This window comes from Microbacterium sp. T32 (assembly GCF_001619615.1).
GTDB lineage: Bacteria > Actinomycetota > Actinomycetes > Actinomycetales > Microbacteriaceae > Microbacterium.
Window position 1 is genome coordinate 55303 of sequence record NZ_LQQP01000005.1, and the last position, 56571, is coordinate 111873.

Genomic DNA, 56571 nt, shown 5'->3' on the forward strand with positions numbered 1-56571 from the left:
GCCGCGCCGTGGTCGAGACGGTCGAGGGAGGTCTGCAGGCGGGCGGGGTGGAATGGCCGCACCTGGTCGTAGCGCAGGGTGCTGACCCGGTTGTCGCGCATGTACGGGTCGTGCTCGTCGTTGAGCGCGCGGATCCACCCGGCGCGTTCGAGCACCTCGGTCTCGTGGTCACGGGGAGCGCCGGCGTGCAGATCGGCCTGGGGATCACGGGTGAGCCGGAGCGTGGCGCCGGGATTGAGGTGCGACGCGAGAGCCATCTGCAGGGCCAGGGCGGCCGTCGGCACCTGCTCCCAATTCACCCAGACGATGCGCGTGGCGATCTCCAGCGCCACGGCAGCCTGACGTGCGCGGGCGCCGACGTCGCCGCGGGGGTCGCCCGGAGCGGTGGATGCCACGAGCGGAGCGTCGTCGAGGAGGTCGCCCATCATGTGGCGGGCATCGACGACGCAGACCGCCTCGACCTCGACCCCGCCGCGCGCGGCGATCGCGTGAATCAGGTCGACGTCGGTGCCGAGGTCCACCACGAGGCGCTCGCCGTTGATGCGCGAGCGAGGGTGGGGGAGCGGGTGCGCGGCGCTCCGGACGACCGCGTGAAGCGGACGACCCAGGGCGAGGGCGGCACGCTCGGCGTAGGCCCGGCGTTCCGGCGCGCACACACCCATCGTCGCGATCGTCGTCTTCACGGTATCCGCCTCTCGTTTGTCGGGAATCGGGGGACAGCCTATCTTGTTATTGAGAACGGTTATCAACAGGAGGATGCCATGAAGGTTCGCAACTCGATCAAGTCGCTGAAGAACCAGCCCGGCGCTCAGGTGGTGCGCCGCCGCGGCCGCGTGTTCGTGATCAACAAGCTGAACCCGCGATGGAAGGGTCGCCAGGGCTGAGCGCGCCGCGTCGTTGCGTGCATGCCATCCGCGGCCGATAGTGTTCGGCTGATCTAGGGGGATGCCATGCCGCGGAGAGTGCTCGTGCAACGAGATGGTCAGTCGTTCGATCTCGTGGAGGTGCCGGCTCCTAACGAGCATCACCTCCAGGAGATCCTGAAGGCTCAGCCCCAATTGATTCCCGCTGACGACATGGGATTCGACGGCGACTTGCTCGTCGTGGGAAGGGAGACGAGCCTCGCCTCCGGATACATCGATCTGATCTGCCTGGCGTCATCCGGCGACATCATCTTGATCGAATTCAAGACCGGCCCGCAGAATCCGGACTTCCGTCACGCGCTCGCCCAGCTCATCGATTATGGATCGGACCTCTGGCGACTATCGGTCGAGGACTTCGATCGCGGCGTCGTGCAGCGCTATCTGGCCAGTGGCCGGGTGGATGCCGCCTCGAGGGGGGCATCCACTCTCGCGGAGGCCGTCGCGCGATCGGGATGGGACCTCGGCGAAGAGGGATGGGCGGCGTTCGTCTCTCGGTTGGAGGACGTTCTCGCGACCGGGGATATCCACTACGTCGTCGCCGCGCAACGCTTCACGTCGGCGATGCAGACGAGCCTCGAGTACCTCAACGCCACGATGCGGTATGGCAAGTTCTACCTCGTCGAGATCGTCCGGATGCAGGGGGAGGAACTCGTCGCTCATGCGGCTCAGGTCGTCGCGGCGCCTTCCCGGCGGTCGCAGACCGGGGCCTCGGGCTCAGCAGGGCAGGCCGACGAAGCGGCGTTTCTGTCGGGTCTCGCCGACGACGCTTACCGAGATGCGATGCGCGACGTTCTCTCCGGCTGTGCCGCGCTCGGCATCGAGGTGAAGTGGGGATCGAAGGGCGCGTCCATCCGGATCGCTGCTCCCGACCGGCGGCATCCCCTGTCGATCGGATGGGTGCTTCCCGACGACAGCCATTGGCAGGGTGCGCGTTTCGCCACGTTCGGAGTCGATCCCGGTTCGCTCGCCAAGACCCCGGCCGTCGAACAGGCAGTCCGTCGCTACGTGGACCGCCTCGCGCTCATCCGCGGCGGGCGCGCGGCCCCGTCCAAGCTCGAGGCCTTCACTTTCGGCGTCGACGCTCTGCCCGGCGCGCATTCGGACATCATCGCGGCGATCGCGACCCTGGTGAACGAAGTCCAGGAGAGCGGCGCGGCGGAGGGATGATCACGCGCCGACCGATCGCCGTGTCGGTGGTGTTCGCGTGCTCCGACGTCAGCCGAGGCGCTGCTCCGCGTATCGCGGTGCCATCGACTCCATCTGGTCCATGACGAGCTTGATCGCCTCCGGCTGCTTGTCGGGCGGGTACTTGTACTTCACGAGCAGACGCTTGATCGACGAGCGCAGCTTGGCACGGACGTCGTCGCGCACGGTCCAGTCCGTCCGCACGTCCCGACGCATCACCGCCACCAGCTCGCGCGCGATCTGGGCGAGCACATCCTCGCCCTGGAGGTCGACGGCGGATTCATTCGTCGAGACGGCGTCGTAGAAGGCGAGCTCGTCAGTTGTCAGCGGCGGGGTGAAGGTCGTCCCGCGCGCGGCTTCGGCGGCGACGTCCTTTGCCAGCTCGACCAGTTCGGCGATCACCTCGGCGGCGGTCAGCTGCTGATTCGTGTACCGGTTCATGATCTCGGCGATGCGCTCGGAGAAGGCGCGCTGACGGACGAGGTTGCCGCGGGTCGCCATCGCGCTGGCATCCACGAGGCTGGCGCGGAGCGCCTCGATGGCGAGATGGGGGTTCGGTGCGGCCTGCGCGCGTGCGAGGAAATCCGGTCCCAGGTTGTCGAGAGACAGGCGGGGAAGCCCAGCGGCGTCGTAGATGTCGAGCACTTCACCGGGGGCGATGGCCTCGGCCACGAGCGCACTCAGAAGGCGCGCGATGTCCTCCGGGATCGGTTCGTCGCGGGCTTGGCGTTCCCGCGCGTCGTACTTCGCCATCCACACGCGGACTTCCTCGTAGAACGCGATCTCGTCGTGGAGTTCTGCGAGCCCTTCCCGTCCGGATGCCAGGGCCCAGGCCCGTGCGAGTCGACCGGTCGCGACGCGGTACCGCATCGAGAGTCGTTCGTTCTCGAGATCCGGAGCGTTCAGGGGGTTGGCTGGGTCCCGGAGGTAGTTTGTGGTCGTGGTGGCGGCGGTCCGCCATGCGCGGGGACCACCGCGCGCGACGATCGCCCGCCAGTCGCAGCCCAGGAGCATCTCGCGGATCTGCGCCACCAGTTCGGTGGCGATCGTCACGGCTTCCTCGATGTCGCGACCGATCGGCCGGTTCTCCCGGTCGGAGCCGGTGTACTCCGCCAGGGCGTTCGCGAGGTTCTCGGCGAGCGGCGCGTACGCCACGAGGAGCCCGTCCTCCTTGCCACGGAACGTCCGGTTCACGCGCGCCAGGGTCTGCATCAGCAGCGCACCCTTCAGCGGGCGGTCGAGGTAGAGGGTGTGCAGCGGGGGAGCGTCGAAACCCGTGAGCATCATGTCCTTGACGATCACGAGCTCGAGCTCGTCGTCGGCATCCTTCAGGCGGGCCTTGATGGCCTTGTTCTCAGACTCCCGACGGACGTGGTCGCTCACCGGAGGCTGGTCGGTCGCCGAACCCGAGTACACGACCTTGATGCGCCCCGAGTCGAGGGCGGACGAGTGCCAGTCCGGGCGGAGCGCGACGATCGCCGAGTAGAGCCGGGCGCAGATCTCACGCGTGCCGCCTACGATCATCGCCTTTCCGGGGGACTCGATGAACGGCTTCATCCGTTCGCGCCGCTCCTCCCAGTGCTGCACGATGTCGGCCGCGAGGGTGTCGATCCGTTCGGGCGCTCCGTACACGGCATTGACGACGGCGACGGATGCCTCGAGGCGGGCGCGTTCGGTGTCGTCGAGGCCGACCGTGTATTCGTCCGCGGCGCGGTCGATGTCGTCCTGGCTGGCACCGTCGGCGAAGGCGACCTTCACGAGCCGGGGCTCGAAGTACACGGGAACGGTGGCTCCGTCGTCGACGGCGCGGGACAGGTCGTAGATGTCGATGTAGTCGCCGAACACCGCCTGCGTATTGCGCTCGGTGAACGAGATCGGCGTGCCCGTGAAGGCGATGAGCGTCGCGTGCGGGAGGGCGTCGCGCAGGTGGCGGGCGTAGCCGTCGAGGTCGTCGTAGTGACTGCGATGGGCCTCGTCGACGACCACGATCACGTTGCGCCGATCCGTCAGGAGCGGGTGCGCGGTGCCCGAAAGCTTCTCGGCCTCGGTGAGCCCGAACTTCTGCAGGGTCGTGAAGTAGATTCCGCCCGTGTTCCGGTTGCGCAGTTCGTCGCGCAGCTGGGCGCGCTCGCGCACCTGGACGGGCTTCTCGGGCAGCAGCAGGCTCTGATCGAACGTCTGGAAGAGCTGGCCGTCGAGTTCGGTCCGGTCGGTGACGACGATGACGGTCGGGTTGCGGAGCTTCCGGTGCCGCGACACCTGGTTGGTGTACAGCTCCATCTCCATGGACTTGCCCGAGCCCTGCGTGTGCCAGACGACGCCGGCCTTGCCGTTCGTCTCGACCGCCTGCACCGTTCGGCCCACGGCCTTGGTCACGGCGAAGTACTGGTGGGGCTTGGCGATGCGCTTGGCCAGACCGTCGGCGTTCTCGTCGAACGCCGTGAAGTTCCGGACGAGCTGCAGGAACCGCTCCTGGTTGAACAGTCCGTCGAGCGCGTCGTCGATCGGCTCGACCGAGACGCCGCCCTCGACCCGCGGTTGTGTGAGCGGGATGCCGTCGTCATCGACGTTCCACGGTGCGAAGTGATTCAGCGGGGTGAAGGGGGTGCCGTACTTGGCATCCAGTCCGTCGCTGGCGAGCGTGAGCACGCAGAAGCGGAAGGCCATCGGGAACTCGCGCAGGTATGTGCGCAGCTGATCGTGCGCGTCGGCGACGCCGGCGGACTCGGCACCCGCTCGCTTCAGTTCGATGATGCTGAGGGGCATCCCGTTGACGTACAGCACGATGTCGAACCGGCGATGCGCGTCGCCCTGTCGCACAGTGACTTGGTTGACGGCGAGCCAGTCGTTGTCCGACGGATCGGAGCCCAGCAGACGAAGGCGCGGGTTCTGCTCGCGACCGTCCGTGTCGATGTAACTGAGCGGGTACCCGCTCACCAGGTACTGGTGGATGCGGTAGTTCTCCGTCAGCGCGTCCTGCGATTTCGGGGAGGCGATCTCGGCGACCGCCTGGCGGAGATATTCGGCAGGGATGCCAGGATTCAGGCGCCGCAGTGCGTCCAGCAGGCGCGGGCGGATGAGAGGGTCGTCCCACGTGTCGCGCTCGCCGCTGCCCGGCGCGATGTCTTCCCCGCGCACCGGCCGCCAGCCCAGCGGCTCGGAAAGCCGGTCGATGGCGTCCTGCTCCCACGTGGATTCGGCCAGGAGGTTCATTTCTTCGCCAGTTTCTGTTCGGCCAGCTTCTTCACCACATCGAGGAGCCCAGGGACGAAGTCGCCGAGCGCCCCGCCCACATTCGCGAGATCGATCTTGCCGGTGTGGACCTGCTCGCAGAGCCGCATCCACCCCTCCCCGGTCGCCGCGGTGAGTGCTCCGGCGACGCCCGCGTTGATGACGCTGCCCGCGCCGGGAATGATCTTGAGGAAGCTCGTGGCGAGGGACTTGCCGGCGAGTTGCACACCGAGTTGAGCAAGTCCGCCGGCGGAGAGCATCGTCTTCATCTCGAGGTCGAAGATGACCGCGATACGTCCCATCATTCCGAGCTGGATCGGCGCCAGGATCGCGGCATCCGCGACGGGAACCGGAACCGCCGCCGCTCCGACAGCGGCGGTGGTGGCGGCGCCGATGACGCGGCGGGCCATGTCGCGCTTCCAGGGGAGGTTGAGTCGCTGCGCGATGCGAAACGCGTCCTTCTCGTTCTCCGGAGAGAGCGCGAGGGTTTCCGTGACGAGATCACCGAGGCCGTGCCCCTTGCCCTTCCCGTGCTTACCGCTTGCGGAGGTCAGGATGACGCGGCGGATCGGGATCTCGATTCGCTGCCCGTCCTCGTCCCGCGGATCCTCGAGCCAGTCGGCGAACTCCTGAACGTCGTCCGGTGCGGAGCGTCGTCCCGTCACCGGGTTCCTGACCCAGTCGACCTTCGTGAGCACGAGAACGACCGGGAGCCCCCGCGCGTCGAGTTCTCGAATCATGGCGATGTCACGTTCGGTCAGCCGGGGAAGTTGGGAAAGAACGCAGTACCAGACGACCGAGATCTGCTCGATCGGCGGTCGTCCGGCGATCGTCTCGAGGTGGCGCCGGAGGATGTCAGCAGGCTGTTCCGCGGTCCCGATCTCGAATCCCTCGAGATCCCAGATGCCCAGGATGTCGTCGTTGTAGTAGTGGACGCCGCGCGTGACCGGGAGACCCTTCCCGACCTTCGCGAGATCACGACCGAACACCGCGTTCACAAGGGAGGACTTTCCGACGCCCGTCCCCCCGACGATGGCGAGGTTGAATCGGCTGTAGCGAGACTTCGCGTCTGCCGTGGCGTCGAAGAAGGCCTGGTCGTCGATGGGCGGCGGATTGCTTGCCGTGGGTTCCGCGTCCGAGGTCATGATGTGTCGCTTCCGTGGGGATCGGTGGGTCAGCCGGCGAATTCGAACGTGAGTTCTGCGTCGGGGTCGATGCTGTGGGCGAGTTTGGTGAAGTGGAACTCGGCTTGATTTCGGAGCGCTTCGTCATTGGCGCTCAGATACTGGTTCTTCAGTTCGTCGTCGACGATGGCGTTGAACTGCTCCGACTCCGACATTTGCGCGGTGAACGCGCTCAGCACGCCGTCGTCGCTGATCACCCGATCGATGTTCGTGTCTGCCTCGCCGATCCAGGTGAACGGCGGGACCTTCACCGTGAATTGGTGGTCGCCGGTGGCGTCGATGGTCACGGTATCGACGCCGAGCTTCGCCGTCAGGCTGTACTGCATCAGCCGGACCTTCTTCAGAACCGGCACGTCCTTCAGGATCTCGGGCGGGATCCCTTCCGCCTCGGAGATCCCCTCCACGCCGAGCGTGAGAAGCACCGTCTGCTCCTCCTTCGTAATGAAAGTCACGACCTGCTCGTTCCGGACGACGCTCTGCGGTCCCAGAGCGGATGCCAGCCACGGCGGGGTCAGCAACCCCGCTGCCACGCCGGCCGCCAGACCGCCGAGCACGAGCACGACGACACCGAAAGCGGCCAGGTGAGACCACAGGGGCACGGGCCTGCGCAGGAATCTCATGACGCGCGTCCCCTGGTGAGTCGCGGGAGCGCGGGCGTGGTGGTCATGCGGCGAATCCCCCCAGATTCGTGCGGCGGTGCAATGGTGCGAACATACCGGCTTTCCGTTCCTCAGGCTCCGGCGTCCGCGACGATCGCCTCGGCGTCGCGGACGCGGAGCTTCCCCGACATGAGCTGGGGGAGGAGTGCGTCGCGGGTCGCGGCGAGCGTGCGATTCTCGGAGAGCGTTACCGCAATTACGGACTCGAGCGCTGTCAGCTCGTCCTCGATGTATCGCACCCGCTCGGGGCGGATAGAACGGACTTGCACAGCGTGCAGCTGATCGCGATTGATAGAGCCGAAGACGGTTCCTTCGGCTTCAAACGGCTTCCAGATGTCGCGCTCCGTCTTGAGCTGGTGAAAAAGCGTCGCTTGAGCGTCGACCGTCGAACGCACTGCAGCGAGCCCGCGGCCGATGCAAAGTGACTCCTGAGCGACGTTGACAGCGCCCACAGGTGCCCGCACGCTGACAAGAATGTCGCCGGCTTCCGCAGTTCTGACCGGGGAGGTAGTGAAGACCCGGCGTGTGGGCGTGCGGAAGCCATAGTCGCGCACACCCTGGTAGAACGGCACTCCGAAGCCAAGTTCGTTCAATGTCTCGCCCCGGGGTGACGACCCCATGGTGATTCGCGCCACCGAGTCGAGCCGCACCCGATCTGAGCTGAGTGAACCCATGAGGACAGACGATGCGCAAGCATCCGCGACGTTCGCGAGGGTCGTGTTCACGGCGATCTTTTCGTCGAGCGCGGCCAGCAGATCGGCGATGGCCGTTTGCTCCGCAACTGGCGGAAGAGCGAGTTTTATGGACTCCAGTGCCGACTTAGTGAGTTTTGGCTGCGTCGAGCCAGTGAGATATCCCGATATGTCGATCTGTTCGATTGCGTGAGCCAGAAAGCGCGTGTCCGCGTGCTCGTTCCCTTGAAGGACATGGGCATGGTTGTTGACCCAGAATCTACCGTCGGCCAAGAATGCGACAGGGGTTTTTCGCGTTCGGAGATTCTCGCCGTCTTCCGCAACAAGTAGGTAGAGGCCCTCGTAGAGGTAGGCGTCAACGAAGTCGACGACTCCGGAGGCGCCGTAGTAGGGGTACTGGCCAGCTCGTCGCTCCGTACCCTTGACGGGGCGACGAAGCGAGTCGAAGTTCACGCTGACGTCTTGGAGGCGATATTCGCGAACCTCAAAGGCTGACATCGACACGCCCCAACTGCTCGCGCACCACATCCGCGAGCCGCGCCGACTCGGCGAACTGAGCCTCCAGCTCCGCGCGCAGCCGCGCGAGCTTCTCCTCGATCGGCTCGCCGTCGTCCTCGAGTTCCGCGGCGCCGACGTAGCGGCCGGGGGTCAGGGCGTAGTCGGCGGCCTTGATCTCGGCGAGCGTCGCCGAGTAGCAGAAGCCCGGAACGTTCTCGTAGTGATCGAGGGCGGCATCCGATTCGATTCCGCGCCACGCGTGGAAGGTGCCGGCGATCCTCGCGATGTCATCGTCGCTCAGGGCGCGCTCGGCGCGGTCGACCATGTGGCCGAGGTTGCGGGCGTCGATGAAGAGCACCTCGCCGGCGCGCGCGCCCTTGTCCTTCGCGAAGAACCAGACGCACACCGGGATGCCGGTCGAGCGGAAGAGCTGCGTCGGCAGGGCGACCATGCACGACACGAGGTCGGCCTCGACGATCTCGGCGCGAATGCGTCCCTCGCCGCCGGAGTTCGACGACATCGAGCCGTTCGCCATCACGACGCCCGCCTGCCCGCGGGGAGCGAGCTTCGACAGGATGTGCTGGATCCACGCATAGTTCGCGTTGCCCGCGGGCGGCACGCCGTAGCGCCAACGCGGGTCGTCTTCGCTGCGCGACCAGTCCTTGATGTTGAAGGGCGGGTTGGCCATGACGAAGTCGGCCTCGAGGTCGGGGTGCAGATCGCGCGCGAACGTGTCGCCCCAGCGCGACCCGAGCTGGCCGGTGAGGCCGTGGATCGCGAGGTTCATCTTCGCCATCTTCCACGTGCGCTCATTCAGCTCCTGGCCGTAGACCGAGATCTCGCTGCCCTCGCCGTGGTGCGCGTCGATGAACTTCTCGGCCTGCACGAACATGCCGCCCGAACCGCAGCACGGGTCGTACACGCGGCCGTGCGTCGGCTGCAGCAGCTCGACGAGCACGCGCACGACGCCGGCGGGAGTGTAGAACTCGCCGCCGCGCTTGCCCTCGGCGGCGGCGAACTTCTCGAGGAAGTACTCGTACACCTCGCCCAGCAGGTCACGGGCGCGACGGCCGTCCGAACCACCCTGGCCCTGGGCGGCGAAACGTGCCGAGTTGAAGAGGTCGACGAGTTCGCCGAGGCGCCGCTGGTCGACGCTGTCGCGGTTGAAGATGCGCGGCAGCGTTCCGCTCAGCTGCGGGTTCGCGTGCATCACGGCATCCATCGCCTCGTCGATGAGTTCGCCGATCGACTTCTCCGCGGCGCTCGTGGACGGACCCGTGCCCTTGGCGTTCTCGGCGAGGAAGCCCCACCGCGCCTGGGCCGGCACCCAGAACACGCCGCGCCCGGTGTACTCGTCGGTGTCGTCGATGAGGTCGGCGATCTGCTCCTCGTCGTACGACTCGGCCAGCAGCTCGGTACGGATGGCCGCGCGGCGCTCGTCGAAGGCATCCGACACGTACTTCAGGAAGACCAGTCCGAGGATCACGTCCTTGTACTGCGAGGCATCCATCGATCCGCGCAGTTTGTCGGCGGCTTTCCAGAGGGTGTCCTTCAGCTCTTTCATCGTCGACGGCGCCTGCGGCGCGGCTTTCGGTGTGCGGGGCATGGGGTTCCTTACGGTGCTTCGGATGCCGCGTCGGCGGCGGGATCGGTGAGGGTCACGACGCCCGCGGCGATGCCGTGGGCGAGCAGGTCGGCGTAGGTGTCGAGCGCGTCCATCCGCTGGGCGAGGGCCAGACGCCGAGCGGCGATGTCCGCCAGCGCGCGATCGAGGGTGCGGGTCGACGACGGGGCGACGCGACGCAGCCGCCATCGACGCCAGGCGCCGGGATCGCCGGTGGCGCGCGCGATGTCGACCGCGACGAGGTGCGGCACGAGCCCGCCCGGGTCGGCCGATGAGATGCGGAGAACGCGCGCCGGATGCACGACGACGGACGAGCCCTCGCGATCCACCCAGGCTCGCGGTGTCGGCGACGTGCGGAAGACGACATCTCCCGGCAGGGTGAGGCGGGCGTTCGGATGCCGTTGTGCGAACGCGATTTGGTCGACGCGGCGGCCGCCGATGGCCGCGGTGTCATCGAGGTCGTCGGCGGTGACGACGACCAGCCCCGCCGTGGTGAACTCGTCGGGTTCCATGCGCGTCCCGGGGAGGACGCGCAGGTGCCCTTCGTCGATCATGGTCTCGATCGCGCCGACGTCCGGCCCCGGTCGGGTCCGCTCCGCGGGGACCGTCGCGGGAACCGGATCGACCATCGCCGCCCGCGCCTGATCGAGCAGCGCCGGGATCTCTCGGCGCTCGGGAGCCGAGACGGAGCGAACCGCCGAAGCCACCAGGCCTTCGCGGGAGGCAAGCAGCGAAGTCGTGCGCACGAGACCCGTGAACCGGAACGCGTGCGCCCGGACGTCGCGTGCCCCACCCATCGCGGCGACGACGTCACTCACGAGGTCCTGGCGCGCGGCCGTCGTCCAGCTGGCGTCCGTCAGGTCGGCGACGGCGGTGAAGCGCTCGGCGACCGGCACGTCGCCGGTCTCGCGACCCATCACCCAGACGGCGAGCGGTTCGCGCACGGCAGAGGTGACCAGACCCCGGGGGAGTCGGGCGATGGCCCGCACGCGACCGGTGCGCAGCGCGTCCGCACGCACGAGATCCTCGGCTGCGGGGAGCGGCCCGATCAGGACAGCGGCGGGCCCGAGGACCACCGCCCGATCGTCGTCGCGCATCCCCAGAGTCACCTCGTTGACGGCGTCGAGCATGTCCGCCGAGAACCGGTGCTCGGGGGACGGGAGACGGAGAATCGTGAGGCGTGCGGCCCCGACTCTCGTGGAGCCCTCGGGAACCGGCATCCCTTCGAGCACCATCCGTCGTCGAACGGCCCGGCTTTCGGGATGATCCGGGAGCCCGAGCTCGTGCTCCCCGGATGGGGCCATGAGCCGGACGGTGAGGGAGGGGGACATGCCCGGGGTGACGGTGAGGATGGCGTCGCGCGCGGGGAGGAGCGCGGTTCCCAGCGTCACGAGGAAGTCCTCGGCCTCCGGGGCCAGGGGACCGGCCGACCCCGCCGACGAGCGGGTCGCGGCGTGGCGGCGCTCCAGCAGGATCGACGCCTCGAGAGGGGAGTAGGCGGCGTCGGCCAGCAGATCGGCCCAGGCCGCCCAGGCCGCCGATGCACCGACGATTTCCGATGCGAGCAAGAGGTCGTCGGCATCGGACGAGCGCGCGAGAGCACGCAGGTCGTCGGAGCTCCGTCCGGCGAGGGTCTCCCCGGTCAGCGCGGACAGCGTGAGCAACGCATCGATAGTTGCAACGTGAGCGGGGTCGGCGATCTCGAAGCCGGCGGGCGCCGCCGAGGCTGCGGCATCCGCCACCGCCGAAGGGTTGTTGCCGTGCGATGTGCGCGCCAGCCACTGGGCGACGGACAGGGCATCGAAGTACGGGCGGCCGTTCTTCTCGGTCCGGACGGGCGGGAACGGGTCGGGCTCGCCACGGAACCGCTTCCGCCACATCGACGGCACGGCGCGCCGCACGCCGGCCAGGCGGGCAACGCCGGGCAGGTCGATGAGGAGCGGATCGGATGCCATGAGGCCAAACTAGCGAGTCCGGAACCCGCCTGCTGAAACAAATTGATAAGGGGGCTTATCACGCGTGCAAATTAGATAGGACCTACGGCACGCCAGCATCATCCTCGCCGGCACCCGCCGAGCGACCCCACACCGGGATCACCGATGAACGGAACACAGCATGAACAAGATCGCCCCTCTCGCCGCGGCATCCCTCGCTCTCACTCTGATCCTCGCGGGCTGCTCGCCGGCCTCGCCCGACGACACGGGCAAGATTCCCGATACCGCGCCGGTCGCGTCGACCGGACCGACCGGCGCTCAGCCCGAGGCGTTGGCGTCGGCGGAACCCGCCAAGAGCTCCCGCGGGAACCTCGTGAAGCAGATCGGGGAACTCGCCGGAACGACCTCGATCCCGTCGGGCGTCGTGACGTCGCGCTTCGCGGTCACCGACATCGTGGTGGACCCGGAATGCACGAGCGGCTTCTCCGATGCCCCCGCGAACGGTCACTTCCTCGGCATCCACATGAATATCGAGACGACGCCCGAACTCGCCGACGAGGCCGTTCCGTTCCTGCTGTTCGGACCGTACGACTGGCAGGCGTACGACGGCGAGGGCAAGCGGCTCAACGACCCGATGGGGAACGCGTGGTCCTGCTTCGACAGCGGTCAGCTGTTGCCGTCGCAGATCGGTCCGGGTCAGAGCGTGTCCGGATGGGTGGTGCTCGATGTCGCGGCGACTACGGGGTCGCTCGTCATGACGATGGCCGGGGGCCCGACCGGGTGGGAGTGGAGCTACTGACCGAGCCTCACCGCCCCCGCAGCACAGCCTCCGCCTCGTCCCATAGCCGCGACGCCGCACCGGTGTCGACGGCGTGGGCGGCGACGCCGCTCGTGCGCCCGACCGTCTCGACGATGACCTCGGCCTCCTGGTTGTCTTCGAAGTAGCGTCCGGTCACGCCGTCGAGCAGGGGGGATGCCACGACCAGCACCGACGTCGACGCACCCTGTTCGACGGTCTTGAAGTGGTCCTGGTCGATGCGGTTGCCGTCGGCATCCATTGCTCCCATCGAGCGGAGCGTGTCGTCGTCGAGGTGGCGCTGCAGGTTGGTCGTGATCCAGCCGGGCATGAGGGCGTTCGCGGTGATGCCGTCGGCGGCCCAGCGCTCGGATATGCCCACGGCGAGTAGCACGTCGGCCGTTTTGGACTGCGCGTACGCGGCCCAGCGGTCGTAGGGGCGCTGCTCGAACTGCGGGTCGTCGAAGACGAACGGCGAGCGGAGGTGGGCGGTCGAGCTCACGATCGCGACGCGAGCCGTGCCCGCGGCGGCCAGAGCGTCGTGCAGGCCCAGAAGCAGGGCGAAGTGGCCGAGGTAGTTGACCGCGAGCTGCCGCTCCCAGCCTTCGGGCGTGCGTTGGAGGTCGGCGAGGGCCATGATCCCCGCGTTGGCGACGAGGCCGTTCAGCGGACCGCGCCAGTCGTCGGCGAAGCGCCGCACTGAGTCGAGGTCGGCGAGGTCGAGGGCGGCGACCTCGACGTGTCCCGGACCCGTAGACGGCTGGAGGTCGCGCACGACGTCGGCGACCCGCGCGGGATCACGGACGCCGATGGTGACCTCGGCACCCGCGCCGGCGAGGGCCCTCGCCGTCTCGGCGCCGATCCCCGATGCGCCGCCGGTGACGACGAAGCGCTGGCCGTCAAGTTTGACGCCCGCAAGGATGTCGCGCGCGGTCGTGCGAGGACCGAAGGGGGTGGTGAGCAAGGCGTGGGGGGTCATTTTTGCTCCTCTTCACGGGGCGGTCATCGGTTCGCGCCTCGACGACGGGATGCCAGGGCGGCGGTGACGCCGAACGCGAGCATCAGCAGCACGAGCACGGCGAGGGTGCCGGGGGCGAATTCGGGGTGTGTGCCCGGCGCGACTCCGGCGAGCAGCAGGGACTCGGCGACGGCGACGGCGACGGCCGCCGCGGCGGCGATGAGCGCGGCGGTGACGACGCCGATGATCGCCTCCCACGTCACCACCAGGCGACGGGCTCCGGGCGCCGCCCCGACGATGCGGAGCGTTTCGTCGTCTCGCGCGCGTGGGGCGCTGGCCATGAAGACCGTCGCCGCGGCTCCCACCGCGGCCAGGAGCGTCGGCCCGCCGAGCAGCAGCGCGAGAGGGCGGACGTCGAGGGCCACGGCATCCGTCATCGCGGTTGCCGCCGTCTGCTGACCCACGAGGAAGGTCCAGGGGAGCCCGATCGCCACGAGGAACGCGGTCGTCGACGCGTTGCTCCGACGCGAGGTCTCGGTCGAGACGGCCCGCGCGACATGCCAGCTGGCGGAAAAGGATGCCGGCACGATCGCCGTCCACGCGCGGATCAGGAGTGGCGAGAAGACGGGAACCGACACGGCCGCCGCCGCGATCAGCACCGGTCCGATGAGTACGGACTGAGCGGCGCCGGTGGGCAGCGAGCCGGGAAGACCCGCGATCATCGAGGTGGCGATCGTCAGGAGAGCGGCGGAGCCGAGGATCCGGGGTGTCACGCGGTTCCGCGCGGTCTGCTCGCCGCGCAGAAGGGTGAGGACGGGCGTCCGGCTCGCGGCCCGCGCGAGGGGGATCGCGCTCAGAACCGTGAGGAGAAGGGCGGCGGCGGCGACCACCGCGGCGGGGCCCGTATGGAGTGCGATCTGGACGGCGTCGAGCCCGGGGGAGGTGGAGAGGAGCGCCGTCAGGACCGGCGGCGCGACGGCGACAGCGACCGCGGAGCCCGCCGCGACGGAGACCGCCGACACGACCGCGAGCTCGGTGAGGAGAACGGCGCTCACCTGCCGCGGCGTGAGTCCGACGATCAGCCACAGCGCGAACGTGGGGCGGCGCAGTTCGACCAGGATCCGGACGACCGAGGTCAGGACCGCCACGAGGCTGACCGCGGTCAGCGCGATGACCACGCCGGCGATGGCCAGGAGTCCGAGCATGACCGTGGTCTCCGAGGCGAGCGCGGTGTCGATCAGAGCCTCGGGGATCCCCGCGATCGCCCCCGCGGCGACGAGCACCGCGATCACCCCGACCCACACCACGGCGTTCGTCCGCAGGTCGGTGGCGATGAGACGGAGCATCAGGCCGCCGCCGTGACGAGGTCGAACAGGTCGCCGGCAGTCGGACGGACGAGTTCGTGATGGATGACTCCGTCGCGCAGCACGACGGCCCGATCGGCGAGCGCCGCGGCGTCGAGGTCGTGCGTGACCAGGACGACCGCGCTGCCCGTATCCGTTGCGGCGCGGAGCAGGCCAAGGACGGTCGTGCCCGATTTTCCGTCGAGGGCGCCGGTGGGCTCATCGGCGAAGACGACGTCCGGGGCGGCGAAGAGCGCCCGCGCCACCGCAACGCGCTGCTGCTGCCCGCCCGACAGGGTCGCGGGGAGCGCCGTTTCCTTTCCCTCGAGGCCGACGGCGGCCAGCGCGCGTCGCGCGTCGTCGGTCGTGACCTTCTGGCCGCGCAAGCGGGCGGGGAGCAGCACGTTCTCACCCGCGGTCAGCGCGGGGATGAGGTTGTACGACTGGAAGACGAATCCCACCCGGTCGCGGCGGAGTCGAGTGAGCCGCGACGGCGACAGACGTCCCAGGTCGTGTCCCGCCAGGGTGACGGTGCCCGTGCTGGCGGGTTCGAGGCCGGCCAGGCACGCGAGCAGCGTCGACTTCCCCGAGCCGCTCGGGCCCACGATGCTCACCATCTCGCCCCGAGCGACCGTGAGGTCGATGCCGTGCAGGACCTCGGTCTCCGGCATCCGCGAGTTCGAGAATCCCTTGCGAACGCCGACCGCCGAGACGGCGGGGACGGATGCCGTGGCGTCGGAGCCCATCACGCGTGCGAGGATCGGCGGTCGACCCAGTCGAAGACGAGGCGCCGGTCGGCGATCAGCCACCCGCCCGGGGTGCGGGCGAACGCGTCCAGGTACCGGATCGACATCGTGAGCAGCTCGCGGCCCGCGCCCTCGTCGAGCACGTGCATCGCGAGGCAGTAGGTCTCGCCGGTGGCGGTGTCTCTCTCGACGTCGATCAGCGATTGGCCGTTCAGGTACGTCGTCACCTCGTAGCGCGCGATGAGCTCCGCGATTGTGCGCTCGAGCTCATCGCGGCCGGTCACCACATCGATCGGCTCGGTCGTGTCGGGATCGCCGTCGTAGAGACGGACCCGTCCGTCGACCGTGAAGACCGCGGCCTGCTCCGCCGGCTGCTTCCGATCGGCGTGATGGGCGTATCGGGCGACCAGATCCCGCAGGGCGAGCTGGTCGGCCAGGTCATCGACGTTCATGGCGTCCTCCCGTGGAGCGCGGTCGGTCGGCGTTCGACCTTGGCCGTGGCATCCCCTCGCCCTAGTTTAGGTGAAAGTTCACGTAAAAGGGTGGGAGTGACATGTCGCACGGCGATCTGAAGGCACTGATGGAAGCGAACCTGCGGGAGGTGTTCGGTGAGCGCGACCGCGAGGCGCGCCGCGCAGCCATCCGCCGCACATACACCGAGGACGTCGTCTTCGCGGATCCGGATGCCGAGGTGCAGGGCCACGACGCGCTCGACGCCAAGGCGCAGGAGATCCTCGACGGGGCGGGTCCCGACTTCGTCTTCGTGCCCGACGGGTCGTTCTACCAGGTGCAGGACCTCGGATACCTCGCGTGGGCCTTCGGTCCGGAGGGTGCGCCGGTGCTGCACGGCGCCGACATGGGCATCCTGCGCGACGGACTCCTCGCGAAGGTGTACACCGTGCTCTTCACGTGAGCGAGGACGGAGGCCCGATTAGCCTGGAGGGTGGCCCGCTCGGATGCCGGGTCGGGAGCGCCGACGGACGGAGAGCCCATGAGTCGATACGACGTCCCCGCCGAGTCGCCGTACGCGTTCCTCGACGACGACGCGGACGTTCGGGCGTGGTTCGCGTTCATGAAGGTGCAGCTGCGTCTGCGCTACGAGATGAACCGGCAACTGCGCGACGACAGCGGGATCTCGCTGGTCGACTACGACGTGCTCGTGGCGCTGACGAGCGAGCCGACCGGCACCATGACGGTGTCCGATCTGGCGATCCGCATCGGTGCGGAGCGCAGCCGGGTGTCGCATCAGACGCGACGTCTGGCCGGGGAGGGTCTCGTCGAGCTGGCGTCCAACGCGATCGACCGGCGTGCCACGGACGTGACTCTGACCCCCGCCGGACGTGAGCTCCTCCGTCGCGCGTCGCCGGGGCACATCGCGTTCGTCCGGAAGGTGTTCTTGGACGCGCTCGACGGCGAGAGCAGCGCCGCGCTTTCCGAGGCGTTCGAGAGGATTTATGAGCTGCTCATCGCCCACGGGACTCTGCCGCGGCCGGCGGACCACCCTTAGCCGCCGCACAACGTTCAGGCGGGAAGGCCGTCAATAACTCTATTGCCGTTAAAGTTAATAACGGAGGCGACGGTGGCAACGTACGTGGAGCGAACGTGGGCGCCCTCCGACGGAGGGCAGCTCAGTAGGCGTGATCGCGCGCCCGGGCGCTACCTCGCCTACGTTCCCGACGAGCTCGGTCCGGATCTTCCGAGCCTGGGCGAGGAGGCGCGAAGCGCCGCCGCCGACGCGCTCGTGGCGCTGGCGCGCGCGGACGAACGCTTGGGAACTCGAGCGGCCTACCTCTCGCACCTACTCGTCCGCTCCGAGAGCATCTCGTCGTCGTGGATCGAGGGCAATCGCGTCACCCCCAAGCGCCTCGCGATCGCGGAGTCCCTGCAGCATGGTTCGCGCGTCGCCCTGGATGTCATCGCCAACGTCCGTGCCACGGAGGATGCCGTCGCCTCGCTCGCAGACCGCGATCGCGCGATCTCGGTCGACGACATCGAGAACCTTCAGCACCGCATCGAACCCTCACTTCCGCGGGGCCTGCGCACGGAGCAGAACTGGGTGGGAGGGTCGGGCTGGAGTCCGATCCGCGCCGAGTTCGTCCCTCCTCCCGAGACGGAGGTGGGTCGGCTCGTCGCTGACCTCGCGGCTTTCGTGACGCGGACCGAGGGCAACCCGGTTATCCGGGCGGCGATCGCGCACGCGCAATTCGAGACGATCCACCCGTTCATCGACGGCAACGGGCGCACGGGGCGAGCGCTGATCCACACCGTGCTCCGGCGGTCGGACGCGCTGCGCTCGATCCTCATCCCGATCAGCACGGTCTTCGCCGGCGACACGGGCGCATACATTTCGGGACTCACCGCCTACCGCGCGGGGCGACTCGACGAATGGGTCGTCTCGTTCGCGCATGCCAGTGAACTCGCGGCGGAAAATGCTGTGCGCCTCGCTGAGGATGTCGCTGAACTCGACGGGCGGACGTTCCAGAAATTGCTCGACCACCGTCGCGAACGAGGAACAACCCCGGTGGTTCCCCGGAGCGATGCGGTGGTGCGGAAGGTTCTGGATCGACTCGCGGCGGAGCCGGTCGTCACTCTCCGCAGCGTCGCCGAGAGGTACGGGGTTTCGACGACGGCGGCGCACCGAGCGCTCTCCGAGCTTCAGGATGCCGGCATCCTGGCCCGTACGAAAGATCAGCGCGGCCGCACCGTGTGCTGGAGCGCCGACCGGCACCTCGGCCTCGTCGCGCTGACGGAGCGCAGCAATCGCGTGGGCGCGGGAGACACCGCCGGCCGGAGGCCGCGCAACGCTCCGGCGGCGCCGGATATCGAACAGGTCGGGAGGTTGCGCGGGGGCGAGCTGTAGTGCTCGCGGTGTGGGGAAGTGGACGCGACGGCGGGAGTCGAACCCGCCACGCCTTCGGTTATGAACCGAGGCCCGGGACCGCCCGGATCGCCGCGATGTGCCCCCACGCTAACCCGGGGTCGACGTGCCGCCAACGGCCGTTTCGCCGCGTGACGGGATGTGTCGTCATGATCCGTGACGTCCCTCGAGGATCATGCGCGTCGAGTGGTCGAGGTGCTCTCGGACCGCGTGCTCCGGGTCGGCCAGTGCCGCCTCGACGTACGCGCGGTGCTCGGTGGTCAGGGCCCCCGGAGCGTACGCGGGTCGGACGTGCGTGAGCAGCAGATGCATCTCGGAATCGAGGCGCCGGTACTCCTCGGCGATACGCGGCGAGTCGGCGGCATCCACGAGGGCCCGGTGAACTCGGGCGTGCGCGTCGAGCGTGGCGGGCCAGTCCCCGGATGCCTCGGCGGCGGCCAGCGCGTCGAGGGCGGCGTCGACCTCGGTCGGATGGATGCCACGCCCCCGGACGATCCGCAGTGCTTCGGTCTCGAGGGCGCAGCGCAGCTGCTGGAGGGCGACGAGGGCCGCGTCGTCGAGAACCGACACCCGGACGCCGCGGTACGGCTCCGCGGTGACGAGCCGCTCGGCGGTGAGGGTCGCGAGCGCGGTGCGCGCGGTGTGGCGCGAGACGCCGTGGGTGGAGCTGAGCTCCTCTTCGCGGAGCGGGGTGCCGGGGGCGAGTTCGCCGGACAGAATGGCGCCGCGCACCGCCTCCGCGACGACGTCGGCGGTGCGAGGGCCGGGGGTGCCGCCGCGCGCGGGCGCTTCCCGGCGAGGCGCGGTGTCGGTGCCGCGCGGCACGGGCGGCAGCATCGGGGGATCACGCCGGGGCCGTGGCATCCGGAACCTCCTGACGTCGACGGGATGGAGCGGAGACGACGGCGAGGCCCACCGCGATGAGCGCGAGGCCGATCGCGCTCACGGCCGTGAGCTGCTCGTGCAGCACGAGGAGCCCGAGGATCGTGGCGCCGAGCGGCTCGGCGAGGGTCAGCGTCGAGACGGTCACGGCGGTGAGGCGCGCCAGGCCCCACCCGAACAGCAGGTAGGCCACGGCGGTCGTCACGATCCCGAGCCACAGCGTGAGCGCGAGTCCGTTCGGGGTGAGCAGCCACGACGTTCCCGCGACGAGCAGCACGGGGACGCTCGCGACGGCGGCGGTGCCGAACACCGTTCCCATGACGCGCGTGGAATCCCACCCCCTCTCGATGAGCGCCTTGCCGCACACCGTATAGAGGGCGTACGACATTCCCGCGCTCGCCGAGGCCAGGAGACCAGCGGGGGCGAGGGCGACCGCGCCGCCCGTGACGCCGGACACCAGCACGACGCCGGCGAGGGCGACGGCGGTGGCGAGCATCCACCGGCTCGAGGGCGCGCGCCGGGAGCGGATGGCATCCACGATTCCGGTCGCGATGGGGGCGGAGCCGAGCGCGACCACCGTGCCGATCGCGACGCCGTTCTCGCGCGTGCCGAGGAAGAAGAGCGGCTGGTAGGCGAGAACGCCGACCGCTCCGAGCGCGATCAACAGCGCCGTCGGTCCCTTCGCCGCGGGGATCTTCGCACGGGGGCGGGCCCGCACCAGGGCGATGAGGCCCAGGATGCCGCCGCCCACCACGATCCGCGCGGCGCCGACCGCGAGAGGGGAGGCGTCGACGCCGGCGAGCGCCTGCGCGGTGCCGGTCGTGGCGAAGCAGAGCGCGGCGGCGAGGACCGCGAGGGCGGGAAGCATGAGCAGATTGTTACACAATCTGCCATCCGGTGTCACGGTTCGCGAAGCGCCTGCACCATCGATCGCAGTGCGGTCCGCGCCGCCGCCTGCTCGGCATCCGTCATCCCGCTCAGCATGCGCCGCTCGACCGATCGCACCGCCGCGCTCGCCGCGGCGAGGTCGCGGCGCCCCTTGTCGGTGAGGCGGGTGGGGAGAACCTTGCCGGACGGGGCCGTCGCGGGTCGCTCGACGACGCCGTCGCGCTCGAGCGACTGCAGGAGAACGTTCATGGACTGCCGGGTGACGAACGCACCCCGGGCGAGGTCGGAGTTGGATGAGCCGGGGCGCTGCGCGAGCAGTTCGAGGCACGAGTAGTGCGTGATGGTCATGCCCAGGGGGCGGAGGACGTCTTCCATCGCCGCCCGCAGGGCGCTCGCCGCCTCCTTGAGGAGATAGCCGAGCGAGGTGTCCAGATCGATCGCCTCTTGCGTCATGTCAGTATTCTGACATATGCTTTATGTCAGATAACTGACACGAAAGAAGGAACCCATGCCCGTCACCGGCCCCGACTTCATCTCCTTGCAGGTGCGCGACCTCGACGCCTCCCGCGCGTTCTACGAGCAGTACCTCGGCCTCGTGCGCTCGCCCGCCGGGCCCCCGCACGCGGTCGTCTTCGACACCGCCCCCATCGCGTTCGCGCTCCGCGACCTCGTCCCCGGCACCGACCTCGACGCGATCGCCCAGCCGGGCATCGGCGTCGCGCTGTGGCTCCACGCCACGGACTCTCAGGCGATCCACGACGCGCTCGCCGCTGACGGACACCGGATCGTCTCGGCCCCCATCGACGGGCCGTTCGGACGGACCTTCACGTTCACCGACCCCGACGGCTACCACGTGACCCTTCACGACCGCGCCTGACGACGATGGCCGGGGCCGCCGGGCGGCGGACGCGCGTCGCCCGGCTGCCCGGGCGGGCGGGGCTCCGCCCGGTACCCGACCGGGCGAAGGAGCCCCTCCCGGCCGGGTAACGTGGGCACATGGCGACGACGGCGGGGCGAGGCATCCTGGCCCTGGGGACCGTCGCCGCGCTCCTCGTCATCGGCGTGCTGCTGGCCCTGCTGGTCGACCCGTTCGCGCGGATGCCGATCGAGGTCGACGCCGCGACCGAGTGGATCGCCCGTGTGCTCCTCGTCCTCGGGGTCGCCTGGGTCGTGATCGGCATGCTGGCGGCGCGGACGCGCCTCGTCGGACGCCCCGGCGCCGCCGCCGCGCGGGCGACGTGGATAGCTTCGACCCGCCCGTGGCGTGCGCGGGAGTCGACGCTCGGCGTGCTGCCGCTCGACCGGTGGTGCATGATCCTCGTGCCCGGGGCGCTGTTGCTCGCGACGCGGATCGTGCAGGCGCACGGCGACGGGCTCGGCGGCGTGGTGCTCGCGATCGCCGGGTGGCTGATGTTCGCCCTCGTCGTGCGACTGCTGCTCGGTGCGCGCTCGCCGTGGCCGATCATCGCCGCCGTCGGCGGAGCCATTGTGCTGCGCTGCATCGTGACGCTCGGTGCGATCTCGCTCTCCGGCCCCGACGGGGTCTGGCTCACGCTGTGGGGTCTGCCGTTCGTCCGGATCGTCTACGTGACCGTCGCGCTCGCTCTCGTCGCGTGGGTCTTCGTCGTCGCGGGATGGTCGCTCGAAGCGCAACTCGGCGTGCGCCGCGCGGTGGGCGTCGCGCTCGCCGGGGTCGGCGCGGTGTTCGCGCTGCCGACCGCCTCGGCCGCCGCGATCGGTGCGAGCGAGGCGCTGCGCGGGTGGAACAGTCAGATCGGCGTGCTGCCGTGGCATCTCGCCCGGGTGACGGGTCTCTCCGACGAGCGGTTCCCGACCGGGGTGCTCGTCACCGTCGCCGTGATCGCGACGCTGTCGGCGATCACGGGTCTCGTGCTCGCGCTGCCGCTGCGCCCGGGGGAGCACCGGAGGCGGCGGCCACCCGCCTGAGTGGTGGCTCGCCTGGGCGGTGGCCCGCCCGAGCGGCCGCCCGCCCGAGCGGCCGCCCGCCCGAGCGGTGTCGTCAGCCCGCGAGCGTGCGGTCGAAGGGTCCGCCGCGTCGGATCTCCCGCACCTCTTTGCCGAGCGGCATGAGCGACACGGGAACGAGCTTGAAGTTCGCGATCCCGAGCGGGATGCCGATGATCGTGATGCACAGCGCGAGGCCGGTGAAGATGTGGCCCAGGGCGAGCCACCACCCGGCGAGCACGACCCACACGACGTTTCCGAGGAACGACCCGACGCCCGCCGTCGGCTTCGCGACGATCTCGCGACCGAACGGCCACAGGGCGTACAGGCCGATGCGGAACGACGCGATGCCCCACGGGATCGTGAGGATCAGGATGCAGAGCACGATGCCGGCCGCGAGATACCCGAGGAACAGCCAGAATCCCGAGAGGACGAGCCACAGGACGTTGAGGATCAGGCGCATGCGTCCATGATCCCCGAACGGGCGGCGTGTCGGAGGCCCCGCCTAGACTTGATATCGCCATGACCGACGCCTCCACCCCCCTCATCGTCGGCGGCTCCGCCCCGTCGGATGCCCGCCCCGACGCCGACCTGCTCGAAGGGCTGAACGGGCCGCAGCGCGAGGCCGTCACCTACCGTGGGCAGGCGCTGCTCATCGTCGCGGGGGCCGGGTCGGGCAAGACGAGTGTGCTGACGCGGCGCATCGCGTCGCTCCTCCGCACGCGCGAGGCGTACCCCAGTCAGATCCTCGCCATCACCTTCACCAACAAGGCCGCGGGCGAGATGCGCGAGCGCGTGCACAACCTCATCGGTCAGCGCGCCGACGGCATGTGGATCTCGACCTTCCACTCGGCCTGCGTCCGCATCCTTCGGCGCGAGGCTCAACAATTCGGGTTCACGAAGGCGTTCACGATCTACGACTCGGGCGACTCGCGCGCGCTCATCAAGCGTCTCGTGAAAGACCACGAGGGCGACGCGTTCGGCCTGACCCCCGCCGGCACGCAGAGTCGCATCTCGAAGCTCAAGAACGAGTTGGCGGATGCCGAGTCCTACGCGCGCCAGGCCAACACCAGCGATCCCGCGGAACGCGTGTTCATCGAGATCTTCGCGGCGTACCAGCGTGAGCTTCAGCGCGCGAACGCGTTCGACTTCGACGACCTGATCGCGCAGACCGTCTACCTGTTCCGGGCGTTCCCGCAGGTGGCCGACGTGTACCGGAAGCGGTTCCGCCACATCCTCGTCGACGAGTACCAGGACACCAACCACGCGCAGTACGCGCTCATCCACGAGCTGACCCGCCCGCCGGGCAGCGACGCCGAACCGCTCTCGGGCGGCGGCGGAATGATGATCTTCGAGCCCGAGCCCTCCGGCGAGACCGGCGCGTCGCTCACCGTCGTCGGTGACTCCGACCAGTCGATCTATGCCTTCCGTGGCGCCGACATCCGCAACATCAGCGAGTTCGAGCGCGACTACCCCGGCGCCAAGGTCGTGCTGCTCGAGCAGAACTACCGCTCGACGCAGAACATCCTCTCGGCGGCGAACGCGGTCATCTCGAACAACTTCGACCGCAAAGACAAGAAGTTGTGGACCGACGTGGGCGCCGGCGACCCGATCATCGGGTTCACCGGGTACTCGCAGCACGACGAGGCGCAGTTCGTCGCCGACGAGATCGAGGCGCTGCATCGCAAGGGCATCGACTACGCGCAGATGGCGGTCTTCTACCGAACCAACTCGCAGTCCCGAGCGCTGGAGGAGATCTTCATCCGCTCCGCCGTGCCGTACAAGATCATGGGCGGCACGAAGTTCTACGAGCGCGCCGAGATCAAGGACGCGCTGGCCTACCTCGTCGCCGTGGCGAACCCGGCCGACTCCATGGCTCTGCGCCGCATCCTCAACCGCCCCCGGCGTGGCATCGGCGACGTCACCGAGACGGCGATCGCGCGGTACGCCGCCGAGCACGACATCACCTTCCGTGACGCCCTGGCCAACTCGGCTCAACTCGGCGTCGGCCCGAAGCTGCAGAAGGCGATCGATCAGCTCGACGCGGTTCTGACCGAGGCCACGGCCGTGATGCTCCCGGCATCCGGTGAACTCGCCCCCTCCACCTCCGTGACCGAGGGGCTCACGCTGCTGCTCAACAAGAGCGGCTACTTCGACGCGCTCCGCGCCAGCCGCGACCCGCAGGACGAGGCGCGGCTCGAGAACCTCGACGAGCTCGTCGCCGTGACGCGAGAATTCGCCCGCAACAACCCGGACGGCACGATCATCGACTTCCTCACCGAGGTGGCCCTGGTGGCGGATGCCGACGACCTCGACGATGCGTCCGGCTCGGTCTCGCTCATGACCCTGCACACCGCGAAGGGCCTCGAGTACGACGCGGTGTTCTTGACCGGCGTCGAGGAAGACCTGCTCCCGCACCGCATCTCCGCCGGGGAGCCGGGCGGCCCGCAGGAGGAGCGGCGTCTGTTCTACGTGGGCATCACGCGGGCGCGGAAGCGCCTGCACGTCTCGCTCGCGATGACCCGGGCGCAGTTCGGCGAGGTCACCGTCGCGATGCCGAGCCGGTTCCTGCAGGAGATCCCGTCCGAGCTCATCGACTGGCGCCAGTCGCCCGGTGACGTGAACGGTCGCGGCGGCACGCAGTCCCGAGCGCTCAACGCCCGCGGGCGCCGGCCCGGGCAGGCCGGCGGCGGTAGCCGCTACGGCGACGACCTCGTGCCGCTGCCGAAGCGCGCCCCGGCCGACCCGAGCAAGTTCCCCAACCGCATCCCCGCCAAGGTGCGCGACAACGGCGACATGGAACTGGCCGCGGGGGATCGCATCCGCCACGACGACTTCGGTGAAGGACGCGTGGATGCCATCACCGGCGAAGGCGCCAAGCGTGTGGCGCACGTGCGGTTCGAGACCGTCGGCGCGAAGAAGCTGCTCGTCAAGATCGCGCCGATCGCCAAGCTGTGAGGCGACCCGCGACACGCCGGGCGGACACGCGACACGGATAGGGTCGAACAATGGCACTTTTCTCGCGCCGCAAGAATTCCGATTCCGATGACGTGTCGGCCGACCGCCCCGAGGGTGTGATCGAACCGGGCGAGCAGCCCGTCGACCCCGCTCCGGCGGAGGCGGAGGCCCCGGTGCCCCAGGTCACGATCTCGACCTCGTCGTTCCGGGGCGTCGGCGCCCCGGCGGACGCGGCTCCCGTCACCGACTCCACTCCGCCGGTCGCGGCGCGCCCGTCGGCACGGCAGCCCGGACCGATGGAGGCGCCCGCGCCCCGCGAGTCCATCCCCGGGGTCCAGGACAACGTTCTGCTCGCGATGGCTCTCGCCGAGATCACCGGCTCGGCGGAACCGGCGCAGCTCCTCAACGTCGCGCGCCAGCTCCTGCAGGGACATGTCTTCCTGCGCGTGAAGGGCGACGCCCGCGCGCTCGTGGCCGAGGGCAAGGACCTGCCGCTCGCGATCGCGACCCGCGGCGACGAGCAGCTCGTCCTCGCATACAGCAGCGGCCAGGCGCTCAGCCAGGCCGTCGAAGCCGACGGCGACCGCGACACCTCGGCGATGGGGCAGCCGGTCATGGCGATGATCAACCACGCGCTCAGCGGACCCTTCGCCGGCGTCGTCCTCGACCACTCGTCCGGCGACGCTCGCGCCGTTCTGCCCACCGCACTGCTGGAGCGAATGGTGTCCGAGGCCGATCCCGAGCTGCGCATCAAGACGGCGCTCAGCCAACCGCGCACCGAGGCCACGGCATCCACGGTCGTCGAGGCGATCCTCGCCGGTGCGCCCCTGTGGATCGCCGTCGCGCAGCCCGAAGAGGGCGGACCCGTCGGTGTCGCCGAGTCGCGGACGGCGACCGGCGAGCGGTTCCTCGAGGTGTTCTCGCACCCGCTTGAACTGCTCGCGCTCGGCCGCGGCGACCAGGCCGTGCCGCTGCAGAAGGAGCAGCTGGCCAAGGCGATCGCCGGCGACGACGGTCTCACCGGCCTGCTCGTCGACCCGGCCGGGCCCTGGATCCGGCTGACGCGCGACGAGCTCTCGACGCTGCTGGCGCTCGCGGAGTAGGACTCTCGCCCGCGCGCTACACCCCGTATAGCTCGCCGACGGGCACCGTCACAGGCAGCACGTTGCCGACCGGCGCGAGCGGGCACGCCCACGCCGGGTCGTACGCACACGACGGGTTGTAGGCGAAGTTGAAGTCGATCACGAGGGTGTCGGGCGCGGTGCCGGTGCCGAGGTCGGCGCCCTTGATCGTGTCGAGCAGGTACCGACCGCCGCCGTAGGTGCCGCCCGGGCGTCCGGCCGACGCGTCGCGCACGGGGACGAACAGCCCACCGCCGTACGAGGTGAGCCGCCACACGTCGAGCGATCCGGTGTCGGGCAGCTCGACGCGGCCGATGCGCTCGAAGCCGACGTCACCGTCGGTGCCGGTCGTCGCGACGAAGGAGGCTTCCTCGGCGTCGAGCAGCGTCACTTCGAAGCGCCACGCGGCGTCGTACGGCGCGAGCGGCAGGCCCGTGAATCCGTCGCGCTGCTCGGGCAGCAGGGGAGTGGCGGGGTGGTCGGCGAAGAGCGCGTCCCGCTCGATGCGCCACAGCTCGTGGGCGTCTTCGGGATCGTCCGCCTCGCGGACGGCGGCGTAGAGGGCGAAGACGCGGCGCCGCCAATCGGCGACGTCGAGGGCGGTGCGGGCGGCGCGCGAGGTCACTCGAAAAGCTTACGGTTGGAACGGTTCCTCGGGGCGGCGGTGACCGACCGATCACTGTGCACCGTGGCCGGCTCAGCGGCGGGAACATCGCGCAGGGGTCTCCATCCCGTCCCCGAGTACAGACGTTCAAGAAAAGCTTCTTCTGGCCGTAACACTTCGGGGTGGGCATCGACCGGGGGTGTTCGGCATAATCGAGCCATTGCCGGGGGTCGCGGTGCGCTTTGGGGGTGCGCCTTCATGCCGACCAGCCGCATCTGTGGGGGGAACACATGCTCGGTGCGTTGCGCCATCGTCCGTCACGTCGTCTCCGAGCCGCCATCGTCAGCGTGCTCATCGGCGTCCTCTCGTTCGGCGCGGTGCCGTCGGTCGCGACGGCCGGCACCCCGTCGCCGACCGCGACGGGGGCCGGGAGCGGATCGATTTCGGGAGCGGTCACGGACTCCGCGGGGGCCGCAGTGCCGGATGCCGTCGTGTCGGTGAGCGCGGCAGACGGGGCTGTTACCGCCGAGGTGACGACGGGCTCGCAGGGTGGGTACACCGTGCCCGACCTGCCCGCCGGCGCCTACTACGTGTCGGTCGCCACGGAGGGATCGGACCCGATCTTCTGGCCGGGTGCGCTGACCTTGGCCGAGGCGCAGACCGTCGTGGTTTCCGAGGACGTGGCGGTGACGGGAATCGACCTCACGACTGCCCCCTCGCCGGTGCGCCCCACGGGCTCGCCGACCGCGTCATCGTCGAAGACGGCCTTTGCGCTGGCGTCACCATCGCCTTCGCCCTCCTCCACGAGCGCCACGTACACACTCTCGGGCGTCGTCACCGGGGATGGGGGCGCGCCGATTCAGGCCGCGATGGTCTTCATCTCGGGTGGATCGCCGTGGACGTACAAGTCCGCGCAGACCGGCGCCGATGGCGGCTACTCGGTCTCCGGTCTTCCCGCTGGCGAGTACGAGGTGCAGGCGAGCGTGTTCATGGGGTCGTACTCCGACCAGACCGCGACTCTTGATCTCACCGCCGACAGCGAGCTGAACTTCCGATTGGTGAAAGGCGGGACGATCAGCGGAAAGATCTCGGGTGGCGACGGCTCCGAGGTGAGCATCGAGCTCCTCAAGGCCGACACGCTCGAGATGCAGGACGTGGCCAGCACGAAGGGATCGTTCAAATTCCAGAGGGTCCCCGCGGGTCGGTACGTCGTTCTCGCCATCCCTTACTACTCGAGCGAAGCGGCCGCGGCCTTCTACCCGGGGGTGACCGATCCGCATGATGCCACCGTGATCACCGTGGCGTCGGAGAAAGCCGTCTCCGGCCTCGATTGGGAGGTCGCCCCGGGTCGACGCATTTCGGGCACGGTCCAGAACATGCCGGGGAGCTCCGCGTCGGTTTCTGTGACGGCAGCGCCGTGGGACTGGAACGGGAAGAAGATCTATCCGTATTGGAACGACGCGTACGGCTCGACGGGCCCCGATGGGCGGTACACCGTGACCGGTGTGGGTGACGGGGATTACACCGTGCGAGCGAACGCCTACGTGGGTGATCCGGTGGGCGGGCATGGCGTTGTCTGGGAGGGCTATTACGCCAACACGCCGATGTCCGATTCCGCGACGCGGGTTGCTGTCCACGGTAACGACCAGGACGGTATCGACATCCGGCTCTTCGGAGAGGGGACGGCGTCCGGCACCATTCGCGCGGAAGGCGGAAGCGCGCCGCTGCAGAACACGCTCATCACCGCCTACCGGTGGAATGGAGCGACCTGGGATACGACGCTCGCCATTTCGGGCTGGGGTCGCTACAGCCTGGGCCTGCAGATGAGCGGCGCCAGTTACGGAGTCCCGGAGGGGACGTACACGATCGGTTTCTCCGATCCGGACAACGAGTGGGTCAATGACGGCGTCGACTACCCGTACTGCCCGCAGTACTGGAACGGCAAGGCGACGCTCGATCACGCGGACCGGTTCGAGGTCGCCCCCGGCAAGAACACGCCCGGGATCGACGCCACGCTGCGTCTGAAGTCGGACGGGTGTGCGGCTGACGTCATCACCCCCGGAACCCCGGCCATCGAGGGCACTCCCCGCGTCGGCGGCGCGCTCACCGCGAACCCCGGCACGTGGGCCCCGGAGCCGATCCAGCTCTCCTACCAGTGGCGCGCGAACGGCGTCGACATCGACGGCGCCACTTCGGCGACATTCACGCCCGGCGCGGCTCAGGTCGGCACGAAGTTGACCGTGGCAGTCACGGGTTCCCGGCCGGGATACGACAGTGTGACGGCCGTCAGCCCTGAATCCGCTGTCGTCGCTGCCGCCGTCATCACCCCCGGGACCCCTAATGTCTCCGGCACGCCGAAGGCGGGATCGGAACTGACAGCGGATCCCGGAGCCTGGACGCCCGGCGATGTGTCGCTGGCCTACCAGTGGCTCGCGAACGGGGTGACGGTCCCCGGGGCAACCGGCTCGACCTTCGTGCCCGGCGATGACGAGGTCGGTAAGACGATCGCGGTGACCGTCACGGGCACCAAGGCCGGTTACGCGACAGCCTCGGCCACGAGCGCAGCCGTCGGCCCGGTCGTCGCGGCTCCGCTGCTCGACCTCGAGGTCGGGACACCTCGCCTCGACGGTGACGCGCGTGTCGGCGCGGAGCTCACGGCATCCCCCGGGACCTGGGGACCGCAGCCGGTGCAGCTGTCCTACAGCTGGTCGGTGGACGGCTCCACCGTCGCGGGGGCGGAAGGCCCCCGGTTCACGCCGGGACCCGACGCCGTGGGCAAGACCGTCACCGTCACCGTGCGGGGGTCCAAGAGCGGCTACCGTCCGGCGACCGCCACCGCTGCTGCGGGCCCGGTCGCGCCGGGCGTGATCACGGGCGGCGCGGCCAGCATCGCCGGAGACACCAAGGTCGGTGCGACCCTCACGGCGCAGTCGACGGGGTGGATGCCGACCGACGTGACGCTCGCGTACCAGTGGCTGAGCGGTGGCACGCCGATCGAGGGTGCGACCGGTCAGACCTTCCAGCCCGGCGCCGATTCGCTCGGCGCAACGCTCCAGGTGGAAGTGACGGCCACACTTCCCGGCTACACGGGTGCCACCGTCCGGTCCGAGCCGGTCGGCCCGATCACTCCCGGAACGCTGCAGGCGGGTACTCCTTCACTGTCGGGGCCGGCGTTGAGCGGTGCGCCGATCACGGTGAACCCGGGAACCTGGGGTCCTGAGCCGGTCGGTCTCACCTACCAGTGGTCGGTGGACGATCAGCCGATCGAGGGCGCGACGTCGGCCGTCTACACGCCGACGACCGCGCAGGTCGGTGGCCACCTCACGGTGTCGGTCACGGGGATCAAGCCGGGCTACACGACGGTCACCACGATCGCGGATGCCGGTACCGTTTCGGCATCCATCGCCCTGGATTCGTCCTCGGCCCTCCCGGGTGGGGCGATCGTGGTCACGGGGACGGGGTACGACCCGGGCGAGACGGTTCGCGTCGAACTGCACTCCACGGTGACCCAGCTCGGGACGGCCGTGGCGGACGCCGAAGGAAACTTCCGGCTGCCGACCACGCTGCCCCTCACGGCGGTGCCGGGGGAGCACCGCGTGTTCGGAATCGGGGAGCGGAGTGGGCGGGAGGCGTCCGCGTCCATCACGATCGGCTCGCCCGCGTCACCCGGCGGGGGAACCCCCTCGACTCCGGCTCCCGCTCCGCAGACCCTGCCGGCGACGGGTACCACGGTCCCGATCGCGCTGACCGCCTTCGGCATTCTGCTCACCCTCGGGGGTGTCCTGCTCCTGTGCCGCCCCGCGCGACGCCGAGTGTGACACGACACCGGGCGTCGCGTCCGACCACCCCTGCCCGGGGGGCGGACGCGGCGCCCGCTCGTGTGGGTGAGGTTGCGCTCTCCCTGTTGTGGGTGGCGCCGGTCCTCGTCCTTCCCGGCGTCTACCATCGCTGGGGCTGGCCGACGCTGATCGCGGCTGTCGTCGCGGTGGGGCTCGCGGTGTGGGCCCGGCCCACCGGACGGGTGCCCGTCTGGTGGGCCGCGCTCGCTGCGGCGGTGGCCCTCGCGCTCACGCTCCGTGCGCTGCTGGGGGAAGCGCCCCTCGCTCAGTTCTTCGGTCGCGCCCCTCGGTACGAGGGCTTCGTCGAACTGGCTGTTCTGCTCGCGGCCGTCTGGTGCGGTGCGCGACTCGCGGGCCCTCGCGCGGCGACGTCCGCTCATCGCGCGATCGTCCGGGCGATGACTGTGGCATCCAGCGCCCTCGCCCTCGTCGCCGTCCTCGAGGCGGTCGGGCTCAGGCCGATCGAGACCGACCTCGAACGGCCCGGATCCCTCGCCGGCAATGCCACCGACCAAGGCATCCTCGGTGTCGTCTTCGCCGCGTGGTTGTTCCATGTCGCTCTTGGCGTGTGGATGCGCACTCGACGCGTGGCGTGGTGGGCGGTCGTCGGTGGGGTCGCCGGTGTCATCGCGGTGGTGACGTCGGCGTCGCGCGCCGCGCTGCTCGGGCTCGCGGTCGTGGCGCTCGTGCTGTCCGTGCGAGCCGTGTGGGGCGCGCGGCGCCGCGCGGCGGCGATCGGGTGGACCGCCGTGGGCTTTACCGTGCTCGTCGGGTTCACCCTGGCGGTGCCGTTCACGCGGGACCGGCTCCTGGGAGCCGACGGGTTCGCCCGCAAAACGGTCGGCGACCGGCTCGTGATCTGGCGCGACGCGCTCGATCTGGCGTGGGCGCATCCGTGGACGGGCGTGGGACTGAACGGATACATGGATGCCATCACCTCGCGCTTCGACGACACCTGGTACCGGAACGTCACCCCCGACCATGTGCTGGATTCCCCGCACGACCTGCTCGTGCAGGCGGCGGTCGTTGCCGGCATCCCGGGTGTCGTGCTCGTCCTCGTGGGTGCGGCGCTCGTGTTCTTCAGCGGTGTTCGCGCCGTTCGGGGAGCGGTGGGCCCCCGCCGCGATGCCTTGATCGGCGCGTGGACCGTCTTGGCGGGCGCATCGATCGGGCTCCTGGCGAGCCCGACCTCGCCGAAGACGCTCCTGCCGATGGCTGTCGCGGTCGGCGTGTTGGTGGCTCGGGAGCCGTGGGACCGCCGCTGGCGGGCGCTTCGGATCTTGGGCACCGTCGCGGTCGCTGCGTGGATGGTCGCGTTGCTTGCATGGACGGTGGGCGACGCGTTCGTGTGGAAGGGCGTTTCCGCGGCCGTCCGGGGCGACGCGGTCGCGGCGGACTCCGCGTTCTCGTCGGCCGCGTCCCTGCGTCCGTGGGACGTCGACCTTCCGCTCATCGCGGCGCAGGTCACCGGCGGTGCGCTGGAGCAGGGGATGGTCGGAGCGAGCGACAGTGCGAGCCGCTGGAGCACGGAGGCCGCGGCGCGCCTTCCGTCGTCGGCGGCGGCGCAGGAGGCAGCCGGGATGGTGGCTCTGCAACGCGGCGAACTCGCCGCGGCGGGGGCATATCTGCGTGCCGCTCGCGCGTTGTCGCCGGCGAATCCGCGCATCGCCCACGAGGAGGGACTCGCTGAGCTCGCCGCCGGCGACTATGCCGCCGCGCGGGATGCCTTCGAACGTGTGCTGCAGCTCCAGCCCGACCGCGAAGAGTCCCGGCAGGCGTTGGCCGAGGCATGCCGCCGTCTCCCGGCGGGTTCCTGCCTCTGATCGGCCCACACCCCGGGCAGGGGCAACGGGGCAGACATGGCCCGCCCCGACCGTTAGCGTCGGGGCATGGCATCCCCGCGTATCACGCTCACCGTTCCCGGGCCCGACGGCGATCGCGAGATCGGCGTCTCCAACCCCGACCGCGTGCTGTGGCCCGAGGTGGGCATCACGAAGCGCGAGCTCGCGGAGTACCTCATCGCCGTCGCCGAGCCGTTCCTCGCGGCCAACGGCAACCGCCCGGTCTCACTCGAGCGCTTCCCGGACGGCGTGGGCGGGGAGAGCTTCTTCTCGAAGAACCCGCCGAAGGGGTCGCCGTCGTTCGTCGAGGCGGTGACCGTGACGTACAACAGCGGGCGGCGGCATCCACAGCTCGTCCTGACGGAGATCGGCTCGGCGGTCTGGGCGGCGCAGATGAACACGATCGTGTTCCACCCGTGGGCCTCGCTCGCGAGCGACCCCGACCATCCCGTCGAGCTGCGGATCGACCTCGACCCGCAGCCCGGCACCGGGTTCGCCGAGGCGGTCGTCGCGGCGCACGAGCTTCGCAAGGTCCTGCGCGAGGCGGGCCTCGACGCGTGGGCGAAGACGAGCGGCAACCGCGGACTGCACGTGTTCTGCCCGATCGAGCCGACGCACGAGTTCCTCGATGTCCGGCACGCGGTGATCGCCGCGGCGCGCGAGCTGGAACGACGGATGCCGGATGCCGTCACCACGAACTGGTGGAAGGAGGAGCGCGGGGAGCGGATCTTCGTCGACTTCAACCAGGCCAACCGCGACCGGACGATGGCCGGGGCGTATTCGCCGCGAGCGCTCCCCGCCGCGACGGTGTCGACACCGGTGACCTGGGACGAACTGGATGCCGTGGACCCCACGGCCTTCACGGTCCGCTCGGTGCCCGAGAGGTTGGCAGCCGTCGGCGATCCGTGGGCGGGGTTCGGGGCCGCACCCGGCCGCATCGACACGTTGCTCGAGTGGTGGCAGCGCGACCTCGACGCGGGGCTCGGCGAGCTGCCGTTCCCGCCGGAGTTCCCCAAGATGCCGGGGGAGCCGCCGCGCGTGCAGCCCTCGCGGGCGAAGAACCCGGCGGAGTAGCCGCGCCGGCGTCAGTTCAGGACGTCGCCCAGGTCGTACGCGCCGACGGTCTCGAGCTGTTCGAAGGTGCAGGACATCGCATCGCGATCGGGGCGCCAGCGCTCGAACTGCACGGTGTGGCGGAAGCGCGTGCCCTCGAGCTGGTCGTACCGCACCTCGAGCACGCGTTCGGGGCGGAGCCGGACGAACGACACATCCTTGGATGCCGAGAACCTCGAGCGATCGGTCTCGCCGACGACCGCTTCGCCCTCGGCATCCCGCTCGACGAGCGGCGCGAGCTCGTCGATGAGTTCGAGGCGGCGCTTGTCGGTCCACGCGGAGACGCCGCCCACACCGTGCAGACGCCCGGCTCCGTCGAACAGCCCAACGAGCAGCGACCCGACGCCCTGACCCGACTTGTGGATCCGGTATCCCAGCGCGACGACGTCGGCCGTGCGGGCGTGCTTGATCTTGAACATCGTGCGCTTGTTCGGCGCATACGGCTGGGTCAGCGGCTTCGCGACGACGCCGTCGAGCCCGGCGCCCTCGAACTCGGCGAGCCAGCGGCGCGCGAGGTCGGGATCGTCGGTGGTGCGCGTCACGTGCACGGGGTGGGGGACCGAGCCGAGGAGGTCGACGAGCTGTGCTCGGCGTTCCGTGAACGGCGCGTCCTGCAGATCGCGGTCGCCGCGGGCGAGGAGGTCGAACGCGATGAACATCGCCGGGGTCTCCTCCGACAGCAGCTTCACGCGCGAGGCGGCGGGGTGGATGCGTTGCGACAGCGCCTCCCAGTCGAGGCGCTGCGCGCCCGCCTCGCCGCGGGCCACGACCACCTCGCCGTCGATGAGGCACGGCTCGGGCAGGAGCCGGGCGAACGCCTCGACGAGCTCGGGGAAGTAGCGGGTCAGCGGCTTCGCGCCGCGGCTGCCGATCTCGACGTCGGTGCCGTCCCACGACACGAGCGCGCGGAATCCGTCCCACTTCGGCTCGTACGACAGCCCGCCCGCGACCTTGCCCGGTTCGGGCACGTCGGGCACGGCCTTCGCCAGCATCGGCGCGGGGATGTCGTACGGCATCGGCTCAGCCCTCGCTCTCGTCGCCGGCGAGCGGCACGGGGTTCCGGCGCTTCTTGCGCCGCGCCCACTCGGCGGGCTGGTCATCACCGTTCCAGACGGTGATGATGCCCCACGCGACGGCGGTGAGCGGCACGGCGAGGAGGGTCCCGAGGATGCCGCCGATCGCGGTTCCACCGGCCAGGACGACGAGCACCACGAACGAGTGCAGCTTCATCGAGCGGCCCATGAGCACCGGCTGCAGGAAATTGCCCTCGAGCTGGTTCACGAGCACGACGATGCCGACGACGATCAGCGCGACGACCCACCCGTTCGTCACGAGGGCGACGAGGGCAGCGAGGATGCCGGCGGTCACGGCCCCGACGATCGGGATGAACGCGAGAAGGAAGACGAGGACCGCCAGCGGTAGCGCGAGCGGCACCTGCAGGATGAGCAGACCGATGCCGATCCCGATCGCGTCGACCGCGGCGACGGAGGCCGTGCCGCGGACGTACGAGCCGAGCACGGTGACGGTCTTGTCGCCGATGCGGCGGGCGCGGTCGTAGTCCGAGCCGTGGAGGGGGCGGAGGACGAACTCCCACATGCGCGGGCCGTCCTTGAGGAAGAAGAACAGGATCACGACCATCAGCACGAAGCCGGTGGCGAAGGAGGCGATCGCGTTGACACCGGCCAGGGCGCTGTTACCGAAGTCGGAACTCGTGACGAAGCCCTGAATGCCTTGGACCGCCTGGTCGACCTGCTCCTGCGAGATGGCGAACGGCAGCGTGTGGTACCACTCCTGGGCCTGTTTGAAGCCCTGCGTCGCCTGAGTACTGAGTTTGGGCCATTGGTCGATGACGGCGCTCACCACGAGCCACCCGAGGAGCCCGAGGACCACCACGACCGAGAGAAGCGTCAGCAGGGTGGCGATCACCGCGGGGACGCCCTTGCGGCGCAGCCACATCGTCACCGGCCCGAACGCCGACGCGAAGATCAGCGCGAGGATCAGCGGGATGATGACGAGTGTCAGCTGCTGGATGCCCCAGATGAGCCCGGCGACGAGCAGCACGACGACGATGATCTGCACGGCACGCACGGCCAGACGCCCGAAGCCGTCGGCCCAGAGGCTGCGCGGTGGCGCCTGCACGGTCTGGGCGACGGTGGTCACGGCGTCGCGAGCGGCAGGATGGCGAGAGAACAGGCCCATGGTCAGAAGGTAGCGAACGCCACCGACATGGGTGGGCCGGTTGCGCACGACCCCGACGGTGGTTACTCGCCGGGGGCGTGGCATCCGGGATCAGACGAAGGCGCTCATCCCGGTGATGTCGCGGCCGAGCAGCAGCGCCTGCACGCTCTCGGTCCCCTCGTACGTGTGGATCGCTTCGATGTCGGCCATGTGCTGCATGACGCCGTTCTCGAGCAGGATGCCGTTGCCGCCGAGGAGGTCGCGCGCGATCGCCGCGATCCGGCGGGCGGCGCGGGTGTTGTGGTACTTCGCGAGCGAGGCCTGGGTGGGACGCAGCCCGCCGGAGGTCTCGAGGTCCGCGAGCCGACGGCAGAAGAGCTGCATGGCGGTGAGTTCGTCGAGCATCTGCGTGAGGCGTTCCTGCACCATCTGGAACTTCGCGAGGGGCTTACCGAACTGCATGCGCTCGGTGGCATATGTCCGCGCGGCCTCGTAGCAGGCGGTCGCGTGGCCCAGCGCCGACCACGCGACGCCCGAACGCGTGGCGAAGAGCACGGTCGACGCGTCCTTGAAGGTGTGCGTGCCCGGGAGCACGGCATCCGCGGGAAGACGAACGTCGTCGAGCGCGATGTGGGCCTGATGGATGCCACGCAGCGACGCCTTGCCCGTGATGACGGTGCCCGTGTATCCCGGGGTGTCCTGCTCGACCAGGAAGCAGCGGACCTGATCGTGGTCGGCGTCGCCCTCGGCATCCACGCGGGCCCAGACGAAGGTGACGCCGCCGGACGCGCCGTTGCCGATCCACTTCTTCGTGCCCGACAGCGACCAGCCGTCGTCGGTGCGGGTCGCTGTCGTCTCGAGCGAGACGGAGTCGGAGCCGTGATCGGGCTCGGTGAGCGCGAAGGCGCCGAGCACCGTGCCCTGGGCGAGCGGCTTCAGCCAGCGCGCCTGCTGCTCGGGGGAGCCGAACAGCGCGAGCGTGCGAAGCGCCAGGCCGCCCTGCACGGCGAGGGCCGTCGCGAGGGACCCGTCGCCCCGCGAGACCTCCATGTTCACGAGGCCCGCCGCGAGCGGAGTGGATGCCGGGAGCTCGGGGTGCTCGATGCCGTCGGTGAACAGCTCGAGCTCGCCCATGCGCCGGAGCAGCTCGACCGGGTAGGTCGCGGCATCCCATTCGCCCTGCATGCGGGTGCCGACCTCGTCGACGAAGGTCTTGGCGCGGTCCCATGCGTCGCGGTCGGCGTCGGGGATGTCGGCGAACACGGCGTAGTAGTCGGTGTCGCGGCGGCCGAGGAGGTCGTACGAGGCGATGCGCTCGCCGGGGAGTGTGCGGGGCTGGGCGTCGGTGCTCATGTACTCAGTATCGCGCATGGTGGTACTGAGTGTCACGCTTCGGGTGCGAGTGGGGAAGCTGCATTCAGGGAAACGCTTGCATTCTCATACGTCATTCATATGATGTTTAGCGTGCAGCCGCACACCCCGTTCACAAGGCCGTGATCGAAACCGCGAGTCGCGCGTCCGGGACATCCCCCTCCTCGACAGGACCCCCCCGTGAAGACAAGCCCCCTCCGTGGCGGCGCACTGGCGGTGATCGGAGCCCTCGCGGCATCCCTCGCCCTCGCCAGTCCCGCCGTCGCCGCCCAAGCCCGGACCCTCCACGTCTCGCCGGACGGCTCGGGTTCCGTCTGCTCCCCAGGCAAGCCCTGCGACCTGCCGACGGCGAAGGACCGCGTCCGCGATCTCGTCGCCGACGGTCGCGCCGATGTCGTCGTCGAGCTCGCCGACGGGGAGTATCGGATCGACGAGCCGCTGCAGTTCCGCCCCGAAGACGCGGGCGGTGACGGCGGTTCCGTGCGCTGGACCGCCGCCAGCGGCGCCCACCCCGTGATCTCGGGCGCCGACCGGGTATCGGGATGGCGCGTGCACGACGGGGACGCCGGCATCTGGGTGGCCGACACCCCGCAGGGCGTCGACACCCGTCAGCTCTACGTCAACGGTGTCTACGCCCAGCGCGCGCAGCGCCAGGTCGCCGGCGCCGATCTCGCGCTCGACGAGTCCGGGATCACGCTGAAGAACCCCGACCTCGCGTTCCTCAACGACGTCCCGCAGCCCGATCGCATCGAGTTCGAGGCGAAGGGCGACTTCACCTACCGGTACTCGCCGGTGGCGAGCATCGCGAACTCGAAGCTGACGATGGTCCAGCCGGCGTGGGAGAACAACACCTGGGGATGGGACACCCCGCAGTTCGCCCTCCTGGGCGGTTCCACCTATTGGCTCTCGAACTCCCTAGCGTTCATCGACCAGATGAACGAGTGGTACATCGATCCCGATGGCGGGAAGCTCTACTACAAGCCCGGTGACGGCGTGGACCCCAACGACCTCGACGTCGAACTCCCGCGGGTCGAGGTGCTGCTCAGCGTCGGTGGCACGTACGACCAACCCCTGAAGAACCTCGCGTTCCAGGGCATCACGTTCACGGGCACATCGTGGCTCGGGCCGAGCACCGACGGGTACGCGACGCAGCAGAACGGCTCCTACATCAAGGGCCACTACGACTACCGACCGGCCGACGCGTTCACCAGCTGCTCGCGTGGATGCGAACAGTTCGAACGCGCGCGGACCGGCTGGTGTCAGCAACCGGCCGCGGTGCAGGTGTCCGCGGCATCCGGTGTTCGATTCGAGGACAACCTGTTCGTCGGGCTCGGGTCGTCGGCGCTCGGGATCGGCAACGACACCAACGCCGCGCTGAGCGGCGTGGGCCTCGGTGCACAGAACATCCAGGTCATCGGCAACCGCTTCACCGAGGTGGGCGGTCACGGCGTGTTCGTGGGCGGCAACCGTCCCGAGGCGCACCACCCTGACGACGCGCGGATGATCAACCGCGACATCACGGTCGAGCAGAACACCGTGACGCGCGCGGCCGTGGAGTACAAGGACAACTCCGGCATCCTCAGCACGTACGTGACCAACGCGCGCATCCAGAACAACGAGGTCGCCAACGTCGCGTACGACGGCATCGACACCGGATACGGCTGGGGTATGAACGACGCCGGTGGCTCGGGGGAGTACACCAAGCGCGGGTACTACAACTGGAACACCCGCTACGAGACGCCCACGACGCTCAAGGACAACCTCGTCGCCGGCAACCTCGTGCACAACACGAAGTCGCAGTTCGCCGACGGCGGGTCGATCTACAACCTGTCGGCCAGCCCCGGGTCGGTGACGGAGCGGAACTACCTCTACAACGTCTCCGGCGTCGGACTGTACCTCGACGAGGGCACGCGCTCGACGATCTACCGGCAGAACGTGCTCCAGGGCACGAATCCGTGGGTGTTCACCAACGCCTACAACGCCACGAACACGAGCGACAACCTCATCACGCAGAACTGGTACAACTCCGGCGGCACCCAGACGCCGAACCTCGAGGCGAACCGCAACAGGCTCGTCGACAACGTGCAGGTGTCGGGACTGAACTGGCCGGATGCCGCGCGCCAGGTCATCTGCCAGGCCGGGGTCGCTCCCGAGAGGCGGACCGCACTGAACGCCACGCTGTTCACCGAGGACGCCGCGTGCGGTGACACGGGCGAGCAGGTCGGTGCACCGTTCACGACCACGGCGGCGTCGGCGAACAGTTCGCACTTCGCTCAGTCGGACGGCCACTTCGCCATCCGTGCGCAGGGCGCGGACGTGTGGGGCGGCGGGGGTCAGCGCGACGACGCGTACGGCTCCATCTTCCAGAAGGACGCCGTGAACGCGGTGTCCAGCGTGTCCGCGCGCGTCGACACCGTCGGCGACGCGAACGCCTGGGCGAAGTCGGGCGTGATGATCCGCAACGACATCGATCAGCCGGGGGCGTCCGCCGGGTACGCGCTCGTGGCCGTCACTCCGCGCAACGGCGTCGTCTTCCACTGGGATGCCAACGGCGACGGCTACGTCGAGAGCTCGGCCGCGGTGAACGTGAACACGTTCCGCCCGGTGTGGGTGAAGCTCGACCGCAGCGGTGATCAGGTGAGCGCCTGGTACTCGTTCGATGGGACCAACTACGCGCAGATCGGCTCGACGGTCACCCTGACGGGAGCAGCCGCGGTGCAGGATGCCGGGATCTTCTCGTCGTCGCACGATGCGGGCCGCTCGGCTCTCAACGTGTTCAGCGACCTGCGCATCGCCCGCGACGACGTGAAGCCGACGGCGACGCTCGTCGCGCCGACCGCCGCGGGTCCGTCGCGCACGCTCGACCTCCGGGTCGACGCGACCGATGACCGCGGTCTGTCGCAGATCGTGGCCAACGTCTACCAGGGCGGCACGCTCGTGCGCAGCACGCAGACGACGGTTGCGGACGAAGCGCGCGAGGCGACGCACACGGCGTCGGTGTCGCTGCCGGACGGGCAGTACCAGCTGAAGTACAACGCGCACGACCGTGCGGGCAACGTCTCGGCGACCGGAACGTTCGCGTTCACGATCGACGCGACCGCGCCGACGGTGACCGTGAAGGACGGCACGAACTTCACCGTCGCCACCGGGGAGTCGTACGACCGGGTGAGCTTCAAGCTGTACGACGCCGGCCGCGTCGACCGGGTCGAACTCAACGGGGTCGTGAAGGATCTGGCGAACGCGCCCTGGTCCGACGTGAACTTCGTTGCGCCCGGCGTCTTCGGCGCGGTCCGCGGAGAGAACACGCTCGTCGTGTTCGACGTCGCCGGCAACAGCCAGTCGACGGTGTTCACGCTGAACTGACGAAGGGGCGTGCCCCCTCGTTCCGCGGAGCGAGGGGGCACGCCCGTGTCCGGCGGCGCGTCAGCGCACGACGGGGTCGCCGTCTCCCGCCGCGAGGAGCTCGAGCTGGCGGCGGTGCGGGAGGCTCTCCCAGTCCCCGCGGCCGAGGCAGGCGAATGCGCCCGCGGCCACCGCCGTGTCGATGCGGCTCTCGAGAGGCGCTCCGCGCAGGCTCTCCGCGAGGTATCCCGCCACGAAGGCGTCGCCCGCGCCGACTGTGTCGACGGGGTGGATGGGCCACGCCGGTCGGTGCAGCAGCCGTCCCTCCGCGAGGACCGTCGCCCCGTCGGCGCCGCGCTTGAGTGCGACCGTCGACGGGCCCAGCGCCGCAATGGCATCCATCAGCTCGTCGTCGGGCCTCTCGCCGACGAGGAGCGCCGCCTCCTCGCGGCCGGCGAACACCATGTCGGACTGCGCGGCGAGCCGCCGGTACACCGCGGAGGCATCTCGCCCGCGCCAGAGCGAAGGCCGGTGGTTGACGTCGAACGACACCGTCGCGCCGGCGGCGCGTGCGGCTGACATCGCCGCGTCGACCGCGGTGGACGCGGATGCCGAGAGCGCGGGGGTGATCCCGGTCACGTGCAGGACCGTGGCGGGGGTGAGCGGCGCGAGGTCGAGGTCGTCGGGGTGCAGCCGGCTGCCGGCACTGCCCGCACGCCAGTACTGCACGCCCACCCGCCCCGGAGCGATCTCGGTCTTCATCATCGAGCCGGTGGATGCCTCGGCGTCGACGGTGACGCGGAGCTCGACGCCCTCGGCGCGCAGTTCCCTGCAGATCCGTCGCCCCGCGACGTCATCACCCAGGCGTCCCATCCACACCGCGCGGCCGCCCAGCCGCGCGACCCCTACGGCCACATTGCTCTCGGCGCCGCCGAACGACAGGCGGTAGTCGGTGGCATTCTCGCCCTCGGCGGGGTCGGTCGGGCGGAACAGTGCCATGGTCTCGCCGAACGTGACGACCGCGGCGCTCACGACGCCGCCCGCAGCTGCATCGCCGCCCGGCTCCGCTCGGCGACGCGCGACAGGTCTCCCGTCGCGATCTCGGCGCGCGGAGCGAGCCAACTGCCGCTCACGGCCGGCACCGCGGGGTGCGCGAGGTAGTCGGCGGCGTTGTGCGGTCCGACGCCGCCGCTCGGCACGAAGCCGGTGTCGGCGAACACCGCGGCCAGCGCATTGATCGCGGCCGGCCCTCCGAGGAGGTCGGCCGGGAAGAGTTTCACCGCCGAGAGGCCCGCGCGTCGGGCGCGCTGCACCTCGGTCGCCGACGCCACACCGGGCAGGACGTGAAGCCCCCGCGTCCGGGCGTGGTCGACGACGTCGTCGTCGAATCCGGGGCTGACGACGAACGCCGCGCCGGCGTCGGCGACGCGGTCGACCTGCGCGGCCTCGAGCACCGTGCCGGCCCCCACGACGAATCCCGGCGGAGCCGCCGCGGTCATCGCGGCGAGCACGTCCAGCGCACGCGGCGTCCGCAGCGTGATCTCGGCGCAGTCCACGCCACCGTCGTGCAGGGCGTGCGCGAGGTCGACCGCGAGCTCGGGGCGGTCGCACACGATCACCGGGACGATGGGGAACGCGCGCAGCCAGTCGTTCATCGGCCGAGCCACCCGCCGTCGACGGGGAGCACAATGCCGTTCACGTAGTCCGAGGCGGCGGATGCCAGGAACACCGTCGCCCCGGCGAGATCCGAGCCCTCGCCCCAGCGTCCCGCCGGGATCCGCTCCAGGATGCTGCGCGAACGGTCGGCATCCGCGCGCAGCGGGGCGGTGTTGTCGGTCGCGATGTAGCCGGGGGCGATCGCGTTGACGTTGACGCCCCGCGCGGCCCACTCGTTGGACAGGGCCTTGGTGAGTCCCGCGATGCCCGACCTCGCCGCGGCGTAGCCGGGGACGTTGATGCCGCCCTGGAAGCTCAGCAGGGAGGCCGTGAACACGATCTTGCCGGACCCTCGCTCGAGCATTCCCGCCGCGACGGCCTGAGTGAGGAGGAACGGGCTTGTGAGGTCGACCTCGATCACTCGCTCCCACAGGGCGGTCGGATGTTCGACCGCCGGGGCGCGCTCGATCGTGCCCGCATTGTTGACGAGGATGTCGATCCGCCGACCGCGCAGGTGGTCGATGAGCGCGAGCACCGCGGCCCGGTCGGAGAAGTCGCATGCGAACGACGTGAACGCCCGTCCGCTGTCGCCTACCGCGGTCGCGATGTCGCTGTCCTCTCCGGCCTCCTTCGTGCTGACGGCGATGACGTCGGCGCCCGCCGCGGCGAGAGCGGATGCCATGGCCAGGCCGATGCCGCGGCTCGCGCCGGTGACGAGGGCGGTACGACCGGACAGGTCGAACAGGCTGACGCTCACCGGTCGCCGCCGACCGCGACGAGAAGCTTCAGCGCCTGACCGGCTTCGAGCGCGGCGAAGGCGTCGGCGGTCTTCTCCATCGGCACGACATCGGTGATCAGCGTGTCGGTGGGGATCGCGCCGCCCGCCAGGAGCTCGACGGCGGTCTCGAAGTCGCGGCGCTGGTAGACGCGCGCGCCGAGCAGGCGCAGCTCGCGCCAGAAGATGCGCTGCAGGTCGACCTCGCGGGGCTGCGAGTGGATGGCGACCACGACGATCGTGCCCCGGACCTTCGCCAGCGCGGTCATCCCCCGCACGGCGGCGGCCGCACCCGACACCTCGAACACCACGTCCGCGCCGGCCCTGGCGGTCCACTCCTCGACCCAGGCGGCCTGGTCGGTCGCGCGGGGGTCGAGCGTGCGGAACCCGAGGTCCTCGATCGTGCCCCGGCGTCCGGCATCCGGCTCGATGACCACGACATCGGCTCCGGCGTGCCGGGCGACGCTCGCGATGAGCACGCCGATGGGGCCACCGCCGATGACGACCGCGGTGTCTCCCGCGGACAGCTCGGAGCGGCGCACGTCGTGGACGGCGACGGCCACCGGCTCCACCAGCGCTCCCTCGCGCAGGTCGAGGTCGTCGGGCAGGCGGACGACGGTGGATGCCGGGACGTTCCAGAGCTCCTGCAGAGCGCCGGGGGAGTCGATCCCGATGAAGTCGAGGTTCTGGCAAATGTGCTCGTTGCCGGCGCGGCAGGCGGGGCACGTGCCGTCCCAGTCCAACGGCATCACGGTGACGCGGTCTCCTGGCATCCATTCGTCCACGCCGTCGCCGACGGAGGTGACGACGCCGCTCATCTCGTGGCCGAAGACGAGCGGTCGCTGGACGCGGGCGTCCATGTCGCCGTGGAAGACGTGCAGGTCGGTGCCGCAGAGGCCGGTGTAAGCCACGCGGATCTGGACCTGCCCCGCGGCGGGTGCCTCCGGCGGGATGTCTACGGGGTCGACGGTTCGAGCCGAGATGTAGTGAAGTGCGCGCACGGCGGGTCCTCTCCAGTGAGAGCGGATGGAATCGGCATCCGCTCCTTCACTGTACGGGGGTTTTCCTCATAGGTCACATGTATGATCTAATGAAAGCGCGCCGCATCGCGGTGAGTCGTCAACGACGTCGACCATGTGAGGACTGGAAATGGCAACACAGCACCGTCGCTTCATCCGTTTCGCCCGATTCGGAGCCTTGGCCCTGGCGGGGGTGACCGCGGTCGCTCTGAGCGCCTGCAGCCCCGGCGCCGGTGGCGGAGACACCTCCCTCGGCTTCACGCAGGCCGAGCAGGAGGCCGGCAGCCCGATCACCGTGTGGGTGGATGCCACTCGCGAGCCGATCATCGATGCCTTCAAGAAGGCGCACCCCGACATTCAGATCAACGCCGAGACGTACGACGGCAACGCGAGCGGCTCGGCGAGCCTCCAGACGCGCATCGCGCTGTTCGACCAGGCCGGTGAGGGCTGGCCCGACGTGGTGTTCTCGACGCAGAACAACGACGCGCCCTGGGCCTCGAAGGAGTCCAACGGCCAGCAGGCGTTCGCCGCCCCGGTGAACAAGGGCTGGTTCGACGACGACTTCCTCGCCGGGTTCACGCCGGGGTCCCTCGATCCCCTGACCATCGACGGCACCACCTACGGGCTGCGCAACGACCTCGCGCAGGTCGTGTTCTGGTACGACAAGTCGCTGTTCGACCAGTTCGGCTACCAGGTGCCCACCACGTGGGAGGAGTACGAGCAGCTGAGCGACCGCGTCGCCCAGGAGCACCCCGGCTACCTGCTGGGCTCGGTCGGGGACGGTTTCCTCGGGTCGTACGTCTACTACTGGGGTGCGCAGGCGCCGATCTTCCAGCTCGACGGCAACGACTTCACGTCCGACTTCGGGGCCGAGAACTCGGAGAAGATGACCGACCTGCTCGACCACATGGTGGCGAACAAGACACTGTCGACGGCTTCGGTGTTCGGTTCCGACTTCATCCAGCAAGCGCAGGGCAAGGTCCTCGGCATGCCGGGACCGGTGTGGTTCACGGGCGCGCTGTTCCAGAACCCCGACAGCCTCAACGTCCCCGCCGGTCAGCTCGGTGCGGGCACCCCGCTGCACTGGGAGGGCGAGGACGTCGGGACCGGTAACGTCGGTGGCGGAACGTGGCTCGCATCGAGCCACTCGAAGAACCTGGATGCCGTGAAGACCTTCATGGAGTTCGCCACCAGCTCCGACGAGTACCAGGTCGACCTCGCGCCCGGATACCCGGCCTACGCCGCAGCTGGTGAGAAGTGGATCGCCAAGCAGGCCGCGGACGGCTACTTCGTCGGCGACTTCGAGAAGAACGTGATCGACGCCGCCGGAGAGGTGTGGAGCGGCTGGGGATTCCCGAGCTTCAGTGCCGAGACCGCCTACAGCAAGGTCGTCCTGCCGGCACTCGCCGCGGGCAAGTCCATCGGTGACGTCACCGCCGACTGGCAGGCCGAGATCCTGAACGAAGCCCAGGTGCAGGGCTACACCGTCACTCGCTGACCCCGCTCGATCCCACGAAAGGCCAGGCCATCGTCACTTCCACGATGACGCCCCTCTCCGCCGGCGCGGAAACGCGCCGGCGGAGAGGCGAGCAACGGCGTCGAAACCCGAACCGTTCCCAGTCCGCGATGGCGTACGCCTTCAGCTCGGGGTACGGCATCCTGCTGCTGTTGTTCGGCCTCGGCCCGGCCCTGTACGCGGTGTATCTCGCGTTCACCAAGGCGGGGAGCTTCGCCGGCCTCGACAACTTCGCCCGCGTCTTCGGCGACTACCGCTTCTGGCCGGCGGTCCAGCACGTCTCGGCGTACCTCGTGATCTGGTTGATCTTCCAGATCGTGTTCGTCGTGCTGCTCGCGCTCATCGTGCACAACTTCGCGTCGCGGTGGCTGTCCACGTCGGTGAGGTTCGTCTATTACATCCCGGGAGCGCTCGCGGGGGCGTCCAGCGTGCTGCTGTGGCTGTTCCTGCTCGACCCCAGCGTGAGCCCGGTGTCCGGCATCCTGCGAGGCCTCGGCTTCGACTCCTTCGTGGCCACGGTCTCGCTCGACAACCTGCCCGTGATCTTCACGATCGTCTCGTTCTGGACGGGTGCGGGCCAGTGGATCGTCATCATGTACGGCGCCTTGAACAACATCAGCCCCGAGATCATGGAGGCGTCCCGCATCGACGGCGCCGGGCCGATTCAGACCGCCTGGTACATCCAGCTGCCGCTGCTGCGGAAGTGGATCTCGTACATGGTCGTGATGTCGATCGCCGCGGGAAGTCAGCTCTTCGTCGAGCCGCGTGTGCTCTCCCAGGCGAGCAAGGGCGTCGTCCCGCAGGACTACTCGCTGAACCAGCTCGCCTACCTCTACGCCTTCCGGCAGAACGACTTCAACGGTTCGGCCGCGATCTCCCTCATCCTTCTGGCCGTCGCCCTGATCCTGGCTGCCTTCTTCGTCTTCCGAGGAGGACTCTTTGAGCGCGACTGAAACCGCGACCCTGCTGCGCGCCGACGAGCGCGCCCTGGCTGCCCGCACGCGTCGGCGGCGGATGACGCCCGGCGAATGGCTCGGCCGGGCCCTCGTCGTCGTCATCGCCCTGTTCTTCGTCGTGTTCTTCCTGCTGCCGCTCGTCTGGCTGCTGCTGGCGCCGACGAAGACGCCGCGCGAGCTCCTCCTGAACGGGCCCTTCGACTTCGGGGCCTTCTCGACCCTGGCCGACAACTGGAACGCCCTCATGGCCTTCCAGAACGGCATCGTCTGGACGTGGCTCGGCAACGCCGCGTTGTACACCGGTGGCGCGCTGATCCTGACGCTGCTCGTGACCATCCCCGCCGGTTACGCCCTCGCGATGATCGACTTCCGGCTGCGTCGGACGCTCCTGGCGGTGACCCTCGTGGTCATGCTCATCCCGAGCACGGCCCTGGTGCTGCCGACCTTCCTCGAGTTGAGCGCGGTGCGGCTGATCGGCAATCCGCTCGCCGTGATCCTGCCCTTCTCGTTCTTCCCCTTCGGCGTGTACCTGACGTACATCTACTTCTCGACGAGCATCTCGAAGGATCTCCTGGATGCCGCCCGCATCGACGGCGCGGGGGAGTGGCGGGTCTTCTGGCGCGTGGCGATGCCGCTGGCGACTCCGGTCATCGCGCTCGTCGGCTTCTTCAACGTCGTGGGGAACTGGAACAACTACTTCCTGCCGTTCGTCATGGTGCCGGGGCGTCGCGCTCCGATCCAGGTCGGCCTGGCCGAGCTGCTCTCCAACGTGCCGCTGTTCAACCCGACGTCGGCGGGGTCCGTGACGATCGAGCTCCCCGTGCTCGCGCTCGCGACCCTGGTGTCGGTGCTGCCGGTGCTCGTCATCTTCCTGTTCTCGCAGCGCTTCCTCGTGACCGGCATGACCGCCGGCGGGACCAAGGAGTGAGCGTGCTGCGGGTGGGGATGGTCTGCCGGATGGTGCCGGAGAAGCGCGACGAGTATCTCGCTCTCCACCGCGCGGTGTGGCCCGGCGTGGAGCAGACGCTCCGCGAGGGGAACATCCGCAACTTCACGATCTTCGTCCGCGGGGACGTGCTGTTCGGCTACTACGAGTACGTCGGCGACGATCTCGCCGCCGACGACGCGAAGATGGCCGCCGACCCGGTGACGCAGGAGTGGTGGGCCCTCACCGGTCCCTGCCAGGTGCCGTTCGACGACGTCGGGTCGGAGCCGAACTGGCAGATCATGACCGAGGCGTGGCACCTTGACTGACCCCGGATGCCGGTGCGCTCAGCGCTCCGGGGCGGTGACCGCCGGGTGCGCTCAGCGCTCGCGAGCGGTGGGAAAGCGTCGGCGCTGCCACGCGTCGAGGATGTGCGCGCGCATCGCGGCTTCGGCCGCGACCGGGTCGCCGGCCGCGATGGCGTCGTGGACGCGCCGGTGCTCCTCGAGCGTGATGTGGAACGCGTCGGTGGACTGATTGCCGACGAAACGGGCCGACTGGCGCGCGCGCGAGAACAGGATCTTCGTGATGCTGCTCGCGAGCTCGTTTCCGGACAGCGTCATGACGAGGAAGTGGAAGTCGAGGTCGGCGTCGGGGAAGACCTCGGGGTCTTCGACCGACTCCTCCATGCGCGCCAGGGATGCCGTGATCTGAGCGATCTGCTCCGGCGTGCCGTGCTGGGCGGTCGCCGCCGACATCGACCCTTCGAGGGCGGCGCGGATCACCGAGATCTCATCGAGCACGCCGAGCGAAGAATCGTTCTCCAGCAGCACGGCGAGGACCACGGGATCGAGGACGTTCCACGAGGTCTTGGGCTGCACCGTCGTGCCGCGGCCGGGGGCGACGCTGATGAGCCCCTTCTCCTCGATCCGCTTCACCGACTCGCGGATGACCGTCCGGCTGACGGCGAAGTGCTGGGCCAGCTTCTCCTCGGGGGGCAGCGTGTCGCCGGGGGGAACGTCACCCTTGACGATCGCCTCGACCAGGTCGTGCACCACGGCGACCCCGAGCCGGGCGGTCGGCGTGCGCGGCGTCAAGCTGCGCAGGGCCGACGTGATGCCGGTGGGCGCGGTCTCCTCACTCATGCGGTCAGCCTAGTCGCGCGTGATCCGGCCCTCGGGCCGCTCGTCGCGGTCGACTTCGGGCACGAGCCGGAGTCCCGCGCGGTCGGGGCGCACGTGCGGCCCCGCGCCCACGAGCCAGCTCGCCCCGCGGTCGCCGCCCTCGGCGATGAGAGCCTCGTCGACGCTCACGCCGTGTCCGGGAGTGTCGCCGAGGACGATGCCGCCGTCGGCGAAGTGCTGGTCGATCCGCAGGCCGAACGGTGCCCCGAGGTCCCGCACCTCGGCGCTCAGGTGGTTCGGGACCGCGAGCGCGGCGTGGGCGACGGCCTGGTTCGCGGTCACCCCGACCGGGCTGATCGGAAGGTCGCGCCCGTGGGCGAGGATGGCGACGCGGAGGAAGTGCGTCACGCCCCACGTGCACCCCACCTGCACGACGTCGACGCCCCCGGCATCCATGATCGGACGGAACTGCTCGAGGCCCGAGAGGTTCTCGCCCGTGGCGACGGCCGCGCGGATGCTGCGGGAGAGCCGTGCGTGGCCCTCGGCGTCCCACCGCCGCAGGGGCTCTTCGACCCAGGTCAGGTCGATGTCGCGCTCGAGCTCGCTGATGTAGCGGACTGCCTGCTTGAGGTTCCACGACTCGTTGGCGTCGAACATCACCGCCGGTCGACGGGAGTTGCGGCCCATGGCATCGCGCACGATGTGCAGGCGACGACGGTCGGCGTCGAGGTCGCGTCCGCCCTTGAGCTTGCCGCTGCTGAAGCCGAGGTCGGCCATCTGCGCGTAGAACGCGGCGAGCTCCTCGTCGGAGAGGGCGATGTCGAGGCCGGAGGCGTACCCGGTGACGAAGCGGTCGCGACCCCCGAGCAGGCGCCACAGGGGCTCGCCGGCGGCCTTGGCCTTGATGTCCCACAGGGCCATGTCGAACGCGCCGATGCTGCCGAACGTGGCGCCGGCGTGACCGGCCTTGAAGACCCGGGCGAGCATGCGGTCGTAGAGTGCGGTCACCGCACGCGGGTCCTGGCCCTCGATGGCGGGGAAGAGGCGGGCGAGATCGGCGGCGTGCCCCGTGCCGACACCGGTGATGCCGGCGTCGGTGTCGACCAGCACGACCGCTTCCTCGGTGATGCCCGACGCGATGTGTCCATTCACGTCGCCGATGGGGCGTCCCCATTCGCGGAACGTGCGGAGCACGCGATAACCGGTGACCTTCATATCGCCCTTGACTTCCTGCTGGAGGGGCTCAACTCGAACCCTCAAAGAACATACATCATATGTTACTGTTCGATCGGAGCGACAGATGCGACGTTCCCTGACGGAGGCGAAGATGCAGACGCGATCGACGGCGAGGACGCCGGTCCTGACCGAGATCGGTTTCGGCGGGGCGCAGATCGGAAACCTGTCCCGCGAGGTCGACGACGCCACGGCGCGCGGAGCCGTCGACGCGGCGTGGGATGCCGGCATCCGGTACTTCGACACGGCTCCGCACTACGGACTCGGGCTGTCCGAGCGCCGACTCGGCGCGGCTCTGCGAGATCGGCCTCGCGACGAGTACGTCCTGTCGACGAAGGTCGGGCGGCTCCTCGTCGACTCGCCCGACACCGCCGATCGCCCGGACGACGACGGGTTCGCCGTGCCGGCGTCGGTCGTGCGGCGGTGGGACTTCTCGCGCGATGGCATCCTGCGCTCGGTCGAGCAGAGCCTGACCCGTCTCGGACTGGACCGCATCGACATCGCCTACCTGCACGACCCGGACCAGCACTGGGATGCCGCTTCGACCACCGGTGTCGGCGCGCTCATCGAGCTGCGCGACCAGGGCGTCGTGTCGGCCATCGGCGCGGGCATGAACCAGGCGGCGATGCTCGCCGACTTCGTCGAGAAGTGCGACGTCGACATCGTGATGGTCGCCGGCCGGTACACGCTGCTCGACGACGCGGCGGCCGATCGGCTGCTGCCCCTCGCGGCCGAACGCGGAGTGGGCGTGGTGGCCGCGGCCGTCTACAACTCCGGGCTGCTGAGCGTTCCGCGCCCCGCACCCGGCGCGAGCTACGACTACACGAGCGCGCCGGACGCGATGATCGAACGCGCGCACCGGATCGCCGACGTCTGCGAGCGCTACGGCGTGGATCTGCCCTCGGCTGCGCTCGCGTACCCGCTGCGGCGTCCGGAGGTGGTGTCCGTCGTGGTGGGCGTGCGGTCGCGCGCGCAGGCCGAATCGACGCTCCAGCGTTACCTCGCCACGGCACCCCAGGAGATGTGGCGAGAGCTTTTCGCGGCGAGACTCGTCGCGGCATGACGCGGGCGCGAACCGCGCACGCCACGACCCGAGGGAAGGACGCTGACGCATGAGATTCGCACGACGGGGAGCCCCCGGCTCCGAGCGGGTGATCGTCGAGATCGACGGTGAGAGCTACATCGTTCCTCCCGAGCTCGGCGACTTGAACGGCCGCTTTCACGAGGACGGTGCGCTCGAGCACCTGGCGGGGATGGATGCCTCGACCCTCAGCCCGTACGATCCCACCGGCGACGAGCGGTGGGCGGCGCCGATCGCGCAGCCCGGCAAGGTGGTCGGCGTGGGGCTGAACTATCGCGATCACGCGGCCGAGACTGGCGCCGACATTCCGGCGGAACCCGTCGTCTTCATGAAGGACCCCTCGACCGTGGTCGGGCCGTTCGACGACATCCTCATCCCGCGCGGCTCGGTGAAGACGGACTGGGAGGTCGAGCTCGGCGTGGTCATCGGCCGCACCGCGCGCTACCTCGACTCGGTCGAGAGCGCCGCCGACTGCATCGCCGGGTACGTCCTCTCACACGATGTCAGCGAGCGCGAGTTCCAGCTCGAGCGCGGCGGTCAGTGGGACAAGGGCAAGAGCTGCGAGACCTTCAACCCGTGCGGACCGTGGTTCGTCCCGGCATCCGAGGTCCGTGATCCGCAGGCGCTGCGGCTCTGGGCGAGCGTCAACGGCGAGATGCGACAGGACGGCACGACGGCCGACATGGTCTTCCCCGTGCACGAGATCGTGCGGTACCTGTCGCAGTTCATGGTGCTGCGACCGGGCGACCTCGTCAACACGGGTACCCCGGCCGGGGTGGGGCTCGGGATGCCGACTCCCGTCTACCTCCGCGGGGGCGACGTCGTGGAGCTCGGGATCGACGGCCTCGGCACCGCCCGGCAGCGGATGGTGCAGGCGTGAGCGCCGCGCCCCTCGACGGGCTCGTCGCCGTGGTGACGGGCGCGGGTTCGGGTATCGGCCTCGCCACCGCGCTTCTGCTGCGCGATCGCGGCGCCGAGGTGTGGAGCCTCGACGCGGCCGACGGTGATGCCGTTCCCGGCATCCCTCGCCTTCGGTGCGACGTCCGCGATGGCGCGTCGATCGCTGCGGCGGTCGCCGAGGTCGCCGCCGTCCACGGGCGGATCGACGTGTTGGTCAACAACGCCGGGATCAGCGCCGTCGGAACCGTCGAGGCCTTCGACGAGGCCGAGTGGGCGCGCGTCCTCGACGTCAACGTCGTCGGGATGGCCCGCATGAGTTCGGCCTGCCTCCCCTGGCTGCGGCGCTCCGAGCACGCCGCGATCGTGAACGTCTGCTCGATCGCGGCGCTGAACGGTCTGCCAGAACGCGCCCTGTATTCGGCATCCAAGGGAGCCGTCTACGCGCTGACGCTGGCCATGGCCACCGATCACGTGGGCGAGGGCATTCGCGTGAACGCAGTGAGCCCCGGCACCGTCGAGACGCCGTTCGTCACGCGGATGCTAGAGGGCTTCGCCGACCCGGTCGCCGAACGCCGGGCTCTTGAAGCGCGGCAGGCCACACGGCGACTGGTGCAGCCGGAGGAGGTGGCGCGGGCGATCGCGTACCTCGTCGATCCGGATGCCACGTCGACCACCGGCACGATCCTCGACGTCGACGGCGGCGTGACGCGTCTGCGCGTGCGGGCCGAGTCATGATCGACGCCCACGTCCACCTCTGGGACCCCGGGGTGCTGACCTACGAGTGGCTCGACGGGACGGAGCTGCGACGCCCGATGCTCCCCGCGGAGTACGACCGAGGCGGAGTCGGGGTCGACGGCGCGGTGTTCGTGCAGGCCGCCGACGGCCCGTCGGATCCGGTTTCCGAAGCGCGGTGGGTCGACGGGCTCGACTGGCCCGAGCTCGTGGCGATCGTCGCGAACGCCGACCTCGGGTCCGGTGCCGTGGACGCGCATCTCGAGGCCCTTGCGTCCATTCCCCGCGTGACCGGGGTCCGGCATCTGCTGCAGGATCTGGCGGTCGACACCTTCCCCACCCTTGTGCCGGGGCTCGCGGCGCTCGCCGCCCGCGGAGGGAGGTTCGACGCGTGCCTCCGTCATGCGCAGTTGCCCGCGCTGATCGCGCTGCTGCGGGAGGTTCCTGAACTGACGGTCGTGGTCGACCACGTCGCCAAGCCACCGATGGGCGAGGGCATCGACAGCGCCGCGGGGGCGGCGTGGGCTCGGTCGCTCGCGCTGCTGGCCGAACGGCCGCGGACCTTCGTGAAGCTGTCGGGACTCACCGCCGAAGCACGCGACACCGCAGAGGTCGAGCGCCACGCGCCCGCCTTCCTCGCCCACGCCGTCGAGGTCTTCGGTCCGGAGCGGGCGATGATCGCCAGCGACTGGCCCGTGAGCTCGCACTTCGGCGCGGGCGGGTCATTCGCCGACTGGGTGGAGCTGGTGCGCGCCGTGGTCCCCGCCCAGGGCTGGGACGAGGTCGCCGAGGGCGCCGCGCGGCGAGCGTACCTGCCGGGCGGCGAGCCGGCGCTCGCCCGCGGCTGACGCGTCGGGTGCGGCCGCGTCGGGGTGCGGCGGCGTGGGGTGCGGCCGCCTGGGGTGCGGCGGCGTGGGGTGCGGGCCGCTGGCGTTTCGGTGTCCAAGACACGCGGACGGTGCGGCGTGGCATCCGCGTGTCTTGGACACCCAACTCAACGACACCGCCGCAGCGTGCACGTCGGCGCAGCCACCGGCGCTCGCGCAGCGAACCCCCGGCCTACTGCGGCAGGCTCGCGCGCAAGCGGCGGGTCACCTCGGCCGCCGGCATGCGGCGGGGGAAGGCCGCGACGATGAGGTCGTCGCCCGCGGCGTCCTCGCCGTCAGGGTGCACGCCGTAGCGGCGCAGGACGTCGTCGAGGGCACGGCGGAGAGTGGATGCCGGCACCCGCGCGCCGCGCATGAGGCGGCGCAGCACGTGGTTGTGCACGGCGGTGACGAGGGCGGCGAAGCCGACGGCATCCAGGGGGTCGAGGCCCGGAAGCGACTCGCGCAGGTACTGGTCGAAGAGGCGTTCGTACTGGAACACCGTCACGATCTCACGGTCGCGCAGCGCGGGTTCCTCGCGCACGATCGCGTAGCGGCGGCGGGCGAGCTCGGGGTCGGCGGCGAAGTGCCGGAACACCCGCATCGACGCGTCGCACACCGCGGCCCACGGGTCGTCGTGCGGCTGCGACAGGAAGGTGCGCGTCTCGTCGAGGAGCACCTCGTGGTCGGCGAACACGACGTCTTCCTTACCGCCGAACTGCCGGAAGAAGGTCGACCGCGAGACTCCTGCCGCCTGCGCGATCTGCTCGACCGACGTCTGGTCGTAGCCGCGCTCGGCGAAGAGCGCGATCGCGGCGGCCACGACCGCGGTGCGGCCGGGAGGGGCGGGGACGTCGGTCATGACGGGAAGCCTAGGGGAGCCGCGGCCTCTCGACAGTTGTCGGGTGCCTCGCCGCGGACAGTGTCGTACGTTCGGGCCGCGGGGTGGACGGACCGATGGGAGAAGGTATGGCACATCGGACCGGTGCCAGCGGTGGGGCGTGGGCGCCGTTCGCCCACCCCGCGTTCCGCAACCTGTGGCTCGCGCAGCTCGGGTCGAACATCGGCAGCTGGATGCAGTCGGTCGGTGCGCAGTGGTTCCTCCTCGAGGCGACGCACTCGTCGGCGCTCGTAGCGTGGGTGCAGACGGCATCCCTGCTTCCGGTTCTGCTGCTGTCGCTGGTCGCGGGCGTGCTCGCCGACGGCGGCGATCGGCGGCGCCTCTTGATCGTGCTGTCGGCGGCATCCACGGTCGCCGCGAGCGCCCTGTGGGTGCTGGAAGCGGTCGGCGCGCTTGCGCCGTGGTCGCTGCTGCTCATGACGTTCGTGCTCGGATGCATCGCCGCGCTGTCGAACCCGGCGTGGCAGGCGATCCAGCCCGATCTCGTGCCGCGCGCCGAGATCCCGGCGGCCGCGTCGCTGTCGGGCATCACGGTCAACGGCGCGCGGGCGATCGGTCCCGCGCTCGCGGGAGTGCTGGTCAGCCTCGGCGGTCCCGCGCTGGTGTTCGGGCTCAACGCCGTGTCGTTCGTCGGCGTCGTCGCGGTGCTCGCGAGATGGAGACCGGATGCCACGCCCCCGCGCCCCGCGCGCGAGCGGTTCCTGCCGGCCGCGGCCGCCGGCATCCGCTACGTACGGTCGGCGCCGGGTGTGCGGCGGATCCTGCTGAGGTCGGGGTTGTTCGTGGTCCCGGCGTCGGTGCTGTGGGCTCTTCTGCCGGATGTCGCGAACACCCACCTAGGCCTCGGCTCCGCGGGGTACGGCCTGCTGCTGGGCGTACTGGGCGTGGGCGCGGTGCTCGGGGTGTTCGTGATGCCGGCGCTCCGGCGGCGCCTGTCGGACTCGTGGATCCTCGCCGGCTCGGCCGCGGTCTACGCCGTGGGTCTCGCGGTTCCGGCGACGGGGTCGCTGCCCGCGGTGGTGGTGGCGTTCGTCTTCGTGGGGACCGCGTGGATCGCCACGGTCACCAACCTCAACGCCGCACTGCAACTGACGCTCGCCTCGTGGGTGCGGGCGCGCGGGATGGGCATCTATCTGCTGGTATTCATCGGCGGACAGGGCGTCGCGTCGTTCTTCTGGGGCGCGCTGGCGCAGGCGATCGGGTCGCTGGCGTGCTTCCTCATCGGTGCGGCGCTGCTGGTGCTGGTCGCCGCGAGCGTGCCGCTGTTGCCGCTGCTCCCGTCGACCGGGCGCCTCGACCGGACCGTCGTCGCTCTCGCCTCGGCGGCGCCGACGCTCGTCTTCCTCCCCGGTCCCGCGGACGGACCGGTCGCGATCACCGTCACCTACACGGTTCAGCCGGGCGACGAGACGGAGTTCGTCGCGGCGATGGCGGCGGTGGAACGCTCACGTCGCCGCACCGGCGCGAGCGACTGGCGACTCGACCGCAGCGGGGAGCGCGAGAACGTCTATCGCGAGGAGTTCGTCGTGCCCTCGTGGGGCGAATTCACGCGCGCGTCGGTCGAGCGGTGGACGGGGTACGACCGGGGAGTCCTGGATGCCGCGATCAAACTGACCGTAGGGGAGCCGGTCGAGGAGCACTTCTTCCCGGTGAGCTGATTACTCGCCCGTGGGAGGCGTGACGCCGAGATCCTCGTCCAGCTGCTCCTCGTCGATCGCGTCGCCCGGGACGGGCGTGCGGAACGGGGGCGTCGCGGTCGACGCGGGAAGCGTCTCTCCCTCGGCGCCGTCGTCGAACAGCACGTCGACGTCGTGGTCGAGGTCGATCTCGCGCGGGTCTTCCTCGGTCCCGTCCCGATGCACGGGCAGAAACGGATCGCTCATCGACACGGTCGTGTTCCCTTTCGGCCGGCGTGGTCTGACGCGGCTCAGCCTAGTTCGGGGGTGGGGCGAAAGGCCCGGGGCGGGGGGTGGCCCCGCGCGGGTTACCCTCCGCGGCGTCGGGCCGACGAGTGGGATGGATGCCGCGATGTCGGCCTTCGCGGTCGAGAGATTGTCCATGCGGAAGTAGGCGCCAGCCATGGCGACGAGAAACAGCGCAACCCAGATGAGGCCCGCGATGGGCAGGTTCAGGG

Annotated in this window: 50 protein-coding genes and 1 tRNA gene (1 of these 51 only partly in view); 23 read left to right on the forward strand and 28 right to left on the reverse strand. The window is 69.9% G+C overall.

All coding sequences use genetic code 11. The features are described from left to right. A protein-coding gene (locus AVW09_RS02395) for a GTP-binding protein (protein WP_231901742.1) crosses the window boundary here: on the reverse strand, positions 1 to 683 show its 5' portion. 310 nt of this gene lie to the left of the window's left edge; 683 of the gene's 993 nt are visible here — the first part of the coding sequence; it begins with the start codon at positions 681 to 683; the stop codon falls past the left edge of the window. A gap of 78 nt (positions 684 to 761) precedes the next feature. On the opposite strand from AVW09_RS02395, the gene ykgO reads away from it, so the two are divergent. Continuing rightward, positions 762 to 884, forward strand: coding sequence for a type B 50S ribosomal protein L36 (gene ykgO / locus AVW09_RS02400; protein ID WP_022877355.1), 123 nt, complete (start codon positions 762 to 764; stop codon positions 882 to 884). A 66-nt stretch (positions 885 to 950) separates the two neighbouring features. Then, on the forward strand, positions 951 to 2090 hold the full coding sequence (locus AVW09_RS02405) for a hypothetical protein (protein ID WP_156495933.1): 1140 nt from the start codon (positions 951 to 953) through the stop codon (positions 2088 to 2090). A gap of 48 nt (positions 2091 to 2138) precedes the next feature. On the opposite strand, the gene AVW09_RS02410 is transcribed toward AVW09_RS02405, so the two are convergent. The 6 genes from AVW09_RS02410 to AVW09_RS02435 form a co-directional block, all read right to left on the reverse strand. After that, the gene (locus tag AVW09_RS02410; RefSeq protein ID WP_063256503.1) at positions 2139 to 5321 is read right to left on the reverse strand and encodes a type I restriction endonuclease subunit R; all 3183 of its coding nucleotides are present in this window, start codon (positions 5319 to 5321) and stop codon (positions 2139 to 2141) included. Further along, positions 5318 to 6484 carry a GTPase gene (locus tag AVW09_RS02415; RefSeq protein ID WP_063256504.1) on the reverse strand — a complete coding sequence of 389 codons (1167 nt, stop codon included), beginning with the start codon at positions 6482 to 6484 and terminating at the stop codon, positions 5318 to 5320. Before AVW09_RS02415 ends, AVW09_RS02410 begins: the two co-directional genes overlap by 4 nt. A 29-nt stretch (positions 6485 to 6513) precedes the next feature. Beyond that, positions 6514 to 7143: a hypothetical protein gene (locus tag AVW09_RS02420; protein ID WP_156495934.1), complete on the reverse strand. Its 630-nt coding sequence runs from the start codon at positions 7141 to 7143 to the stop codon at positions 6514 to 6516. Between the two features lie 110 nt (positions 7144 to 7253). Beyond that, entirely contained in the window at positions 7254 to 8372 is a 1119-nt protein-coding gene (locus AVW09_RS02425) for a restriction endonuclease subunit S (RefSeq protein WP_063256506.1), read from the reverse strand. After that, the gene (locus AVW09_RS02430; protein ID WP_063256507.1) at positions 8359 to 9978 is read right to left on the reverse strand and encodes a class I SAM-dependent DNA methyltransferase; all 1620 of its coding nucleotides are present in this window, start codon (positions 9976 to 9978) and stop codon (positions 8359 to 8361) included. Before AVW09_RS02430 ends, AVW09_RS02425 begins: the two co-directional genes overlap by 14 nt. An 8-nt stretch (positions 9979 to 9986) precedes the next feature. Continuing rightward, positions 9987 to 11951, reverse strand: a complete 1965-nt coding sequence (locus tag AVW09_RS02435; protein WP_063256508.1) for a hypothetical protein — start codon at positions 11949 to 11951, stop codon at positions 9987 to 9989. A 160-nt stretch (positions 11952 to 12111) separates the two neighbouring features. On the opposite strand from AVW09_RS02435, the gene AVW09_RS02440 reads away from it, so the two are divergent. Further along, complete coding sequence (locus AVW09_RS02440; protein WP_063256509.1) at positions 12112 to 12729, forward strand: hypothetical protein; 618 nt, start codon at positions 12112 to 12114, stop codon at positions 12727 to 12729. Positions 12730 to 12736: 7 nt separating this feature from the next. Here AVW09_RS02440 and AVW09_RS02445 read toward each other — a convergent pair whose 3' ends face one another. From AVW09_RS02445 to AVW09_RS02460, 4 genes are read right to left on the reverse strand one after another with little or no spacing between them, the layout of a single operon-like run. Next, positions 12737 to 13705 (reverse strand): SDR family NAD(P)-dependent oxidoreductase, encoded by a 969-nt coding sequence (locus AVW09_RS02445; RefSeq protein WP_063256510.1) that lies wholly within the window; start codon positions 13703 to 13705, stop codon positions 12737 to 12739. A 23-nt stretch (positions 13706 to 13728) separates the two neighbouring features. After that, a complete protein-coding gene (locus tag AVW09_RS02450) occupies positions 13729 to 15030 on the reverse strand; it encodes an FtsX-like permease family protein (RefSeq protein WP_063256511.1) in 1302 nt (433 codons plus the stop codon). Next, positions 15030 to 15773 (reverse strand): ABC transporter ATP-binding protein, encoded by a 744-nt coding sequence (locus AVW09_RS02455; protein WP_063256512.1) that lies wholly within the window; start codon positions 15771 to 15773, stop codon positions 15030 to 15032. Before AVW09_RS02455 ends, AVW09_RS02450 begins: the two co-directional genes overlap by 1 nt. Continuing rightward, positions 15773 to 16225: a nuclear transport factor 2 family protein gene (locus AVW09_RS02460; protein ID WP_063256513.1), complete on the reverse strand. Its 453-nt coding sequence runs from the start codon at positions 16223 to 16225 to the stop codon at positions 15773 to 15775. The genes AVW09_RS02455 and AVW09_RS02460 overlap by 1 nt, the downstream gene beginning before the upstream one ends. Before the next feature lie 101 nt (positions 16226 to 16326). On the opposite strand from AVW09_RS02460, the gene AVW09_RS02465 reads away from it, so the two are divergent. The 3 genes from AVW09_RS02465 to AVW09_RS02475 all read left to right on the forward strand — a co-directional run bounded on the left by AVW09_RS02465 (position 16327) and on the right by AVW09_RS02475 (position 18633). Continuing rightward, positions 16327 to 16686, forward strand: coding sequence for a nuclear transport factor 2 family protein (locus tag AVW09_RS02465; protein WP_063256514.1), 360 nt, complete (start codon positions 16327 to 16329; stop codon positions 16684 to 16686). A 78-nt stretch (positions 16687 to 16764) separates the two neighbouring features. Next, positions 16765 to 17280 (forward strand): MarR family winged helix-turn-helix transcriptional regulator, encoded by a 516-nt coding sequence (locus AVW09_RS02470; RefSeq protein ID WP_063256515.1) that lies wholly within the window; start codon positions 16765 to 16767, stop codon positions 17278 to 17280. Positions 17281 to 17352: 72 nt separating this feature from the next. Further along, positions 17353 to 18633, forward strand: a complete 1281-nt coding sequence (locus AVW09_RS02475; protein WP_063256516.1) for a Fic family protein — start codon at positions 17353 to 17355, stop codon at positions 18631 to 18633. A gap of 19 nt (positions 18634 to 18652) precedes the next feature. Here the strand turns inward: AVW09_RS02475 and AVW09_RS17510 are convergent. The 4 genes from AVW09_RS17510 to AVW09_RS02490 form a co-directional block, all read right to left on the reverse strand. Further along, positions 18653 to 18728 (reverse strand) — tRNA-Met (locus AVW09_RS17510). Positions 18729 to 18798: 70 nt separating this feature from the next. Next, entirely contained in the window at positions 18799 to 19515 is a 717-nt protein-coding gene (locus AVW09_RS02480) for a GntR family transcriptional regulator (protein WP_231901743.1), read from the reverse strand. After that, a complete protein-coding gene (locus AVW09_RS02485) occupies positions 19496 to 20401 on the reverse strand; it encodes a DMT family transporter (protein WP_063256518.1) in 906 nt (301 codons plus the stop codon). Before AVW09_RS02485 ends, AVW09_RS02480 begins: the two co-directional genes overlap by 20 nt. A 32-nt stretch (positions 20402 to 20433) precedes the next feature. Continuing rightward, positions 20434 to 20874 (reverse strand): MarR family winged helix-turn-helix transcriptional regulator, encoded by a 441-nt coding sequence (locus AVW09_RS02490; protein WP_063256519.1) that lies wholly within the window; start codon positions 20872 to 20874, stop codon positions 20434 to 20436. Positions 20875 to 20929: 55 nt separating this feature from the next. On the opposite strand from AVW09_RS02490, the gene AVW09_RS02495 reads away from it, so the two are divergent. Both AVW09_RS02495 and AVW09_RS02500 read left to right on the forward strand, forming a co-directional pair. Then, positions 20930 to 21298, forward strand: a complete 369-nt coding sequence (locus AVW09_RS02495; protein WP_063256520.1) for a VOC family protein — start codon at positions 20930 to 20932, stop codon at positions 21296 to 21298. A gap of 119 nt (positions 21299 to 21417) precedes the next feature. Then, the gene (locus AVW09_RS02500) at positions 21418 to 22368 is read left to right on the forward strand and encodes a hypothetical protein (protein WP_063256521.1); all 951 of its coding nucleotides are present in this window, start codon (positions 21418 to 21420) and stop codon (positions 22366 to 22368) included. A 73-nt stretch (positions 22369 to 22441) separates the two neighbouring features. Here the strand turns inward: AVW09_RS02500 and AVW09_RS02505 are convergent, their stop codons facing one another. After that, entirely contained in the window at positions 22442 to 22849 is a 408-nt protein-coding gene (locus tag AVW09_RS02505) for a YccF domain-containing protein (protein WP_063256522.1), read from the reverse strand. Between the two features lie 59 nt (positions 22850 to 22908). Here AVW09_RS02505 and AVW09_RS02510 point away from each other — a divergent pair, with 59 nt between their 5' ends. Continuing rightward, entirely contained in the window at positions 22909 to 25344 is a 2436-nt protein-coding gene (locus tag AVW09_RS02510; protein ID WP_063256523.1) for an ATP-dependent helicase, read from the forward strand. Positions 25345 to 25394: 50 nt separating this feature from the next. Continuing rightward, on the forward strand, positions 25395 to 26447 hold the full coding sequence (locus AVW09_RS02515; RefSeq protein ID WP_063256524.1) for an SseB family protein: 1053 nt from the start codon (positions 25395 to 25397) through the stop codon (positions 26445 to 26447). 16 nt (positions 26448 to 26463) lie between these two features. Here the strand turns inward: AVW09_RS02515 and AVW09_RS02520 are convergent, their stop codons facing one another. After that, a complete protein-coding gene (locus AVW09_RS02520; RefSeq protein WP_063256525.1) occupies positions 26464 to 27090 on the reverse strand; it encodes a DUF1684 domain-containing protein in 627 nt (208 codons plus the stop codon). Between the two features lie 326 nt (positions 27091 to 27416). Between AVW09_RS02520 and AVW09_RS02525 the strand changes: the two genes are divergently transcribed. The 3 genes from AVW09_RS02525 to ligD all read left to right on the forward strand — a co-directional run bounded on the left by AVW09_RS02525 (position 27417) and on the right by ligD (position 33823). Continuing rightward, positions 27417 to 30887 (forward strand): carboxypeptidase regulatory-like domain-containing protein, encoded by a 3471-nt coding sequence (locus AVW09_RS02525; RefSeq protein ID WP_231901744.1) that lies wholly within the window; start codon positions 27417 to 27419, stop codon positions 30885 to 30887. Between the two features lie 92 nt (positions 30888 to 30979). After that, entirely contained in the window at positions 30980 to 32731 is a 1752-nt protein-coding gene (locus AVW09_RS02530) for an O-antigen ligase family protein (protein ID WP_156495935.1), read from the forward strand. 66 nt (positions 32732 to 32797) lie between these two features. Next, positions 32798 to 33823: a non-homologous end-joining DNA ligase gene (gene ligD / locus AVW09_RS02535; protein WP_063256528.1), complete on the forward strand. Its 1026-nt coding sequence runs from the start codon at positions 32798 to 32800 to the stop codon at positions 33821 to 33823. Between the two features lie 11 nt (positions 33824 to 33834). On the opposite strand, the gene AVW09_RS02540 is transcribed toward ligD, so the two are convergent. The 3 genes from AVW09_RS02540 to AVW09_RS02550 all read right to left on the reverse strand — a co-directional run bounded on the left by AVW09_RS02540 (position 33835) and on the right by AVW09_RS02550 (position 37393). Next, on the reverse strand, positions 33835 to 34878 hold the full coding sequence (locus AVW09_RS02540; protein WP_063256529.1) for an ATP-dependent DNA ligase: 1044 nt from the start codon (positions 34876 to 34878) through the stop codon (positions 33835 to 33837). Between the two features lie 4 nt (positions 34879 to 34882). Beyond that, positions 34883 to 36061, reverse strand: coding sequence for an AI-2E family transporter (locus tag AVW09_RS02545; RefSeq protein ID WP_063256546.1), 1179 nt, complete (start codon positions 36059 to 36061; stop codon positions 34883 to 34885). A 90-nt stretch (positions 36062 to 36151) separates the two neighbouring features. After that, positions 36152 to 37393 (reverse strand): acyl-CoA dehydrogenase family protein, encoded by a 1242-nt coding sequence (locus tag AVW09_RS02550; protein WP_063256530.1) that lies wholly within the window; start codon positions 37391 to 37393, stop codon positions 36152 to 36154. Positions 37394 to 37591: 198 nt separating this feature from the next. Between AVW09_RS02550 and AVW09_RS02555 the strand changes: the two genes are divergently transcribed. Beyond that, positions 37592 to 40774, forward strand: coding sequence for an Ig-like domain-containing protein (locus AVW09_RS02555; protein WP_197462540.1), 3183 nt, complete (start codon positions 37592 to 37594; stop codon positions 40772 to 40774). 60 nt (positions 40775 to 40834) lie between these two features. Here the strand turns inward: AVW09_RS02555 and AVW09_RS02560 are convergent, their stop codons facing one another. Genes AVW09_RS02560 through AVW09_RS02575 form a run of 4 tightly spaced genes read right to left on the reverse strand, consistent with a single transcriptional unit; the run spans position 40835 to position 44185 of the window. Further along, positions 40835 to 41785, reverse strand: a complete 951-nt coding sequence (locus AVW09_RS02560) for a sugar kinase (RefSeq protein ID WP_231901745.1) — start codon at positions 41783 to 41785, stop codon at positions 40835 to 40837. Continuing rightward, positions 41782 to 42408: a bifunctional 4-hydroxy-2-oxoglutarate aldolase/2-dehydro-3-deoxy-phosphogluconate aldolase gene (locus AVW09_RS02565; protein ID WP_063256531.1), complete on the reverse strand. Its 627-nt coding sequence runs from the start codon at positions 42406 to 42408 to the stop codon at positions 41782 to 41784. The genes AVW09_RS02560 and AVW09_RS02565 overlap by 4 nt, the downstream gene beginning before the upstream one ends. Further along, positions 42405 to 43166, reverse strand: a complete 762-nt coding sequence (locus AVW09_RS17515; protein ID WP_063256532.1) for an SDR family oxidoreductase — start codon at positions 43164 to 43166, stop codon at positions 42405 to 42407. The genes AVW09_RS02565 and AVW09_RS17515 overlap by 4 nt, the downstream gene beginning before the upstream one ends. Further along, positions 43163 to 44185, reverse strand: coding sequence for a zinc-dependent alcohol dehydrogenase (locus AVW09_RS02575; protein ID WP_063256533.1), 1023 nt, complete (start codon positions 44183 to 44185; stop codon positions 43163 to 43165). The genes AVW09_RS17515 and AVW09_RS02575 overlap by 4 nt, the downstream gene beginning before the upstream one ends. Before the next feature lie 148 nt (positions 44186 to 44333). Here AVW09_RS02575 and AVW09_RS02580 point away from each other — a divergent pair, with 148 nt between their 5' ends. From AVW09_RS02580 to AVW09_RS02595, 4 genes are all read left to right on the forward strand, one after another. After that, complete coding sequence (locus AVW09_RS02580) at positions 44334 to 45701, forward strand: ABC transporter substrate-binding protein (RefSeq protein WP_063256534.1); 1368 nt, start codon at positions 44334 to 44336, stop codon at positions 45699 to 45701. 128 nt (positions 45702 to 45829) lie between these two features. Then, positions 45830 to 46672 (forward strand): carbohydrate ABC transporter permease, encoded by an 843-nt coding sequence (locus tag AVW09_RS02585; RefSeq protein ID WP_231901746.1) that lies wholly within the window; start codon positions 45830 to 45832, stop codon positions 46670 to 46672. Beyond that, entirely contained in the window at positions 46659 to 47603 is a 945-nt protein-coding gene (locus AVW09_RS02590) for a carbohydrate ABC transporter permease (RefSeq protein ID WP_231901747.1), read from the forward strand. The genes AVW09_RS02585 and AVW09_RS02590 overlap by 14 nt, the downstream gene beginning before the upstream one ends. A 2-nt stretch (positions 47604 to 47605) precedes the next feature. Next, positions 47606 to 47929 carry an L-rhamnose mutarotase gene (locus AVW09_RS02595; protein WP_231901748.1) on the forward strand — a complete coding sequence of 108 codons (324 nt, stop codon included), beginning with the start codon at positions 47606 to 47608 and terminating at the stop codon, positions 47927 to 47929. A 51-nt stretch (positions 47930 to 47980) separates the two neighbouring features. On the opposite strand, the gene AVW09_RS02600 is transcribed toward AVW09_RS02595, so the two are convergent. Together AVW09_RS02600 and AVW09_RS02605 are read right to left on the reverse strand one after the other, a co-directional pair. Next, on the reverse strand, positions 47981 to 48745 hold the full coding sequence (locus AVW09_RS02600; protein WP_063256536.1) for a FadR/GntR family transcriptional regulator: 765 nt from the start codon (positions 48743 to 48745) through the stop codon (positions 47981 to 47983). A gap of 9 nt (positions 48746 to 48754) precedes the next feature. Beyond that, positions 48755 to 49939, reverse strand: a complete 1185-nt coding sequence (locus AVW09_RS02605) for a mandelate racemase/muconate lactonizing enzyme family protein (RefSeq protein ID WP_063256537.1) — start codon at positions 49937 to 49939, stop codon at positions 48755 to 48757. Positions 49940 to 50024: 85 nt separating this feature from the next. Between AVW09_RS02605 and AVW09_RS02610 the strand changes: the two genes are divergently transcribed. From AVW09_RS02610 to AVW09_RS02625, 4 genes are read left to right on the forward strand one after another with little or no spacing between them, the layout of a single operon-like run. Beyond that, on the forward strand, positions 50025 to 51020 hold the full coding sequence (locus AVW09_RS02610; protein WP_231901749.1) for an aldo/keto reductase: 996 nt from the start codon (positions 50025 to 50027) through the stop codon (positions 51018 to 51020). Positions 51021 to 51069: 49 nt separating this feature from the next. Beyond that, complete coding sequence (locus AVW09_RS02615) at positions 51070 to 51918, forward strand: fumarylacetoacetate hydrolase family protein (RefSeq protein WP_063256538.1); 849 nt, start codon at positions 51070 to 51072, stop codon at positions 51916 to 51918. After that, on the forward strand, positions 51915 to 52673 hold the full coding sequence (locus AVW09_RS02620) for an SDR family NAD(P)-dependent oxidoreductase (protein WP_063256539.1): 759 nt from the start codon (positions 51915 to 51917) through the stop codon (positions 52671 to 52673). The genes AVW09_RS02615 and AVW09_RS02620 overlap by 4 nt, the downstream gene beginning before the upstream one ends. Continuing rightward, a complete protein-coding gene (locus AVW09_RS02625) occupies positions 52670 to 53518 on the forward strand; it encodes an amidohydrolase family protein (protein WP_063256540.1) in 849 nt (282 codons plus the stop codon). Before AVW09_RS02620 ends, AVW09_RS02625 begins: the two co-directional genes overlap by 4 nt. Before the next feature lie 211 nt (positions 53519 to 53729). On the opposite strand, the gene AVW09_RS02630 is transcribed toward AVW09_RS02625, so the two are convergent. After that, positions 53730 to 54398 (reverse strand): TetR/AcrR family transcriptional regulator, encoded by a 669-nt coding sequence (locus tag AVW09_RS02630; RefSeq protein ID WP_063256541.1) that lies wholly within the window; start codon positions 54396 to 54398, stop codon positions 53730 to 53732. A 107-nt stretch (positions 54399 to 54505) separates the two neighbouring features. Between AVW09_RS02630 and AVW09_RS02635 the strand changes: the two genes are divergently transcribed. Beyond that, entirely contained in the window at positions 54506 to 56095 is a 1590-nt protein-coding gene (locus AVW09_RS02635) for an MFS transporter (protein WP_063256542.1), read from the forward strand. Here the strand turns inward: AVW09_RS02635 and AVW09_RS17520 are convergent, their stop codons facing one another. Then, complete coding sequence (locus AVW09_RS17520) at positions 56096 to 56320, reverse strand: hypothetical protein (protein ID WP_063256543.1); 225 nt, start codon at positions 56318 to 56320, stop codon at positions 56096 to 56098. It lies immediately after the preceding gene. Positions 56321 to 56571 lie beyond the last annotated feature (251 nt).

Coding starts and splice junctions, on each gene's coding strand:
- ykgO (WP_022877355.1), top strand. CDS start 762: ATGAAGGTTCGCAACTCGATCAAGTCGCTGAAGAACCAGCCCGGCGCT.
- AVW09_RS02405 (WP_156495933.1), top strand. CDS start 951: ATGCCGCGGAGAGTGCTCGTGCAACGAGATGGTCAGTCGTTCGATCTC.
- AVW09_RS02410 (WP_063256503.1), bottom strand. CDS start 5,321: ATGAACCTCCTGGCCGAATCCACGTGGGAGCAGGACGCCATCGACCGG.
- AVW09_RS02415 (WP_063256504.1), bottom strand. CDS start 6,484: ATGACCTCGGACGCGGAACCCACGGCAAGCAATCCGCCGCCCATCGAC.
- AVW09_RS02420 (WP_156495934.1), bottom strand. CDS start 7,143: ATGAGATTCCTGCGCAGGCCCGTGCCCCTGTGGTCTCACCTGGCCGCT.
- AVW09_RS02425 (WP_063256506.1), bottom strand. CDS start 8,372: ATGTCAGCCTTTGAGGTTCGCGAATATCGCCTCCAAGACGTCAGCGTG.
- AVW09_RS02430 (WP_063256507.1), bottom strand. CDS start 9,978: ATGCCCCGCACACCGAAAGCCGCGCCGCAGGCGCCGTCGACGATGAAA.
- AVW09_RS02435 (WP_063256508.1), bottom strand. CDS start 11,951: ATGGCATCCGATCCGCTCCTCATCGACCTGCCCGGCGTTGCCCGCCTG.
- AVW09_RS02440 (WP_063256509.1), top strand. CDS start 12,112: ATGAACAAGATCGCCCCTCTCGCCGCGGCATCCCTCGCTCTCACTCTG.
- AVW09_RS02445 (WP_063256510.1), bottom strand. CDS start 13,705: ATGACCCCCCACGCCTTGCTCACCACCCCCTTCGGTCCTCGCACGACC.
- AVW09_RS02450 (WP_063256511.1), bottom strand. CDS start 15,030: ATGCTCCGTCTCATCGCCACCGACCTGCGGACGAACGCCGTGGTGTGG.
- AVW09_RS02455 (WP_063256512.1), bottom strand. CDS start 15,773: ATGGGCTCCGACGCCACGGCATCCGTCCCCGCCGTCTCGGCGGTCGGC.
- AVW09_RS02460 (WP_063256513.1), bottom strand. CDS start 16,225: ATGAACGTCGATGACCTGGCCGACCAGCTCGCCCTGCGGGATCTGGTC.
- AVW09_RS02465 (WP_063256514.1), top strand. CDS start 16,327: ATGTCGCACGGCGATCTGAAGGCACTGATGGAAGCGAACCTGCGGGAG.
- AVW09_RS02470 (WP_063256515.1), top strand. CDS start 16,765: ATGAGTCGATACGACGTCCCCGCCGAGTCGCCGTACGCGTTCCTCGAC.
- AVW09_RS02480 (WP_231901743.1), bottom strand. CDS start 19,515: ATGCCACGGCCCCGGCGTGATCCCCCGATGCTGCCGCCCGTGCCGCGC.
- AVW09_RS02485 (WP_063256518.1), bottom strand. CDS start 20,401: ATGCTTCCCGCCCTCGCGGTCCTCGCCGCCGCGCTCTGCTTCGCCACG.
- AVW09_RS02490 (WP_063256519.1), bottom strand. CDS start 20,874: ATGACGCAAGAGGCGATCGATCTGGACACCTCGCTCGGCTATCTCCTC.
- AVW09_RS02495 (WP_063256520.1), top strand. CDS start 20,930: ATGCCCGTCACCGGCCCCGACTTCATCTCCTTGCAGGTGCGCGACCTC.
- AVW09_RS02500 (WP_063256521.1), top strand. CDS start 21,418: ATGGCGACGACGGCGGGGCGAGGCATCCTGGCCCTGGGGACCGTCGCC.
- AVW09_RS02505 (WP_063256522.1), bottom strand. CDS start 22,849: ATGCGCCTGATCCTCAACGTCCTGTGGCTCGTCCTCTCGGGATTCTGG.
- AVW09_RS02510 (WP_063256523.1), top strand. CDS start 22,909: ATGACCGACGCCTCCACCCCCCTCATCGTCGGCGGCTCCGCCCCGTCG.
- AVW09_RS02515 (WP_063256524.1), top strand. CDS start 25,395: ATGGCACTTTTCTCGCGCCGCAAGAATTCCGATTCCGATGACGTGTCG.
- ligD (WP_063256528.1), top strand. CDS start 32,798: ATGGCATCCCCGCGTATCACGCTCACCGTTCCCGGGCCCGACGGCGAT.
- AVW09_RS02540 (WP_063256529.1), bottom strand. CDS start 34,878: ATGCCGTACGACATCCCCGCGCCGATGCTGGCGAAGGCCGTGCCCGAC.
- AVW09_RS02545 (WP_063256546.1), bottom strand. CDS start 36,061: ATGGGCCTGTTCTCTCGCCATCCTGCCGCTCGCGACGCCGTGACCACC.
- AVW09_RS02550 (WP_063256530.1), bottom strand. CDS start 37,393: ATGAGCACCGACGCCCAGCCCCGCACACTCCCCGGCGAGCGCATCGCC.
- AVW09_RS02565 (WP_063256531.1), bottom strand. CDS start 42,408: ATGAACGACTGGCTGCGCGCGTTCCCCATCGTCCCGGTGATCGTGTGC.
- AVW09_RS02580 (WP_063256534.1), top strand. CDS start 44,334: ATGGCAACACAGCACCGTCGCTTCATCCGTTTCGCCCGATTCGGAGCC.
- AVW09_RS02585 (WP_231901746.1), top strand. CDS start 45,830: ATGGCGTACGCCTTCAGCTCGGGGTACGGCATCCTGCTGCTGTTGTTC.
- AVW09_RS02600 (WP_063256536.1), bottom strand. CDS start 48,745: ATGAGTGAGGAGACCGCGCCCACCGGCATCACGTCGGCCCTGCGCAGC.
- AVW09_RS02605 (WP_063256537.1), bottom strand. CDS start 49,939: ATGAAGGTCACCGGTTATCGCGTGCTCCGCACGTTCCGCGAATGGGGA.
- AVW09_RS02610 (WP_231901749.1), top strand. CDS start 50,025: ATGCGACGTTCCCTGACGGAGGCGAAGATGCAGACGCGATCGACGGCG.
- AVW09_RS02615 (WP_063256538.1), top strand. CDS start 51,070: ATGAGATTCGCACGACGGGGAGCCCCCGGCTCCGAGCGGGTGATCGTC.
- AVW09_RS02625 (WP_063256540.1), top strand. CDS start 52,670: ATGATCGACGCCCACGTCCACCTCTGGGACCCCGGGGTGCTGACCTAC.
- AVW09_RS02630 (WP_063256541.1), bottom strand. CDS start 54,398: ATGACCGACGTCCCCGCCCCTCCCGGCCGCACCGCGGTCGTGGCCGCC.
- AVW09_RS02635 (WP_063256542.1), top strand. CDS start 54,506: ATGGCACATCGGACCGGTGCCAGCGGTGGGGCGTGGGCGCCGTTCGCC.
- AVW09_RS17520 (WP_063256543.1), bottom strand. CDS start 56,320: ATGAGCGATCCGTTTCTGCCCGTGCATCGGGACGGGACCGAGGAAGAC.